The following is a 40705-nucleotide window of genomic DNA, read 5'->3' as shown; positions in this document are numbered from 1 at the left end:
CTCCTGGCCGGTCTCGATCTCGCCGTACTCGCTCATGTCATATCCCTTTTATGTGTGGTCCGGAGTGTTCCTTGCGATGCACAGAACACTACGGAGCCACGGACCTCGCCGAATCCCGGGAACGTGCCACGAGCACGGGGTCCTCGACGGGCGGGATGCCGCCGCCCTGGCCGAGGGTGACGAGCGCGAGGCCGGTGCTGAGCTTGTCGCGCAGCGCCGGGTCGAGCGTCAGCAGGACGTAGAGCAGCGCCCAGCCGAGCCCGGCGACCTTCGCCCAGTTCAGCGCCGTCTCGGAGAACGCCAGCCACGGCTGCGCCAGGTACACCACCGCCAGCGGCAGCCCGGCGAACACGGCGGTGCGCAGCACCTCCGCCGCGACCGTGCGGCGGCTGCGCGGCGCCGGCACCGGCACCGCGACCGGCTCGGCCCGGCGCAACCGGCCCAGCTCACCGGTGGCCAGGGCGGCGGTGTTGTGCCGCAGCACGTCCTCGACCCGCCGCCACGCGTCGGCCGAGGCGGGCGCGGCGACGAGGAACTTCAGCTGCCGCACCGCGCGGGCGGCGCCCCGGCCGCCGTCGGCCAGCTGCCGGTGCGTGTCGGCGTCGACGAGCCCGAACGTGGCCGGCAGGTCATGCTCCATCGCGTGCGCGATGCGCTCCAGCCGCTCCAGCCAGAACCGGCGCCACCGCAGGTCGTTGCGGCGGCCGGTGCCGCGCAGCTCGGCGACGAGGGCGAGGGTCTCGGCGAGCGCGGCGGCTCGCGGCTCGCGGCGGATGAACCGGCGCATCACCCGGGCGGCGAGGGCCCGCCACACCGCGCCGGCGGCGACCCGGGCCGTGGCCATGGCGGCGAGCGCGGCGAGCGTGGCGCCGGCCAGGGCCGGCCAGCCGCCGAGCCGGTACAGGGCCGCGCCGGTGAGGGCGAGGGCGGCGGTCAGCGGCGCCGCCCGGGTGACGGCGAGCCGGGCGGAGCCGGTCCGCGTGTACCGGTATGGCCACCGGTGCAGCACCAGCAGAGCCACGCCCGCGGCGACGGCGCCGGCGAGCAGCGCCCAGCCGCCGTCCAGGCCGGCCCTGGCCTGCGCGACCCGGGCGAGCACCGCGAAGGCGGCCGCGGTCGCCAGCCAACCGGCGGTGAGCCGGGCTGCCACGTTGGCGCGTTCCCACCGCGTCGTGAGCACCTCGTGGTCGAGCCGGTTGCCGTCCACGACGGTCCGCATGGCGGGCGTGACGGACGGCACCAGGCCGTCCAACGTGGACAGCAGCGGCACCGTGCCGGACCGCCACGCCGACAGCGCCTGGGCGTCGTACGCCCGCATCCGCCGCCGGATCATCCACAGTGGACCGCCGGTGCGCCACCACAGCTGCCGATGCGTGCCGCGCAGCCACGGCGGCATGGTGGCGGCCGGTCCGAGCGCGTCCAGGGCCGGGGTCCACAGCCGGTTCCGCTCGTACAGCCACGACTCGCGCACCCGGATGGCCGGCGCGGCCCGTACGGCGGGCGGCAGCGCCTCCAGGGTGGCGAGCGCGTCGCGGGTCCGGTCCAGCCACGTCAGGGCCAGCAGCCGCCCGTCGGTGACGTCCACGTCGGGCGGGTCCGTCGCCGCGACCCGGTCCAGCCAGGTGAGCGCCTCCTCCTCGCGGCCGGCGGACGACAGCTGCAGGGCCAGCTCCTTGACGACCTGCGGATCCGGGTCCGCGCCCGCCGCTGCGGCGAGGACGTCGACGGCGTCCGCCGGGCCGTCGTCCACGTCGGCCTGCCGGGCGCGGTCCAGAACGGCCGCGGCGCGGGCGGCGGCGTCCATCAGGTCCGCGGCGTCGATGCCCGCCAGGGGGCCGAGCAGCTCCTTGACGGTCCGCGGCGTCCACGCGGCGGTCACCTCGTCGTCGCGGCGGCGCGCCCGCCACCGCAGCGACGGCAGCGGCCCGCCGGTGCGCCACCACAGCGGCCGGTGCCAGTCGGCCGCGATCCCGGCCCGGCCGGTGGCGCCGGCGGCTGCGGCGGGCAGGCCGGCCTCGTGGTAGGCGTACGCCACGACCCGGCGCAGGCCGGCGGCGCGGGCCGTCTCGGCCGGGAGGCTCTCGACGAACTGCACCGCCTCGGGCAGCCGGTGCATCCGGATCAGCAGGTCGGCCTGCCGGACGAGGACCTCGATCGGGCTCGGGTCGACCGCGAGCCGGCGGTACAGGGCGAGCGCCGCCGCGTGCCGGTCGAGCGACTCGGCGACCCGCGCCGCCTGCCGCAGCAGCAGCGGATGGGTGGCGTCGCGGCGTAGCGCACCGGCGAGCACCGCCGCCGCCTCACCCCGCCGCCCGCCGGCCAGGTGGCCGGTCGCGGCGCGCACGGCGGCGAGCGCGTCGCGGTCCTGCGCGGTGCCGTTGACGATGCGGTTGAGCAGGGCCGGCAGATCGACGCGAGCCGGTGCGGCGTGCCCGGCCGCGTCGAGGACGGCGGCGAGCTGCTCCCGCTCGCGCCTCAGTTGGCGGGCCCGCAGGAACCGCAGCGGCCCGCCGGTACGCCACCACAGCCCGCGCCGGTCACCGCCCGCGTCGGACTCGACCGCCAGGACCGGCAGGCTCATCGCGGTGTACGTGCCGGCGCGCAGGACCGGCGTCGAGCCGCTGCCGCCGGGCAGGGAGTCGAGCGCGGTGAGGGCCTCGGCGAAGCGGCCGTGCTCGCGCAGGCGGTGGTTGCGAGTGGCGGCCACCGGAGCGTCGTCAGGCGCGACGCGCTGGGCCTCGGCGAGCAGGGCGAGCGCGCAGCCGTCCCAGCCGACCGCGAACTGCGCCTCGGCGAGCGCATGCAGCAGTGCGGGGTCCGAAGGGCCCGTGATCAGGGCCTCCGCCAGGAGGTGGGCGGCGTCGGCGTGATCGCCGACGACAGAGCACAGCTCCGCCGCTTCAAGGACCGCGGCGGGTCCACTGCTCGACATGGCGGTAAGCATCGAGGATCGCATGTCTCTCACGCGAGCGGTTCACCTGAAGTATCGAAATATCCGACCATCCGGTGAATCTTTCACAGCCGTCCAGCGTCGATGCGTCCTCCGGTCGCCGGTTCGTTGCCAGGGACCGGTCACGCATCGTGCAATCCACCAAGTTGCATGTCTTGGGAAAGAGGTTCCATGAATCGACGACGAAGACTCGCGCTCTGGCTCGCGGCGGCGACCGTCGGGGCCGGCACGGTGGTCATCGCGGCGGACCCGGCGGCCGCGCACGGCGCCATGATGGTGCCCGGCAGCCGGACGTATCTGTGCTGGAAGGACGGCCTCAACGGCACCGGCGCGATCCAGCCGAAGAACCCCGCGTGTGCCGCGGCGGTCGCGCAGAGCGGGCCGAACTCGTTGTACAACTGGTTCGCGATGCTGCGCTCCGACGGCGCCGGGCGCACCGCCGGGTTCATCCCCGACGGGAAGCTCTGCAGCGGCGGCGCGACCGTGTACGACTTCTCGGGCTTCGACCTGAACCGCTCCGACTGGCCACTGACCCACCTCACGTCGGGCGCCACGATGGAGTTCGACTACAGTAACTGGGCTGCGCACCCGGGCACGTTCTCGCTGTACGTCACCAAGGACGGCTTCGACCCGACCAGGCAGTTCGGCTGGTCGGACCTGGAGTCCACGCCCTTCCTGCAGGTGACGAACCCGCCGCAGGTCGGCCAGCCCGGCACCAACGACGGGCACTACTACTGGACGGGGCGGCTGCCGTCGGGCAAGTCCGGCCGGCACATCATCTACTCCGTGTGGTCGCGCTCGGACAGCACCGAGACGTTCTACGGCTGCTCCGACGTCATGTTCGACGGCGGCAACGGCGAGGTGACCGGCGTCGGCACCACCGACCCGGGCCCGTCGACCTCCGCGTCCGCGCCGGGCTCGCCCTCGGCGTCCGCGTCGTCCAGCGGGCCACCTCCCGCCGGCAACGCGGGCTGCACCGCCACGTACCAGACCACCAGCTACTGGCAGGGCGGCTTCCAGGGGCAGGTGACGATTGCCAACACCGGCACCGCACCGGTCACCGGCTGGCGCGTCGGGTGGAACTGGCCCGGCGGGCAGCAGCTGAGTCAGGGCTGGAACGCCCAGGTGACCCAGTCGGGCACCGCCGTCACCGCGGTCAACGTGGCGTGGAACGGCACGGTGCCGGCCGGTGGCAGCACCTCGTTCGGCTTCCTGGCCAACGGTGCCACCGCCACACCGCAGCTCACCTGCGCCGCCAACGGGCAGACCCCGACCTCGCCGGGGCCGACATCGGCCTCGCCGTCGCCGTCGGTCTCCTCCTCCGGCCCGCCGCCGTCGCAGAACTGCACCGGCACGGCGTTCTGCGACGGGTTCGAAAGCCAGGCCACCGGGCCCGTGTCCGGTGCGTGGACGGTGAGCAACGCCAACTGCTCGGGCACCGGGCAGGCCACAGTGGACAGTGCGGTCACGCACAGCGGCACGAGGTCGCTGCGGGTCGACGGCCGGGCCGGCTACTGCAACCACGTCTACGTGAAGCCGACCAGGGACCTCAGCGGTCTGGGTTCCGTGTGGTACGGGCGGTTCTACGTCCGTCACTCCACGGCCCTGCCGGAGGCGCACGTGGCGTTCGCCGCGCTGAAGGACACCGTGGACGGCAAGGACCTGCGCCTCGGCGGGCAGAACAGCGCCCTGCAGTGGAACCGTGAGTCCGACGACGCGACCCTGCCGGCGCAGAGCCCGGCCGGTGTCGCGCAGAGCCGGCCGCTGCCCACCGGGCAGTGGAACTGCGTGGAGTTCATGGTGGACGGCCGCGGGCTGCTGTCGACCTGGCTGAACGGTGCCGCCGTGCCGGGCCTGCAGGTCGACGGGGTACCGACGGCCGACATCGACCAGCAGTGGCTGGCGCGGTCCTGGCAGCCGCGGGTGTCCGACCTGCGGCTCGGCTGGGAGAGCTACGGTGTCGGCGACGACACCCTGTGGTTCGACGACGTGGCCCTCGGCGCGTCCAGGATCGGCTGCCTGAGCTCGTAAGCGGGCCGCAGCGCCGACGGGGCACCGGGGCGCCCGAAGAACCAGCCCTGACCGTGGTGCACACCGAGGCCGGCGAGCGCGAGCGAGTCGGCCTCGGTCTCCACCCCTCCGCGACGACCGTGGCGCCGCACGCGCCGGCCAGGTCGACCAGCGACCTGGTGAGCACGCGCAGCACCGGGTCCGCGCCGACCCCGGTGACGATGCTGCGGTCGAGCTTGATGACGTCCGGCTGGGTCAGCACGATGTGCCGCAGCGAGGAGAACCCGGCGCCGACGTCGTCGACCGCCAGCCGCATCCCACCGCCGCGCAGCGGGGCGAGCGCCGCCTTGAGTTCGTCGTAGTCCTCGACCCGCTGGTGCTCCGACAGCTCCAGCACGACCCGGTCCAGCGGCAGGCGGCCCAGCAGGTCCAAGCACTCGCCGGTCAGCAGCGTCGCCGGGGAGATGTTCATGGCGATGTACCAGCCGACGCGCTCCAGGTGCTCCGCCGCCCGCCGCAGCGCCAGGATCTCCAGCCGGTCGCCGACGCCGATCTCGTGCGCCTCGGCGAAGCACACGTCCGGCGGGCGGTCCCAGGCGGCCGGGAAGCGGCTCAGTGCCTCCGCCCCGACCCGGCGGCCGGTGCCCACCTCGACGATCGGCTGCAGCACCACCTGCGGCCCGCCGGCGGCCAGGACCGGGCGGAGCCGGTCACCGATCTCGGCGTGCGACTCCCGGCGGCGGAAGTCGGGCTCGACGATGAGCGCGGCCGCCTGCGACAGCACCTCCATCAGCGCCTTGTCCCGCTTGGACAGGTGCTTGTCGGCGCCGAACCCGGCGGCGCAGAACGTGCCGTACACAGTGCCGTCGCTGAGCACCACCGGCACCGACACGTAGCTGCGCAGGCGCGGCATCCTCGCCGCCGGCAACCGCATCGCCTCGGGGAACTTCGTGACGTCCGGGATCACCGCCGGCAGCTTGCCGTCCATGATGCTCTGGCAGAACGAGTTGGCCCGCGGCCGGGTCGTGCCGTCGCGGAACAGCATCGGCAGCGCCGACTCCACCACCTCCAGGTGCTGGGTCGTCTCGTCCAGCCGGGTCATGAACGCCAGGCTCAGCCCGAGCGCCTCGCGCGCGGTCTTGAGCAGCTCGGCGATCTGCCGGGCGGACTCGGAGCGAGCTCGTGCCATGCCATACAACCTCGGCCGGGCCGCCGCGCTCATGAGCCTTTTGCGCCTTCGTGACAGTCCATCGATCGCCTTCCTGACGCTGCGCGCTGAACCGGATCCCTACTGTCATCCACGACAACGATGCGAATGAGGGAGTCATGGGTCTTTTCAAGCAGCTCAAGGACATGCGCAACGTCGCGGCCGCCGCCCCGGGCATGGTCGCCCAGGCCCAGCAGACCAGCGCCGCCGCGCAGGCCTACGCCGCGCAGCAGCAGGCCGCGTACGGCATGCAGCACTACACCGCCGCGAACGCCTTCGGCGCCCCGGTCGCGACCGGCATCGCCGCCGACGACCCGCGGCTGGCCCCGATCGCGGGCGTCGACCTGACCATGTACGCGCGCATCTCCAAGGCCGCCTCGCAGGAGGGCCTCAACGTCGACGGCCTGATCCTCAAGGCGCAGTCCTTCGGCGTCTCCGCCGAGGCGTGGAACGAGGCCGCCGCCGGCTGGCCGGCCCGCATGCGTGGCGACACCCAGCTCGCGGTGCACTACGGCAACCTGTTCGGTCAGGTCTGACCCCGATGGGCCTCTTCGGTGACCTCCGCAAGCTGAACCAGCAGGCCCGGGCGATCGACGCCACCTTCGACCCGGCCGCGCAGATGCGAGCCGGCATGGCCGCGATGCAGCAGGCCCAGCACAGCATGCAGGCCCAGACCGCCGACCTGCAGCTGGAGCAGACCGGCACACCGGGCGCGGCGACGATCCTCGCGCTCTTCGACACCGGCACGCGGATCAACATGGTGCCGCTGGTACGCCTGAACCTGCTGGTCGAGTACGACGGCCGGCCGCCCTACCCGGTGACCGTCGAGACGATGCTGCCGCTGCACGCCTCGGCGCAGGCCGGGATCGGGCAGCGGGTCTCGGTGAAGGTCGACCCGCACCGGGCCGACCGGGTGCTGGTGCGATGGGGCATGCCCGTCTGAGTTCTTGGACAATGCGAACGACCCGGCGGATCCGCCGGGTCGTTCTCGTCTTTGGTTGTTCTCGTCTGTGGTTGTTCTTGTCTTTGGCTGCTCTTGCGCTGTTGATCGGCGCGTGCGCTGCCGCTTACCTGCCGCCGCGGCGGCCGACCCTCGTCTGGGACGAGAACGCCGCGGCGCCGGACGGCCGGCCGGTCGATGCCGTGCCGCTCGCCTTCGCCGCGCCGCCCGCCTTGGCCGCGCTCCCGCCGGTGGCCCCGGCGCCGGCGGCCGTGGACGGCTGGCGCTGACCTTCCCGCTGGTTGGACGGCCGTCGCCGGCGGGGACGGCCGCCGCCACTGGACTCGGTGGTGCCCTCCGCCGCCGGGCGGCGGACCGGGGCGCCCTGCTCGGCGCCGCGCCGGGCGGTGCTGTCCGCCGGCTGTCCGCGACGTGCCCCGCCGTCGGACGTGCGGCTGTCCGTGCCGCCGCGTTGCCTGGCGCCCGTGGTGCCGGCGCCTGTCCCGGTGCCTGCTTTGGAGCTCGCTCCGGTGCCGGTTCCGGTGCCGCGCCGTGCGCCGTCGGTCGTGCTGGTCGTGCCGCGGCGGGTGCTGTCGGCTGCGGCGGGCGCGCCGGTGGCGCCGCGGCGGGTGTCGGCGGCTGTGGTGGTTCCGCGGCCGCTCATGGCACTTTCGGTGGCTGCCCCGGCACCCCTGCGGCGGCCGGAGCGGCGGCCCGCGGTCCGCGCCGCATCGTCCTCGTCGTCGCCGGTGCGGCTGCGACCCTGCCGCGGCACGGCCACCGGCTCGGCGGGCGGCTCGTGGAACGTGCGCTCGCCCGGAGCGAGTTCGGTCAGCAGCGAGTCACCGGGGCGCAACCTGGTGATCGTCGGCTTGATCCCGGCCTCCCGGGCCAGCTGCCGCACGTCGCCGGTCTGCTTGTCGGTCATCAGCGTGACGACGGTGCCGCTGGCGCCGGCCCGCGCGGTGCGGCCCGAGCGGTGCAGGTACGCCTTGTGCTCCGCCGGCGGATCCGCGTGGATGACGAGAGCGACGTCGTCGACGTGGATGCCCCGGGCGGCGATGTCGGTGGCGACCAGCGTGCGGGCGGTGCCGTCGGAGAACGCGGTGAGGTTGCGGTCGCGGGCGTTCTGCGCGAGGTTGCCGTGCAGCTCCACGGCCGGGACCCCGGCGGCGACGAGCTTGCGGGCCAGGGTCTTGGCGCCGCGCTTCGTGCGCGTGAACACGACCGTGCGCCCGGGCGCCGCGGTCAGCTCGACCAGCACCGGGAACCGGTCCTCGTCGCGCAGGTGCAGCACGTGGTGGGTCATGTCGACCGGCGGCGCGGCGACCGGGTCGACACTGTGCGTCACCGGGTCGGTCAGATACCGGCGCACGAGCACGTCGACCCCGGCGTCCAGGGTCGCGGAGAACAGCAGCCGCTGCGCGTCGGCGGGCGTCGCGTCCAGCAGCCGGCGCACCACCGGCAGGAAGCCCAGGTCGGCCATGTGGTCGGCCTCGTCCAGGACGGTGACCTCGATGTCGTCGAGGCGGGCGTGACCGGACCGGACGTGGTCGTCGAGCCGGCCGGGGCAGGCGACGAGGACGTCGACACCGGCACGCAGCGCGGCGATCTGCGGGTTGGCCCCGACGCCGCCGAACACGACCTGCGTGCGCAGCGACAGCGCCTGTGCCAGCGGCGCCATCGCGGCCTCGACCTGCGTCGCGAGCTCACGCGTCGGCACCAGCACGAGCGCCCTGGGCCGCCCGGGCCGGCGCGGGTTGCGCGCCCGGCTGGCGGCGAGCCGGATCAGCACCGGCAGCACGAACGCATACGTCTTGCCGGAGCCGGTGCGGCCCCGGCCGAGGACGTCCCGCCCGGCGATCGCGTCAGGCATCGTGGCCGTCTGGATCGGGAACGGCGCGGTCACGCCGTTGGCGGCGAGCACCGCGACAAGCGGTGCGGGAACGCCGAGGTCGGCGAAGGTCGCCGAGGTGGATGCAGGGATGAGGCGGCGGACCGCCATGAAGTCTCCGAACGTCTGAGGGGTCGTCCTGCCCGGCGCTGACGGTGGTGGTCGCGGCGCGGGGGCCGACGGTGCAGAGTCATCGTACCCGAGACGATCACCTGGTTTGCCGCTCGGACGGTTCGGGTAGCCGGGCTCGCATGGCACGCATCGATGTTCCCGCCGCGGAGGCGTATTCCCGCAAGGCGCCCGACAACCGTCCGCTGCGCGGGTACGCGACGGTGATGGCCGTCTTCGGTGCCGCCGTGACGACCGCGGCAGGTGTTGCCAAACTCACGGGCAAGCGGCTCCCGGAGCGCCCGCCCGTCGCTGACCTGGCGCTGCTGGCGATCGCGACCCACAAGGTGTCCCGGCTCATCACCAAGGACGCCGTCACCAGCCCGCTGCGCGCCCCGGTCACCCAGTTCGAGAGCGCGGCGGGCTCCGCCGAGCTCAACGAGAGCCCCCGCGGCCACGGCGTCCAGCACGCCCTCGGCGAGCTGCTGACCTGTCCCTTCTGCACCGCCGTCTGGGTAGCCTCCGGCCTCGGCGCCGGCCTCGTGTTCGCCCCGCGACTGACCCGCTTCGGGATGGGCGTGGCGAGCGCGATCGCCGGCGCCGACTTCCTGCACCTGGCCTACGCCGCGGCGAAGAAGGCCGCCGGCTAGCTCCTGGTCGTGTCGCCCTGACCGGTGTGCTGCTGAGCGGCGTCGACGGCCTTGTCGATGTGCTCGGTGTGCTTGCCGCCGGTCTTCTCGTCGACGACGTCGCCGACCTTCTCCAGTGCCGCGTCGACCTTGTCGTCGTGCTGGTCCGCAAGATCCTTCACGCGGTCAAAGAAGCTGCTCACTGTCCGTCCCCCTTTGTGTCCGGTGTACCGGCGCCCCAGCTGCTGCGGGGGCGCGAATCCCCACCTTGCCACGATCATGCCGGGCCGCTCGTGCCAGGTCACCCGGATGTGCGGAGAACGCGTTCACCGGGCGTCTGGTGTGGTGGTTGGCGCTCGGTGTCCTGGCTGGTCGGGGTGTGCTGGCTGGGCGGTCGTGCCTGCGGTGGCTGGGCGGTCGTGCCTGCGCGGGGGCGTGCCGGTGTCGTGGCTGATTTGGGCGTGATGGCTGGGTCCGGGGGTTCTCGCTGCACCTTGGGGCTTTGCTGGGCGAGCCACGCGGTTGCCGCGTTGCCTGCGCTGAGTCCCGCCGTCGCCGAGGCCCGCCGTCACCGCTGAGCCGGCGCTGAGCGCCCTCGCCGTGCCCCGGCCCGGGCGTGAGCGACCGCGGTTGCGCGGGGCTGGCACAGCGTCCTCGCCGCCGCCTCGGCCGGACCACCCGCGCGGTTGCCAGCGGCTTCCGCTCAGCGTCCTCGCTGCGCCATCCAAGGCTCTAACGCCACGCTGGTCGCCTCCTCCACCACCGCCCGCAGCTTCTTCGGATCGTGATGCTCGGGCAAATCCTCCATGACCACCTGCACCGCCCCCGTCACGGCGCCGACGAACGCCCCGACCAGCGCCCCCGCCCTCACCTTGTCCAGCTGCTCGGGAAACGCCTCTGCCAGGTGCGCCGCGATCTGCTGCTGCGCGTCCAGTTGGATCTGCAGGGCCCGCCCGCGCACTGCCGGCACCTCGCGGATCAGCCGCAGCCGTAACGCCGCCAGTCGGTCGGTCAGGTCGTCGTTGTCCACACCGGTCAGGTACAGCGCACGAACCAGCACCTCGACCGGCGAGTCGTCAGGTCCACGCGCGGCGATCGCGTCGACGGCCGCCTGGACCCGGTGATCGCTCTCCGGGAAGAGCAGCTCCTCCTTGCTCGCGAAATAGCTGAAGAACGTGCGCGTGCCGATGTCGGCCGCCGCCGCGATGTCGGCCACGGTCGTGCGCTCATAGCCGTCGCGCTCGAAGAGCTCGGTCGCGGCGTCGACGAGCGCCTGTCGCACCCGAGCACGTTTTCGGTCACGCAGGTTCATGCGGCCATGGTACCGCATCAAGTGCCGACTTGCATGCATTGCATTTCTGCACTGAATGCAGATATCGTCTTGGGCATGACTCCTCCGACGGTCCTGATCTCCGGCGCCGGCGTGGCAGGCCCGACCCTCGCCCATTTCCTGGCCCGCCACGGGTTCCGTCCCACGGTCGTGGAGCGGGCCGGCGGGCTGCGTTCCAGCGGCAACCCGGTCGACGTGCGCGGGCCGGCCCTGCCGGTCGCCGAGGAGCTGGGCATCATGCCCCAGCTGCGCGCGGCGGCCACCCATGCGACCTCGATGCTCGTCATCGACGGCAAGGGCCGCCCGGCCGGGCGTGTGCCCATGCCGACCTCGAAGAGCGCGGCGGGCAACCGCGAGGTCGAGCTGCCCCGCGGCGACCTGGCCGCGATCCTCCAGGAGGCCGCCCGCGACGACGCCGAGCTGCTGTGGGACGACACCGTCACGTCGCTGCGGCAGGACGGCGGCGGTGTCGACGTCACGTTCGAGCGGGCCACGCCGCGCCGCTTCGACCTGGTTGTCGGCGCCGACGGGCTGCACTCCACCGTGCGACGCCTCGTCTTCGGCCCTGAGCCGGACTTCGTGCGGCACATGGGCGTCTGGGTGGCGACCATGCCGCTGGACGGGCCGAGCGACCGCCCGCACGACGTGCTGATGCACAACACGCCGGGCCGGCTCGTGTCGATCCACCCGTCGACCGGCCGGGCGATGGTCGCGTTCATCTTCCGCGGACCGATGGTCGACGGCTTCGACCATCGCGACACCGCCCAGCACAAGCGCATCGTCACGGACGCTTACGCAGGCGCCGGCTGGCAGGTGCCGCAGCTGCTCGAGCGGTTGCGGCAGACCGACGACCTGTATTTCGACTCGGTCAGCCAGGTCCGGCTGCCGTCGTGGTCGCAGGGCCGGGTGACCCTGCTCGGCGACGCGGCGTCCTGCGTCTCGCTGTTCGGCGACGGCTCCAGTCTCGCGATGGCCGGCGCGTACACGCTGGCCGCCGCCCTGGCCGCGAGCACGGCGGACCATGCGTCGGCGTTCGCGGCATACGAGCAGGCCCACCGCGTCCTCACCGACGCCAAGCAGCGTGCGGCCGGCATTGCCACGGCGATGCTGGTCCCGAGGACGAAGCTCGGCATCGCCACCCGCAACGTCGCCGCCCGGGTCCTGCTCGGACACGGCTGAGGACCACGGATCCGCGACTGGTATGCACCGGGACCTGCAGCGACAAAGGGGGAGTGTCAGGTGGGCATCGTGGCGATCGCGTCGGCAGCGGCGAGCATCTGGGCCGCCACGGGCTGGAGGTCGACCTGGGTCAGGACGAGGCCGGTCGCGACCCGTTCGACGACACCCCACTCCCAGATCGCGGTCTCGTCGAGGCCGGTCCGGCCGGCGAGCCAGCGTGACCGGTCGCGCGGGTCGGCCCCCATCAGCTCGACCGGGTCCTCGCGCATCAGGACACCGAGGTCGTATTCGGGCTCGGCGAGCAGCCCGTCGGGGTCCACGAGCCGGAATCCGTCCGCGCCGCGCAGGGTGTTCCACTGGTGGACGTCGCCGTGGACGAGGACGGCCCGTTCGTCGTCGTGGGCGGCGACTCTGCGTTCGGCGCAGGCCAGGGCGTGGGCGACGGTGCGTTCGGCGCACGGCCGGTCGAGCCGGTCCCACAGCTGCGTGATGAAGGTGCCGAGCCATGCGCCCTTCGCCGCGCCTGTCGGCAGTCCCGCGTCCGGGGCCGGTCGCCATACCCGGCTCGCTACGTCGCAGAGGATCTCGAGGCGCCGCCCGATCGGCAGCCCCAGCTCGGACAGGCTCGGGCCGAGCCTCTCCACCAGCAGCGCATGCCTGCCGACGTCGTGCCGCAGCAGCCGTGCACAGCCGTCGCCACCCGCCAGCCGCAGCACCGTGATCTCGTTGACGGCCGCGTCGCCGTGGCGCGGCACGATCAGCTTCAGCACCGCGGGCGACCCGTCGGCCGTGGTCACGTCGGCGACGAGGGCTTCGGTGGCATCGGGGTACACCCGCCCGACCCTGACCGCCCAGTCCTCCTCGATCCCGGCGACGAGCTGCGACAGTCCCCGCAGCCACTCGTGCGCGCCGGCGGCCTCGGCCTTCGCCCGCACCGTCGCCGGCAACGCCTCCACGATCCCCGGCCCGCTCGTGGGTTCCTCGTTCCAGAGGGCCTCGAGGACCGCCATCGGCCGTGACTGCTCCAGGACCCTCGCCAGGGACACCTCATCCGGAGTCGGTAACCGGGACACGTCATCAAAGGTCGCACGCCAGGACACCTCGCCGGCGATCGCAGGCCGCGACACCTCATCAGAGGCCGCAGGCTGGAGAGCCTCGCCCGAGGCTGCGAGCATGGGCGACTGGTCCACGTGCGGAATCCGGGGCGGCCGCTCCGGGCGCGGAAGGTTGTCCACCTGCCGCAGCCTGCCCGCCCTCCATACGCGCGGCAAGCAGATTTGGGCGTTGCCGGCACCGGCCGCCCCGTGCGGTCGGCCCGCCCCGCCCGGGCGGCCGGGGCGCGAGCAACCCGACAGGGTGGACGCCGCGTTCGCGTGGCGCCGGTCAGGTGGTGGCGCGCAGGACGAAGCCGCCGCCGTCGCGGTTGCCGACGGTCAGGGTGCCTCCGGCCGCGTCGACGCGTTCGCGGAGGCCGGCGAGGCCATGGCCCTCATGGCCGGTGGGATGCTCCAAGAGGCCATCGGGTGCGGCCGGGGATCGATCCGGCCGGGCCGTCGGGCCGCGGCCGTCGTCGCTGATCTCGACCACGCCGTGTTCGAGACGGATCCAGCAGTGCTTCGCTTCGCTGTGGCGGATCACGTTGGTGACGCCCTCCCTGACCACCCAGGCGAACAGCTGCTGCCGGTCAGGGTCGGCGGCCTCGGCGGTCAGCGGCACATCGGCCTCGATGCCTGCGGCGTCCAGGGCGCTGCGGGCCGAGGCGAGTTCCGCTGCGAGGGACATCTCCCGATACCCGGAAACGGCGGCCCGCACGTCGACGAGCGCCTCACGGACCAGGCGCTGAATGTCGGCGAGCTCGGCCTCCGCGCGCTCCGGGGCGAGCCTGACCAGCCGGGCGGCGAGCTCGCTCTTCACCGACACGACGGTGAGGGAGTGGCCGAGCAGGTCGTGCAGGTCGCGGGCGAAGCGGTCGCGTTCGGCGGCGACGGCCAGCTGGGTGATCTCCTCGCGGGCCTCGGCGAGCTGGGCGTTGCGCTGCACGACCCTGGTCACACCCCAGACGGCGAGCGCGGCGACGAGCACGGCAAACGTGAGGTCGATGCCGCCGTCCCAGCCAGGCACGAGCCTCGGCAGGGTGGCCGCGCACGCCGCGGCGGCGACCACGACGGTCCACGCGAGGCGCTGCCCGAGGGAGAAGACGGCCATCACGCCGATGTACACCAGCGACGTCAGCCCCGACTCGCCCACGATGAGCGTCAGCACGGTCGCCAGCGCGACCATCACCCCGAGCCGGAGCAGCGCCTGTGGCAGCCGCATGGCCGCACCGGTGCGCCTCATCGCGGTGCGGACCGCCACGAACGACAGCACGTAGAAGACACAGAATCCGGCGGCCGCGGCGAGACCGACCGTCCGCTCCCAGATCTCGGGCCGCTGCCACGCGTCGCCGATCGGGCGGGCCATGTAGAAGAGCCAGACCGCCGCCCACATCCAGAAGAACCTGGGTGCGGGCCGGCGGACGGTCGCCTTGCTCATGTCGTCCCTCCGCCGCGCTGCGGGCCGCCGACTCGCGCGCCTCGCTCCGCGTCACTGCCCGGCCAGCCCTGGTCCGTGTCACCGCACCACGAACCTGGATCCGCGCCGCCGTGCCGCGCGGCGTGCCCGCCGCCCTGCAGTTCCGACCCACCGTTTCCCGAGACCGGCCCGCCTTCCCGCGAGCCCAGGCCGCCGTCTGCCGAAGCTGGTCCGCCTTCCCGCGAGACCGGGTCGCCGTCACTCGAGGCCGGGCCGCTGTCACCCGAGGCCGGCCAGTTCGAGCTGCCGTCCTGCGCCGCCGGGCCGCCGAGACCGGGGACCGGGCCATCAGGTGGCTCGGCCGCGGCGCGGCGGTCGGGGGTGCCCATGTCCGACACGGTACCGACGCTCAGGCCCGGGCGGTGTCGACGCGGAACCGGCGCAGCGCAACCAGTGCCAGCGCGACGGTCCAGCCGCCGAGGACGAGGATGGCCTGGACATCGACGTGGCCGTGGTCGAGGGGGCTGCGGGCGACCTCGCCGGTCCAGTACGACGGCGTCAGCTTCGCGATCTGCTGCATGAAGCCCGGCATGATCTCGACCGGGACCCAGAGCCCGCCGAACGCGGCGAGGGTCAGGTTCAGCAGCGCCGTGACCTGCTGCACGCCGTCGGGCTTGGCGAGGTATCCGATGACAACCCCGAGGGCGGCGAAGGGCAGCGCCGACAGCCAGGCACCGACGAAACACAGCACCCACTCGACGGCGGTGAGCCGCACGTGCAGGCCCACGGCGCCGACGAGGAACGTGAAGACGGCAGGTGGCACCGCGACCAGGAGCGCGACGATGACCTTGTTGATGACGTACCCGCCGGGGGACAGCGGAGTGAGGCGCAAGGTGCGGTTCCAGCCCAGGCCGCGCTCGACGGCGATGGTGCTGCCGCTGGTGAGGGCGGCGGTCATCGCGCCGAACAGGGCCATGCTCACCATGACGTACTTCTTGGCGTCGGAGTCGTTGCCGACGGAGACGCCGCCGATGATGAGCAGCAGCAGGGCCGGCATGAGCATCGAGAAGATGACGACCCGCTTGTTGCGGACCAGACGGACGATCTCCATACGGAGGTACGTGGTGTTCACTTGCTGCTCCCGGCTGTGGTGAGGGCGATGAAGGCGTCTTCGAGATTGCGGGCGGTGACTTCGACGTCGTGCGCGTCGGTGGTGCTGAGCAGGGACCGCAGGGCGGTGTCGGAGTCGTCGCAGTGCAGCATGACGACGTCACCGCGGGTCTCGACCCGGTCGACACCGGGCAGGGCGGCCAGGCCGACGAGGTCGGCGCCGGGCAGGGTGGCCCGGATGGTGCGGCCGGTGACGGCGGCCTTGATCTGGGCGGCGGTGCCGTCAGCGATGACCTGCCCGGCGCGCAGCAGGACGATGCGGTCGGCGTACGCATCGGCCTCGTCGAGATAATGGGTCGCGAACAGCACCGTGCGGCCCTGCGCGGTCTCCTGCCGCATCGTGGTCCAGAAGCCGCGGCGCGTCTCGACGTCCATGCCGGTCGTCGGCTCGTCCAGCACCAGCAGGTCGGGGTCGGCGACGAGGGCCATCGCGAAGCGGATCCGCTGCTGCTGCCCGCCCGACAGGCCACCGACGCGCTGGTTGGCGAACTCGGCCACACCGGCGCGCTCGAGCACCTCCCGTACCGGCCGCGACCGCTGCTGCAAGGCGGCCGTGAGGTGCACCGTCTCGCCCGCCGTCAGGTCCGGCAGCAGGCCGCCGCTCTGCAGCAGCGCGCCGACGGTGCCCTTGGCGATCGCCTTCGCCGGCGGCTGCCCGTCGAGCAGGACCGTGCCCTCGTCGGGCCGCGAGAGCCCGAGGAGCATGTCGATCGTCGTGGACTTGCCCGCGCCGTTCGGGCCGAGGAGCGCGACGACCTCGCCCCGGCGGATCGTGAGGTCCAGCCCGTCCACGGCGGTGAGCACACCGAACCGTTTCGTCAGGCCGGTCAACTGGACAGCTGCGTTCGTCATGGGAAGAGCATTGCCCGGTACCCACTCCGGCGGATCTGTGTGCCGTCACCGGCGCCCCCATGACGGATGTCATGCATCCGCGGCCGAGTGGCGGCTCGTCGAAGACCGCGGCCGAGCGGTCGCTGGTCGACGGTTGCGGCCGAGCGGTGGCTCATCGACGGTTGCGGCATAGCGATGGCTCGTCGACGGTTACGGCCGAGCGGTGGCTCGGAGGAGGCCGTGGCCGCCGAGCGGCGGCTCGCAGGAGACTGCGGCCGAGCGGTGCGACGTCCCACGCCGAAGCCAGCCCTCGACCGACCGGTGACCTGCAGATCGCAGCCGACGCCGCAACCGCCACCGAAGCCGGTGCTGAGCGGTGGCTGAGGAGCGCCCCGGCCACCCTCCCGGCGCGGTCTACGGTGGTTGCTGAGCCCTTGTTTTTGGGCGTTCGTTCGGCAAAAACTTCGTATCGAAATCGTTGCGCCGGTGATGTTTTCATCCCGGTGTGTACTGGTATGTGGTCAAATCTGTAGCCGAGTTCGGCAAGGATACCGGTCGTTCGGATGACCTAACGGGGTGGTGAGCGGTTGTTCCCGTGCCATACGATCGCGGTCCCATACCGTCGATCGAGCAGGTCACGTGCGTAAGCAGCTGTCCGTCCCAGAACGTATCGGCGCCCTCGGCGTCGGCATCGCGGTAGCCGCGGCGTTCTGGCCGATGTTCACGGCATCCACCGGTCTCGGTGCGCCGTGTCTGTTGCGCACGTTCACCGGCGTCCCATGTCCGGCCTGCGGTCTGACCACCGCCGCGGTCGAACTGGTCCACGGGCACGTCGTGGCCTCTGCGGCGGCGAACCCGGCCATCCTGGGCGTCGCGACGGTCACCGCCGTGGCGGTGCCGCTGCTCCTGCTGCGCCAGCTCGGCGTGGTCGGCGCTCCGGTGCCGTGGTCCAGCAGGGCCCGGTCACGCATGGGCTGGCTCATGCTCGTGGCGGCAGCCATGAGCTGGGCCTTCCAGTTGCACCGGCTCGGGGTCGCCTGAGCCGGAAGTGTTGCACCACCCCCACTTTCTCGTCCAAGGAGTTCCATGAACCTCGCAACATGGCCCGTGCGTGTCGGCGCCTTCATCGTCGACTACATCCCCGCGTGGATCCTGTTCGGCATCGGTGGCGTCGCCGGCCGTACCGACGACGGCGGCCTCGGCCCGATCTACTTCGTGTTCGCCCTGCTCGGCTTCGGCTACATCGTGTACAACCGCTGGATCCTCGGCGGCAAGGGCCAGAGCCTCGGCAAGAAGGCCCTGGGCCTGTACCTGGTCAAGGAGCAGACCGGCCAGCCGATCGGCGCGGGCATGGCGTTCGTGCGCGACATCGCGCACATCGTCGACAGCATCATCTGCTACATCGGCTGGCTCTTCCCGCTCTGGGACGCCAAGAAGCAGACGCTGGGCGACAAGATCGTGGGCACCGTCGTCACCAAGGCGTAACTCGCCTCCGCCGCCCGTGGCCGGGCCCGCCGTCGCGCGGGTCCGCCGCGGGCGGCGCCATGTCGGGCTAGCGTTGACCCGATGAGGCTCGTACTCATCGCTGACACCCACGTCCCCAAGCGCGCCAAGGACCTGCCGGCCCCGGTCTGGGACGCCGTCGAGGCCGCCGACGTCGTCATCCATGCGGGCGACTGGGTCGACGAGGCGTTCCTGGATCGCCTGGAGGCTCGCTCGTCGCGGCTCATCGGCGTGTACGGCAACAACGACGGCCCGCCGTTGCGGGCGAGGCTGCCCGAGGTCGCCGATGCCGAGCTCGACGGGCTGCGGATCGCCGTCATCCACGAGACCGGTCCGGCGACCGGCCGCGAGCAGCGGTGCGACGCCCGGTTCGCAGACCGGGACCTGCTCGTCTTCGGCCACTCCCACATCCCGTGGGACACCACGACCCCCGCCGGCCTGCGACTGCTCAACCCGGGCTCGCCGACGGACCGCCGCCGGCAGCCCTTCGCCACCTTCATGACCGCCGAGGTGGTACGCGGTGCGCTCACCGACGTCGTGCTGCACCAGGTGCCGGGGCAGCCTGCTCAGCCTCGCGGGCGGCTCAGAGCGCCTCGAGCGTGAAGTACTGCTTCAGGAACGGGATCAGCGTCCGGTACGCGATGATCGTGTCCGGCTGCTTGTTGTCGTGGGACAGGACGATCGAGCCCTGCCGGACCTGCTTCTTCACCTCGGCGATGACCCGCTTGATGTGGGCCTCGTCGTTGGCGTCCTTCGAGTGGTTCCAGTCGGCCGGGTCGGCGTCCCAGTAGATCGACGCCATCCCCAGGTCCTTCGCCTTCGCGATCAGGCCGGGGGTGAAGTTGCCGCCGGGGGCGCGGAAGTACCGGATCGGGACGCCGGAGCCGGCCGCGGCGCGGATCACCTCGTTGGTGCGCTTGAGGTCCCAGTCGATGTAGCCGGGCTCCTTCTTCGCCAGGTCCGTCAGGTGCTGCCAGGAGTGGTTGCACAGGGTGTGGCCCTCGGCGGCGATGCGCCGCACCAGGTCCGGGTTGTCCCGGGCACGGAAGCCGACCAGGCAGAACGTGGCCTTCACGCCGTTGTCGCGCAGCAGGTCCAGGATCTTCGGGGTGTTGACGGGGTCCGGCCCGTCGTCGAACGTGAGCGCGACCGCGGTGGACCCGGTGCGGCTCTGCGAGCCGGCGGCGCCGTGGCCGGTGCCGGGCGGGCGGATCACGAACGTGCCCTCGGGGCCCTTCACCGTGGAGGCGCTCGGCTTCGGCGTCGGCTTCCCCGAGGGGGCCGTCGACGTGGACGGACCGGTCGACGGTGACGTGCTCACGGCCAGCTGCGTCGGCTCCGCGGACGCCGTCGCGGTGGGGGCGCCGGTGGCGGGCAGGGCGGCCGAATGGTCCTTTTTGGACCCGTCGGACCCGCACGCCGTGAGGGCGAGCATCGAGGAGACCAGCACCGCCACCATGGTCCTGCGTCGGGACACCCTGGGCACTCCTCACGTGGACGACGAGCCGTGAAACGCAACGCCCGGTCAACCTAGCCGAATCCGGGCACGTTTCACATCCCCCGTAACAGGGTGAAGGCATTTGCATGCGTAGGGTGAAGTCGGTCAGTGCGGGGGTTACTGTGCTGCGGTGAGTTCCACGACGGCGGTGCCGGTGCAGCTGCTCGCCCACCTGCGCCGGGCCCGCGACCACCTCGACCGCCACTATCGGGAGCCCCTCGACCTCGACACCGTCGCCGCGGTCGCGCGGGTGTCCAAGTACCACTTCGTGCGCTGTTTCGAGTCGGCGTACGGCGAGACGCCGATGCGGTATCTCACCCGCCGCCGGATCGAGCGGGCTCAGGACCTGCTGCGCTCGGCCAACCTCTCCGTCACCGAGATCTGCATGGCGGTCGGGTTCAGCAGCCTCGGCTCGTTCTCGTCCCGGTTCACCGCGATCGTGGGCATGAGCCCGACGGCCTACCGGGACCGCTGGCCGTACAGCACCGCGCACATCCCCGGTTGCTTCCTGTTCATGAACGGGGTGCTGCACAAGGGCGCAATTTCGAAGAAGCGTTCCACTGCTGACGGTCAGTAACGTTGCTCGCATGATTACCAACATCTCACTGGTCACGGTCTACTGCCTTGACCAGGAAAAAGCCCGCGACTTCTACGTCAACCTGCTCGGCTTCGAGGTCCGCACCGACATGACGATCAGTGACGGCTATCGGTGGCTGACGATCGGCCATCCGAACCAGCCGGAGCTGGAGGTGACGCTGATGGTCCCCGGGCCGCCGCTGGACGAGGAGGCCGCCGCATTCGTGCGCCGGCAGTTGGAGAAGGGGCAGACGGGCGGGCTCGGGCTGCGGGTGGACGACTGTCACAAGGCGTTCACGGAGTTGTCCGGCAAGGGCGTGACGTTCCTGCAGGAGCCGTCGGACCGGCCATACGGGCTGGAGGCCGTCATGCGCGACGACACCGGCAACTGGCTGGTGCTCGTGGAGCCTCGCGCCTTCACGCCGGGGGACTTCACATGACCGGCCCGCCGGTCGGGCGCTCAGCCGACCGACCACCCCGTCGCCGCCGCCCATTCCTCCGCGACGACGATCACCAGGTCGACGACAGGATCCTTGACGTCGCTGTAGATCCCGATGTCGTTGACGGCGCCGGCCAGCGCCGCCTTGAACGCCCCGTATGCCGGCACCGCCGCCGGGTGCGCGCGGAACCAGTCGCGGAAGAGCAGCGCCAGCCGCTCGTTCGGGGAGCCAGCGAGCCGCACGTGCAGGTTGACGTCCGGTCCGCGCCACATCCGCTTCGCCCAGCGCTCGGGGTCGTCGGTCAGTCCGGCGGGCACGTGGTCGCGCACGAATGGTTGCCGCGACAGGCCGAGCGCCTCGAGGGGTGCGTCCAGCGACGCGTCGAGGTCCAGCACGCTGACCTGCAGGTCGATCACGGGCTTGGCGGACATCCCCGGGATCGACGTGCTGCCGATGTGCTCGACCCGCACCGCCGCGGGTCCGAGGTCGTGCCGGAGCCGGGAGGCGAGGGCGAGGCCGCGCGCCGCCCACTCCTCCCGCGGCGAGTCGACGAGGATCGGCATCAGGTGCTCTCCGCTTCGCGCTTGGCCTTGGCGCGCCGTTTCCCTTCGTGCATCGCCTGCACGCGGGGCACCGGGATCGTGTGCCCCTCCGCGATCAGCGCCGCGTCGAGCCGTTGCGGCGCCGGCATCCGCGCGGCCCACGGGTCGGTGTCGCCCAGCAGGCCGGGCACGGTGTGGATGGTGAAGTCGGCCGGCGTGACGTTGTCGAGGTCGTCCCACGACAGCGGAAACGACACGGGCATGCCCGGCCGCAGCCGCGGGCTGTATGCGGCCACGACGGTTGCCCCGCCGACCCTGGTCGGGTCGAGGAAGACCTTGCCCTCGCGGTCCTCACGGATGAACGCGGTGGTGGCGAGGTCCGGGTCGAGCCGCGCGGCCCTGGCGGCCACGGCTCGCGTCGCGGCGGCGATGTCCTCCATCGGCGCGTGCGTGTCGATCGGCACGAAGACGTGCAGCCCCTTGGCGCCGCTCGTCTTCACCGCGCTGTCCATGCCGAGTTCGCGCAGCACGGCCCGGACCAGCCGCGCCGCGCCGACCGCGAGCCCGAAGGCGTCCGGCGCCGGCGGGTCCAGGTCGAGGATCATGTGGGTGGTGTGCGCGAAGTCTGGCACCTTCGCGAGGGTGGGATGAAACTCGATGGCCCGCTGGTTGGCGAACCACAGCAGCGTCCGCCGGTCCTCGCACAGCCCGTAGGTGACGTTGCGCTTCGACGACTCCGCCCACACGGTTACCCGGGGCACCCAGTCCGGCGTGTATTTCGGCAGGTTCTTCTGCATGAACGGCTGCTGCCCGCGCAGCATCCGCACCACCGACAGCGGCCGGTCGCGCAGCACGGGGATGATCCGGTCGCGGACCGCGTCGAGGTAGTCGACCAGGTCGCGCTTGGTGGCCCCGGCGTCGTCGAACAGTGGCTGGTCGAGGTTCGTCAACGCGACCCCGTCGCGCTCCTCATCGGCTGCGCTCACCGTCACACCGTACCAACGTTCCCTATTCTTCCTGATCGTCCTTTCCTCGGCGGAGCGCGTCGGCTGCCGTTTCGGTGAGCACCCTGTCGAGCAGCTGAGCGATCGCCGCCGGCTCGACCGTTTCGCGGTCTCCGGTGGTGTACCGCCGGATCGCCGCCCCGACCGCCGCCATGCTCGGATCGCGGCCTTCGGCGCACCTCGCGGCGTCCGCCTTGCCGCAGCGGACCCGTCGACGGCGAACCGTCAGATCCGGCACGCGGTCAGCACCATGCGGGGGTCCTGCGGGTCGTCGTCGGTCAGTCCCTGCCACATCTGTCAGCGAGATGGTAGACCTAGTATCCTAGGATGCAGGAGAGGATGTGACGACCGCCTTGGCTCGGCTCCCGGTGGCGCCGGCGTGGGAAGCCGGCGCCACCGCGGGCCGAGGTCAGGCGGCGTCCTCCATGACGAGGTCCATGTTGAGCATGCCGGCGGTGCTGACACCGGCGGCGGCCGCGGCGATCACCGTGGCCATCGGGTCGGTGACGTTGCCGGCCACGTAGAGACCGGGGACGGTGGTGGCGCCGCCCGGGCCGGAGGGGAGGTGCGTGCCGAAGCGGTGACCGTTGACCTCGAAGTCGACGGGCTTCAGGCCCAGCGGGGCGAGCGCGTCGGCGCGGGCCTCGACGCGGCTCATCAGCACGAGGGCGTCGACCGGCACGAGCGTGCCGTCGGCGAGCCGCGCACCGTCGGCGCCGAAGCCGGTGACCTCGCCCTCGACGATGCGGATCCCGCGCCGGGCAAACTTGGCCAGTTCATCGTCGGTCGGCGCCGGGGCGGTGTGCAGCAGCAACGTGACGTCCGGGGTCCACTGCCGCCACAGCAGCGCCTGGTGCGCGGACATGGCCGACACCCCGAGGATCGCGACGGGCCGGTCACGGACCTCCCACCCGTGGCAGTAGGGGCAGTGCAACACCCGGCCGCCCCAGTGCTCGGCGACACCGGGGATGTCGGGCAGTTCGTCGACGAGCCCCGTGGTGACCAGGACCCGGCGCGCCCCGACCGTCGTGCCGTCGGCCAGCTCGACCACGAACCGCGGCTGCTGCGACCCGTGCTCGCCCCGGCCGTGCTGTTCAGTGCCGCCGGAGCCGGAGCCGGAGTCGGAGCCGGAGTCGGGGCCGGGGCCGGAGTCGGGGCCGGGGCCGGAGTCGGGGGCGGAGTCGGGGCCGGGACGGACGGCGGTGACGGTGCCGGGGTGGATCTCGCCGCCGTACAGGCCGACCTCCTCGCGGCCGATGGCGAGGAGCTCGCCCGGCGGGGTGTTCTCCCGGCCGAGATAGTTGTGTACATGGCCGGCGGGGGCGTTGCGAGGGTTGCCCGCGTCGACCACCAGGACCCGGCGGCGGGCCCGGGACAGGGTCAGCGCCGCGCTCAGCCCGGCCGCGCCGCCGCCGATGACCACCACGTCGTATTCGCTCTGCATGCCCCGAGCGTCGCTCGTCGTGGCGCTTCCAGCAAGGAGTCTTGCTGAAACTGCAAGAAGCTGTCATCGCGCCCGCCCGGAGACCGCCCACGCCGCCCACGCCGGTCATGCCGGTCATGCGGGATCAGGCCCCGAGCTCCTGGCCCCATCCCGCCGCCTGAGCCCGGCGCTCGAAGCTCGGGGTCCATGCCCGCAACCGCGCCCGCCCCCACGTTCGCTCCGTCGAGGCCGCGGCGTCACGTCGAGGCCACGGCCTGGCAGGCGCCCCAGCCGTCCGCGCGGGCGACGACCCGGCCGTCAACGATCCGCAGGGCGGTCTCCGTGGTGTCGGTGGCCGGCGTCGGGTCGCAGGTGACCTGCAGGTCCGGCCACGCGGCGAGCGGCGCCGCGTGCGCGAGGTGGTGGCGCAGCTCGGCGAGCGACAGGCGGACCAGCGGCAGCAGCTCGTCCGGTGCGCCGGTCACGAGGACCGCCGTCACCGGCAGCCCGCTGCGGACGGCGTGCTCGACCGCGGACAGCCGGTGCAAGCCGAGGACGGCCACGATCCCGTCGCGCGGCGGCGACACCGGTACATCACGCAGGAGGCCCATTGTGGACGGTGCCGGAGCGGGCTCGTCGGCGGCGTGGGCCGTGGTCGCCAGGGGTGGGGGGAGCCAGGCGTCGTCGAGGGCGGGGAGGTCCTCGACGGCCCGCACGACGTGGAACGGCTCGCCGAACCCCGGGGCGGCCGCGGCGAGCTGCCCGGCGCCGTGCAGGACCGTCAGGGCGAGCTCGGCGAGGCGGACCTGCCGGCCGCCGCCGTCGGGCCGCAGGCGCTCCAAGGTGAGGCCGAGGACGATCGCGTCGAGCTGTTTGAGCTGCGCGAACGCCATCCGCACGGCAGGGTCGACGACGACCTCGGTCATCAGGTCGGCGGCGAGGCAGGCGGCGGGGCCGGTGTCGTCGGTCGCGAGGGGCAGCCGGGCGACCCAGGCCCGCGCGAAGGCGCCGAGCGCGGCCTGGGCGGTGGTCGCGGTCGCCTCGAAGGAGGCGGGCGGGACGTCGTCGGCGAGGACGGCGAAGTACAGGGCGCGCTTGCTGGGGAAGTTGGAGTAGACGGCGCCTCGGGTCAGCTCGGCCCGCTCCGCGATGGCGTCGATCTTGGCGTCGCGGAAGCCGCGTTCGGCGAACTCCGCGCGGGCGGCGGCGAGCACGGCGGCGCGGTTGCGCTCCTGCGCCTCGGCGCGGGTCAGACGTGCCACGACAAATAAGATACTGTCGTCATCCAGATGATGCGATCATTTGGAGTGCCGTGACGACCGTGCCCGAGATCGACCTTTCCGACCCGGAACTGCTGCACGACCCCGCCGCCGTCTACGGGCGGGCCCGCGAACGGGCGCCGGTCGCGAGGCTCGTCGCGCCCGGGTTCGGGCCGATGTGGGCCGTGACCCGGCACGCCGAGGCGCGCGCGATGCTCGCGGATCCGCGGTTCGGCAACAGCGCCGCCAGCTATCCGCGCCTGGACGTGCCGGAGCAGTGCCGGCCGTACCTGCGAACGATGCAGGAGATGGACGGGCCTGAGCATCAGCGGCTGCGCCGGTTGAGCGCACCGGCGTTTACGGCCCGCCGCGCCGCCGCGTTCCGCCCCGTGGTCACGCGGATCGTCGAGCGGCTCCTCGACGACGTCGCCGACCTGCTCGCCGACGGACCGGCCGACCTGCTGGAACACTTCGCCGGGCCGCTGCCGGTGCATGTCGTCTGCGCGCTGCTCGGCGTGCCCGACGAGGCGCGGCCCGCGTGGCTGGTGCACGGCCGGGCGGTCGCCGCCGGCAACGGGCCCGCGTTCACCGCCGCCGTCCCGGCGATCATCGACGGTGCGCGGGAGGTCGCGCCGCACGTCGCGGACCTGTTCGGCGACGGGCTCACGGAGCAGGAGCGGGTCACCCAGGTCTGGCACCTGGTCCTGGCCGGGCAGACCCCGACGAACCTGATCGCCAACGCGGTCGCGGCCCTGCTCGAGGAGCCGTCCCGCGCCGCCCTGCTGCGCGCCGAGCCCGACCTGCTGCCGGGCGCCGTGGAGGAGCTCACCAGATGGTGCGGCCCTCAGTTGCTGACGATTCCACGGTATGTCCACCGCCCCGCCGACCTCGCCGGTGTCACGGTCAATCCGGGTGAACCGGTCACGGTCGCGATCGTCGCGGCGAACCGTGACCCGCGGGTCTTCCCGGATCCCGAGCGGCTCGACCTGCGCTCCACGGCCGCCGGGGCCCACCTCGGGTACGCCCACGGCCCGCACTTCTGCCTCGGCGCGCCGCTGGCGCGGGTGCAGGCGGAGGTGGCGCTCGGCGCCCTGCTGGCCAGGTTCCCGGACCTGGCGCTGAGCAGCTCGGGCGCCCTCGCCGGCGTCGCCGCCCGGCGGGTGCCGGACCCGGGCACGTGGCGGCTCGCGGCGCTGCCGGTCACCGCTGGGGATGCCGCCGGTCCCACCTGAGGAGGGTCGCCGCAGCAGCGGGACCGCGGCACCGGTCATCGCGGCGGCGAAACGGTCACGCCGAGCCGGGGCGGATCAGGCCGCTCTCGTACGCGAACGCCGCGGCCTGGACGCGGTCGCGGAGGTCGAGCTTGGTGAGCATCCGGGAGATGTACGTCTTCACCGTCGCCTCGCCGAGGAACAGGGCGGCGGCGAGCTCGGCGTTGGAGCGGCCACGGGCGGCGAGCCGGAGCACGTCGACCTCGCGGCCGGTGAGGGTGGCCAGCGGGCTGCGGGTCGTCGGCCGGGCCCGGATCGCCCCGCCCAGGACCGCTCCGTCCGCCGCCGTCCGGCCGGAAGCCGCCGGCGCCGTCCAACAAACGGCCTGACCAAGGCTGAACGGCCTGACAAAGGCTGAGCAGCGAGATGTTCAACTGATCCGGGTCGTCCGCAGGACGCGGGCGGCCCCGGTCGTAAGGTGTCGCAATGAGGAACACCACTTTCACGGAGCGGCGCGGTGTAGGGCTTCGCTCCGAACGGGGGCCGGTGCTCGCGTCGGTGATGCTGGCCACCGGGCTCGTCGCGCTGGACAGCACGATCATCGCGACCGCGGTGCCGTCGGTGGTGCGTGACCTGGGCGGGTTCTCGCACTTTCCGTGGCTGTTCTCGGTGTACCTGCTGGCCATGGCGGTCACGACGCCGCTGTACGGCAAGCTGTCCGACGTGGTGGGCCGGCGGCCGGTGATGTTCGCCGGGATCGCGGCGTTCCTGGTCGGGTCGGTGCTGTGCGGGTTCGCGTGGAGCATGCTGACGCTGATCATCTTCCGGGCGGTGCAGGGTATCGGCGCCGGCGCGATCTCCCCGATGAGCATGACGATCATCGGCGACCTGTACACGGTCGAGGAGCGGGCCCGGGTGCAGGGGTACGTGGCCGGGGTGTGGGGCGTGTCGTCGGTGGTGGGCCCGACGCTCGGCGGGGTGTTCGCCGACTACCTGTCGTGGCGGTGGATCTTCTTCGTGAACATCCCGCTGGGGCTGGTTGCGGCGTGGATGCTGGCCCGGAACCTGAAGGAGCGCGTCGAGCGGCGCACGCACCGCATCGACTACCTCGGCGCGTCGCTGCTGGTGGCCGGGTGCACGCTGCTGATCCTGGGCACCCTGGAGGGCGGCACGACCTGGGCGTGGCTGTCGGCGCCGAGCGTGACGATCTTCACGGTGGGTGCGGTGCTGATGGTCGCGTTCTGGTTCGTGGAGCGCCGCGCGGAGGAGCCGGTGCTGCCGCTGTGGGTGTTCCGGCACCGTACGCTCGTCGGCGGCAACCTGGTGTCGCTGGTCGTGGGGGCGCTGCTGATCGGGCTGACGTCCTACGTGCCGAACTTCGCGCAAGGCGTGCTGAGCGCCAGCGCCGTGCTCGCCGGGTTCGTGGTGGCGGCGATGACGCTGGGCTGGCCCCTGGCGGCGACCGCGTCCGGGCACTTCTATCTGCGCGTCGGGTTCCGCAACACGGCCCTGGGCGGCGGCGTGATGATCATCGCCGGTACGGTCATGTGCGCGCTGCTCGGCCGGCACACCACGCTGCCGGCGCTCGCGGTCGCGTGTTTCGTCATCGGGGCCGGGCTGGGGATGACGTCCAGCCCGAACCTCGTCGCGGTGCAGTCGGTCGTCGGCTGGGACCGCCGGGGCGTGGTGACCGGCACCAACATGTTCTTCCGGTCGATCGGCAGTGCGGTCGGCGCGGCCGTGTTCGGCGCGATCGCGAACACGACCCTGGACCGGCGGTTCGCCGCGGCGCCGCCGGGGGTGCGGGAGCGGCTCGGCGGCGGCGCCGACGCGACCGACGTGGTGCTCAAGGCGAAGGACACCCCGCCGGCCGTGCTGGCCTATGCGCGGGACAGCCTGTACGCGGCGACGCACCATGTGTTCATCGCGCTGGCCTGCGTCGGGGTCCTCGGCGTCGGCGCGCTGCTGCTGATGCCGCGGCGGACCACGCCACTGCCGTGATCGGCCGTGATCCCAGGCACGGTTGATCCATTTCCTACCGGCGAGGTGGGTACGATCGCCGCCATGCGCTCCAGGACCCTCCTCTTCGCCGCCGGGTTGACGGCGGCCCTCGCCGCCGCTGCCGGCTGCGCACCGGCTGACGACGACACCGCCACCCCGGCCGCCTCCGGCGGCTCCACCGCCGCCGCGGCGAACTGCGCCCCGGCGAACCTGAAGACCGTCGCCGCGGGCAAGCTCACCATCGCCACCGACGAGCCCGTCTACGAGCCGTGGTTCAAGGACAACAAGCCCGAGAGCGGCGAAGGCTTCGAGGCCGCCGTCGCCTACGCGGTCGCCACGAAGCTCGGCTACAGCAAGGACCAGGTCGTGTGGACCCGGGTCACGTTCAACAACGCGATCGCCCCGGGGAAGAAGACGTTCGACTTCGACGTCAACGAGTTCTCCATCACCGACGAGCGCAAGCAGGCCGTCGACTTCTCCGCCCCGTACTACGACGTGACCCAGACGGTGATCGCGTTGAAGTCCTCGAAGATCGCCGGGGCGAAGAGCGTCGCGGACCTCAAGGGCGCGAAGCTCGGCGCGCAGGTCGGCACGACCAGTTACCGGTCGATCACCGAGGTGGTCAAGCCGACGGCGCAGCCGCAGGTGTACAACAACAACGACGACGCGAAGAAGGCGCTGCAGAACGGGCAGATCGACGGCCTGGTCGTGGACCTGCCGACGGCGTTCTACATCACCGGCGCGGAGATCACCGACGCGCAGATCGTCGGGCAGCTGCCGCAGCCGTCCGGCACCCCCGAGCAGTTCGGCCTGGTGCTGGACAAGGGCTCGGCGCTGACCGGGTGCGTCAGCCAGGCCGTCGACGCGCTGCGCGGTGACGGCACCCTGAAGAAGCTGACCGAGCAGTGGTTGTCGTCCGTGCAGGGCGCACCGACGCTCAGCTGATGACGTTCAAGCCCAGCCCGTTACAGCTGGAACGGGACGCGTACCGCCGCCGGCAGACGATCCTGTCGGTGGCGGTCGCGGCCGTGTCCACGCTCGTCGTCGGGGTCCTGCTGTACGCGGCGGTCACCGGCGCGCCCGGCTGGGACCGCTTCCGGGCCAGCTTCCTGGACCCGGACGTGGCCCGCGAGTCGCTGCCCGCCGTGCTGCGCGGGCTGTGGCTCAACGTGCGGCTGCTGGTGGTGTGCGCGGTCGCGGCGCTGCTGCTCGGCCTCGGCATCGCCACGCTGCGCACCATCCGGCCCGCGGTGTTCTTCCCGCTGCGGGCCCTGGCGGCCGGGTACACGTACACGTTCCGCGGGCTGCCGCTGATCGTGACCCTGTACCTGTTCGCGTTCGGGGTGCCGGGGCTGCGGCTCAGCGGTACGCCGACGGTGCTGGTCCTCGGCGGGATCGCGATCGTGCTCACGTACGCCGGATACATCGCCGAGGTGTTCCGTGCCGGGATCGAGTCGGTGCACCCGTCGCAGCGGGCCGCGGCCCGGTCGCTGGGGCTGACGTACCGGCAGACGATGCGGCACGTGGTGCTGCCGCAGGCGGTGCGCCGGGTGACGCCGCCGCTGCTCAACGACCTGGTCGCGATGCAGAAGGACGTCGGGCTGATCTCGCTCGCCGGGCCGATCGACGCGATCCGGGCCGCGCAGATCGAGACCGCCGGGTCCTACAACTACACCCCGTACGTGGTGGCCGGGGTCCTGTTCGTGCTGCTGGCGATCCCCGTCGTCGCGGTCACCGACTGGGTCACGCTGCGTGCCGCCCGCCGCCAGTCAGGAGACAACCGGCTGTGACCCTGCTGCGCATCGACGGCGTGCACAAGCTGTTCAACGGTAACCCGGTGCTGCGCGGGGTGTCCCTCGACGTCGCCGAGCACGAGGTCGTCGCCCTCATCGGCGCGTCCGGCTCCGGCAAGTCGACGCTGCTGCGCTGCGTGAACCTGCTGGAGCAGGTCGACGACGGCACCATCCACCTCGACGGGCAGGACATCACCGACCCGCGCGCCGACCCCGACAAGGTCCGGCGCCGCATCGGCATCGTCTTCCAGGCGTTCAACCTGTTCCCGCACCTCAGCGTGCTGGACAACGTGACGCTCGCGCCGCTGCGCGTACACCGGCTGCCGCGGGAGAAGGCGCAGGCCAAGGCGCTCGCGCTGCTGGAGCGGGTCGGCCTGGCGGACAAGGCCGGCGCCTACCCCGACCGGTTGTCCGGCGGCCAGCAGCAGCGGGTCGCGATCGTGCGGGCCCTGGTCAACGAGCCCCGGCTGCTGCTGCTCGACGAGGTCACCTCGGCGCTGGACCCGGAGCTGGTCGGGGAGGTCCTCGCGCTGATCCGTGACCTGAAGGGCGACGGGGTCACCATGGTCCTCGCCACGCACGAGATGAGCTTCGCCCGGCAGGTCGCCGACCGGGTCTGCTTCCTCGACGGCGGGCTCATCGTCGAGCAGGGCCCGCCGGAGCAGGTGTTCGGCGCGCCGCGCGAGGCCCGCACCCGGCAGTTCCTGCAACGCATCACCGACGCCGGCCGGCTGTGACGCATCCTGCTGCCGGGGGAGCGGCGGGGTGGATTGACCGTGGCGGCGCCGCCGGGAAGGATCGGCGCAGCGTTTCGGCGGACGGGGGGCTGCGGCAATGCGCAACCGGCGGGTGAGCCTGCTCGACATCGGGCTGGACCAGTCGTTCGACGCGTCGATGGCGTTCGTGCAGTCGACGCTGCAGAGCATCAACGCCGGGCTGCCCGAGCCGATCGCCGACATCGACTTCGTGCGGTCCCGGGACCTCGACACGGTCCTGGCCGCGTTCACCGCCGAGTGTGACGTGCTGCACGTGATGGCGCACGGCGACCACGGCGAGACCCCCATGTTCAGCAGCACCGACGGCAAGACCGCGATCACCCTCGAGGCGATCAGCGACTACGCCAGCGACCGCGGGCACGGGCTCAACGCCAGCACCGTGCTCGCCGACGGGTGCAAGACCGGCATCGGCGCCTGGCAGCGGGCGCTGCGCAACTGCCTGCACGGCGAGATCGTGTACATCGGCGCGTCCGCGCTGGTCGGCTGGCACGAGAGCACCGTGTTCTGCTCGGCGTTCTACGGTGCGCTGTTCCGCAACAAGGGCAAGGGTGTCCCGCCGGTCGACCAGGCGTGGGACGCTGCGCACCGGGCGATGGAGGCGTACGCGGCGATCACCGACCGGGTGTGCCCGTACAAGGTCGTGGTGCTGGAGCCGAGCCGGCAGGCCCGGCTGGCGTTCCGCTGACTGCAACCAACTTCGTGGCATAAGGGCCGATTTGTCGGGTAGATCGCCCGGCGTGCTGACGAACCTTGCGCATCTGGACTCCATGCGGGTCCGTGTCACCCCGCCGCCGCAGCCGGGGCACACCACGTACCGGCTGGCGGAGGAGCCGTCGGTCGAGGTGGTGTGGACCTACGCCGAGCGGCTCCCGGACGGCAGCTACCTGCCGGTCGGTGGCGGGCCCGTCGACCCCGACACCGGCCACTACACGCAGGGCGCGTTCAACGCCGACGACATCGCCCGCGCCGCCGTGGTCTACCTGCGGCACTGGCAGGCCACCGGCGCCGGCACCAGCCGGGCCGCGGCGCGGCAGCTGCTGCGCGGCCTGTGCTACCTGCAGAGCGTCTGGGACGACACGCCGGACGACGGCCCCGCGAACTCCTCGCACGGCAACGTCGTGCTGTGGCAGCAGGCCGACGGCACCCTCAACCGCAGCGGTGTCCCCGCCGAGACCCCCGACCCGTCCGACAGCGGCGAGTCGGCGTGGCTGGCCCGCACCGTTTGGGCGCTCGGCGAGGGCTACGCCGCGTTCAGCGCCGACCCGCAGGACGAGGCCGGCTTCCCGGCGTTCCTGCGCCGGCGGCTCCGGCTCGCGATCGCCGCCATCCGCCGTCAGGTGCTGCCACGGTACGGCCAGTGGCGCGTCGTGGAGGAGTCGGCAACCCCGGCGTGGCTGATCGGTGACGGTGCCGACCTCACCGGCGAGGCGCTGCTCGGGCTGAGCGCGTACACCGGCTGCAGCGGCGACGACGACGCGCGCAAGGTGCTGGAGCAACTGGCCGAGGGCGTCACCGCGATGCGGACCGGCACCCCGTGGACGTGGCCGTTCGGCGCGGTCCTGCCGTGCGCGCTGTCCCGCAGCGCCTGGCACGCCTGGGCGGGGCTGGCACCGGCCGGGCTGGCCCGCGTCTACGAGGTCGCCGGTGACCTGGCGGCCCGGGACGCGGCCCTGGCCGACGCGGCGTCGTTCACCCCGCACCTGCTCGTGCAGGGCGGCCCGGACAACCTGCGGGTCGCCGTCCCGGGCGCCCGGGAGGCGCTCACCCTCGACGGGGTGCAGCTGGCGTACGGCGCCCAGTCCCGCGTCGAGTCGCTGCTGACCACGGCCAGGGTCACCGGCCGGCCGGCGCTGTCGACGCTGGCCGGGATCGCCGGGTCGTGGTTCTTCGGCAACAACCCGGCCGGGGCACCCATGTACGACCCGGCGACCGGGCGCACCTACGACGGCGTCGACATCCCCGACGCGGAACCCCGCCGGCTCGGCCGGCGCGGCGTCGTGCACCGCGACGCCGGCGCCGAGTCCACCATCCACGGGCTGCTCGCGATGCTCGCCCTGGACGCCGACCCGCACGCCGCCGCGGTCGCCCGGATCGCCGAGGCGGACCTCGACGACGGCGCCGGCGAGTGCCGCAAGGACAGCGAGCTGCGCTGCCTGTCGCTGCGCGATCCGCGCACCGGCGCGCGGGTGACGCTGCTGCGCAGCGTCGCGACCAGCACCCGCGCCTGCGACGTCGACCTCGGCAGCGGCACCGGCACCGCCGACGGCACCGCCACCGTGACCGTCAACGACCCCACCGGCGAGGAACTGGAGCACTACACGACGTCAGCGGGGCGCATCCGCGCGATCGTCCCCGGCGGCGGGTTCACCATCGTCACGAGGCTGCCCGAGACCGGCTGAGCGCCCCTGAGCCTTCCCCGGCCGGCGCTGGGCGGACCGTTATCCTTGCCCGGTGCCGGAGCCTCGGGGAGTCCTCGCCGCCGTCGCCGTGGGCGGCGCCGCCGGCAGCGCCGCGCGGCTCGGGATGGCGCAGCTGCTGCCGCACGACGCCGGCACCGGCGTGCCGTGGTCGACACTGGCCGTCAACGCGGTCGGCTGCCTGCTCATCGGGGTCCTCGTCGTGCTCGTCGACGGGCGGCACCCGCTGCTGCGGCCGCTGCTCGGCGCCGGGGTGCTCGGCGGGTTCACGACGTTCTCCACCTTCACCGCCGACGCGGTCGTCCTCGCCGAGCGCGGCGCGGTGTGGACCGCGGGCGCGTACGTCGCCGGGACCCTGATCACCGCGCTGGCCGCGGTGCGGCTCGGGGTGTCCGTGACCCGCCGGCTGACCGGGCGGACCACGTGATGCTGCTGCTGGTGCTGCTCGGCGGGGCCGTCGGGGCGCCCGCCCGGTACCTCACCGATCGGGCGCTCAAGGACCGTGCGCCGCTCGGGACGCTCATCGTCAACGTCGCCGGCAGTGCCCTGCTCGGCATCCTCATCGGTGCCGGCGGCGCGCTGCCGGCGACGGTGACGACGCTGGTCGGGACCGGGTTCTGCGGGGCGCTGACGACGTACAGCACGTTCAGCCTGGAGACGCTGATGCTGGTCGAGGCGGGGCGGGCCCGGCGGGCCGCGCTGTACGTGACGGCCAGCCTGGCGCTCGGCCTGACCGCCGCCGCGGCCGGGTTCGCCGCCGCCCGCGCGCTGAGCTGAGCCCCCACCTCGCGGGCGCTCACCACCACGCAGGCGTGCCGATCACCGCGCGGGAGCCCACCGCGGTCCCTCACCGGGGCCTCGCGGTGAGCAGGCGGAACAGGGTGAGCCACTGCTCCGGCCAGACCAGCCCGACCGGGGTGTCCGGGGCCAGCCGCAGCGCCCGGAACGCGGCCGAGACGCGGCGCGGATCGTACCGGCGGCACAACGACGCGTGCAGCGACCCACCCGCCCCGCCGAACCCGAGCTCGACGAACGCCGCGTAGCCGCGCCCCGGCGCCAGCGGCACCGGCCGCCGGGTCAGCCGCAGGATGCCGCCGTCGACGCGGGGCACCGGCCGGAACGCCTCCCGCGGCACCCGCCCGGCCAGCCGCCACTGCCACCACGGCCACGTCGCGATCGTGAGCCGGCTCCAGCGGCCGTAGTCGCCGGTACGTTTGCGCGCGTACTCCAGCTGCGTCAGCAGCGTCGCCGCGGTCAGGCCCGGCGCGTGCAGGCACCAGTCGACGACGGCCGAGGTCAGCGCGTACGGGATGTTGCCGACGACCGTGAACGGCTGCGGCGGCGGTGCCGCGGCGAGGAAGTCCGCGACCCGGACCGTGACGTTCGGCCGGGCCGGCAGCGCCGCGGCGAGGTCCGGGTCGACCTCGTAGGCGACGACCCGCCGGCACCGTTGGGCGAGCGCCACGGTGAGGTGGCCGCGACCGGCGCCGACCTCGACGACGACCCCGTCCGGGTCCAGGTCCGCGGCGTCGACCAGCCGGCGGACGGCGCCGGGCGCGGTGAGCAGGTTCTGGCCGTACACGCGACGGCTTCTGACATGAGCATGCTTGCGGGCGGATGGCGCCATGACCGGGGTCCCGTCTGCCGCCGCGGATGGGCGGCGAAACACGGACAGGCGGCATCGCGGCCCGTCCGTTTCCGAAAGAGGACTCGGAGGGCCCTGGCGCGGCGCGGGTGATGACGCCCCGGGTTACGGCCCGGCCCGCGTGGCGGGACCGGGCAGGGGCGTCAGACCTGGCGGACCAGGGCGCGACGCCGGATGCGCAGGCGCGCGGCCGGCATCGCCGCCCGCGCGAGGAGGGCATGCGTCATGGTCATCGCCGCACCGTAGCGGACCGCGCCGCCCGCGGCACCCGATTTTTGCTCAGTCGGGCAGGAGCGGCTTCTCCCACACCGAGACGTGCTGGGCGCTGTCGCTGGTGAACGGCTCGCGCTGCCAGCCCGCCCAGCGGTGCTGCAGGTGCAGGCCGGCCAGCTGCGCCATCAGGTCCAGCTCGGCGGGCCACACGTAGCGGAACGGGATCGAGCGGAAACCGCCGCGGCCGCCCACCACCTCGACGTAGTTGGAGCTCATCGACTGGGTGGCGACGTCGTACAGGTCGTAGGCCCAGCGGGTCTCGCTCACGTGGAACGGCACGACGTCCTGGCCGGGCGGCAGCCGGCGCAGGTCCGGCATCATCACCTCGACCACGAACCGCCCGCCGGGCTGCAGGTGCGCCGCCACGTTGCGGAAGCACGCGACCTGCGCCGCCTGCGTCGTCAGGTTCATGATCGTGTTGAAGACGATGTACGCGAGGGAGAACGACGCCTCGACGCGGGTGGTGGCGAAGTCGCCGATCGTCACGCCGATCGCGTCGCCGCCGGGCTTCTCGCGCAGCCGGGCCACCATCGCCCGGGACAGGTCGATACCGTGCACGGGCACGCCCTGGGCCGCCAGCGGCAGCGCGATGCGGCCGGTGCCGATGCCGAGCTCGAGGGCCCGGCCGCCGTCGGCGAGCTGCGCGAGGGTGTCGACGGCGGGCTGCACGACCGCGGGGTCGGCCATCTCCCGCGACGACTCGTCGTAGCGGGCCGCGACCCGTTCGCCGAAATAGCCGTCCTGATCGATCATCGCCGGACCCTATCGCGGCCGCCCGATTTCGGTGCCCGCGGGGCGCGGATCCCGTTTGGCGGTCCGATTTGCCGGATCTGAGGCGGGAGACTTGGCTCCCGCCTCAGATCACGGTGCGGTGCGGGTCAGCGGCGGTCGAGCAGGACCTCGGCGGCGCCGCCGTCCACGCGCAGGCTGTACCGGTCGGCGGCCTGCTGCCAGCCGGGCAGGGCCAGGACCGTGCCACCGGCCAGGTTCTGCTTGGCCGAGGCGTCCAGGGTGGCCTTGCCGACGGTGCTGGACGCGCCGAGGGTCAGCTGCGCGGGCGGCCCGGCCGGGGCGTGCACGAGCAGCTTGCCGACGCCGCCGACGCGGATCGGCAGCTCACCCTCGGGTTTCGGCACGGTGACCTCGAGCTCCTGCACGCCGGCGACCACGTCGACGCCGGCGAGGCGGCCCGAGGCGAAGTCGACGACCTGGCGCAGACCGCCGCCGGCGAGCTTCAAGTGCCAGCGCACGGTCGAGTTGAGGTACACGTGCACGGTGGCCTGGCCGGCGATCTCCGTGCCGTTCAGGCTGAGCCGGACCACGTCGCCCTCGACGGCGGCGGCGGGTTCGACGCGGCTGCCGGGCAGGGTGGAGGCGCGGTACAGGTACCCCTCCATCGGCTCGCTGTGGATGATCACCGACTCGGCGCCGGTGATCACCTCGAGCGTGGCCGCCTGCCGGCCGTCGAGGGCGCCGGTGACGGTGTGCACCGGCTCCTTCTCGGCGGGTGTGTCCGGCTTGCCCGTCCGGGTGGTGGCGATGACGAGGCCCACCAGTACCAACGCCACCGCCGCCACACCGGTCAGCAACCGCAACAACGGGGACTTGATCATGGGCTGGTGCAGCTCAGCGTCGGGGCGGTCGCCGGGGCGGTGCCGGTGGCGTTGAAGCCGAACGACGTGGTCGCGCCGGCGGCCAGGACCCTGTTCCAGTCGACGTTGCTCACCGCGGGGTTCGGTGGCTGCGCGACCAGGGTGCCGTTCCAAGGTGACCCTTCGAAGCCCTGCCCGTTCTGGTACGACCACCGTACCGTCCACCCGTTCAGGCTGGTCGATCCGTTGTTGCGGACGGTGACCTCGGCCTGGAAGTGCCCGGCCCACGAGCTCGGCACGGTCCGCCAGGTCGCGGTGCACGCGCCGGGTCCGCCGGTCCCACCGGACTGGCTCGGGGAGGACGACGGCGACCGCGAGGCGGACGCCGACGCCGACGGGGACGCCGAGCGCGACGGTGACGTCGACACCGACGGTGACGGCGAGGACGGGGTGCCGCCGATGCCGGTCACCTCGCCGTTGCCGCCGTCGAAGACGATGTCGGAGCAGCTGAAGAAGTTCTCCTGGCTGTCGGAGCGCACCCACTGGATGAACAGCATGTGCCGGCCGCTCTTGCCCGAGGGCAGGGTGGCGTTGAACGAGTAGTAGTTGAGCGCGCCGGGCGGGCCGGACTGCGGCGGGTCGGTCGCGCTCCAGAACGGCTCCAGGTCACCCCACGCCAGCGGCGTGGTGGGGCTCCAGCCGTTGCGGGTGACGTACAGGTGGAACGTGCCGGGGTGGGCGGCCCAGTTGCTGTAGCGCATCTGGATCGTCGAGCCGGCGGTCAGGTGGGTGAGAGGCCAGTCGGTGCGAGCGGCGTTGTACGCGGCGTACTTCGTCGTGCCCGCCCCGCAGATCTGGCCGTCGGGGATGTAGCCGGTGGTGCGGCCGCCGGCATCGGAGCGCAGCACGCCGAACCAGTCGTACAGCGGCTGCTGCCCGCCCTGCGCGACGGCGTCGGCGCAGGCGGGGTTGCTCGGGATGATCTGGCCGGTGGGGCGCAGGCCGTCCACGTAGCACAGGTAGGTGCGGCTGCCGGGGACCATCGCGACGCCGTGGGCCGACGCCGGGGCGGCGGGGACCACGAGGACGGCGACGACGCCGACGGCGAAAGCCGTTAAGACGCTCCACACTGGGCGCAATGTGCTCCTCCTCACACGAGGTTGGCGCAGTGTTTGCACGCGGTGCGGCCATTGGCAAGCATCGACGTCGTACGGGCGGCGGGATCAGGCCGGGCCCGTGAAAGTTCCACGTGGTGCGCCTATGCCGTGCGGTAGCGGGCCGCGGGAAGTGTCGGTGGGTGCGCTTAGGGTGTGGTGTCGCTACTCCTTCCGATATATCGCTTGTACGAGTGAGTGCTCGCTCAGTAAGGTGACCGTCGTGAACCAGCAGCCCGTGCAGACCCGCCGCCGGCGCGTGCCCGCGCTGTCGCCGGACGAGCGACGGGCGACGATCATCGCCGCGACCATCCCGCTGCTGCGCACCTACGGCGCGGCGGTCACCACCAAGCAGATCGCCGAGGCCGCGGGCGTCGCCGAGGGCACCATCTTCGGCGTCTTCCCCGACAAGGCGTCGCTGATCCTCGCCGCGCTCGGCACCGCCTTCGACCAGGAGACGGTGCTGCGCCAGCTCAGCGCGATCGACCCGCAGGCGCCCCTGCGGGAGCGCATGCGCGACGCCGCGACGATCCTGCTGCGCCGCTTCGAGGCCAACATCCAGCTGATGATGGTCGCCCGCACGCTGCCGACGGAGACCGGTCGGCAGCAGGTGGAGCAGCTGATGGAGGGCCGGCGGCGGCTGGTCGGGGCGGTGGCGGAGCTCATCGAGCCGGACCGGGCGCTGCTGCGGCGCAGCCCCGCCAGCACCGCCAACATGCTCGTGCTGCTGGTGATCGCGTCGGTCCGGCCGGAGCTGGCCGAGCCCGACACGCTCGATGCCGACGGCGTGGTCGCCGTCCTGCTCGACGGGCTGCTGGTGCGCCCGACCGACACCACCGGGGGAGACGCCTGACGATGCTCATCCGACTACTGAAGACCTACCTACGGCCCTACAGACGGCCGATCGCGCTGGTCGTGCTGCTGCAACTGGTGCAGACCCTCGCGACGCTCTACCTGCCGACGCTCAACGCCGACATCATCGACGGCGGCGTCGTCACCGGCGACACCGGTTACATCATGCGCATCGGCGGCTGGATGCTCGCAGTCACCGTCGTGCAGATCGTGTGCTCCGCCGCCGCGGTCTACTTCGGCGCCCGCACCGCGATGGCGCTCGGCCGCGACGTGCGGGCCGGCATCTTCGACCAGGTGCAGCGGCTCTCCGCGCGGGAGGTCGGGCAGTTCGGCGCGCCGTCGCTGATCACCCGCACCACCAACGACATCCAGCAGGTCCAGATGCTGGTGCTGATGACGTTCACGCTGATGGTGTCCGCGCCGATCATGTGTGTCGGCGGCATCATCCTCGCCCTCGCCCAGGACGTGCCGCTCTCAGCGCTGCTGCTGGTCGTCGTGCCGATCCTCATCGGGGTCATCGCCGTCATCGTCGTGCGGATGCGGCCGCTGTTCCGCCTCATGCAGGAGCGCATCGACCTGGTCAACCGGGTCATCCGCGAGCAGATCAGCGGCATCCGGGTCATCCGCGCCTTCGTCCGCGACGAGCACGAGCGGGTCCGCTTCGCCAAGACCAACGGCGACCTGCGCGACGTGTCGCTGGCCGTCGGCCGCCTGATGTCGCTGATGTTCCCGACCGTCATGCTGGTCGTCAACGCCTCCAGCATCCTCGTGCTGTGGTTCGGCGCGCACCGCATCGACAGCGGCGGCATGCAGATCGGGGCGCTCACGGCGTTCCTGAGCTACCTCATGCAGATCCTGATGTCCGTCATGATGGCCACGTTCATGTTCGTCATGATCCCCCGGGCCGAGGTGTGCGCCGAGCGCATCCAGGAGGTCCTGACCACCGAGTCCAGCGTGGTGCCGCCGGCGAAGGCGGTCACCGAGCTGCCCCGCCACGGCGAGCTGGAGCTGCGCGGCGTCGAGTTCCGCTACCCGGGCGCGGAGGCGCCCGTCATCAGCGGCATCGACCTCGCCGCCCGGCCCGGCGAGACGACCGCCATCATCGGCAGCACCGGCGCCGGCAAGACCACCCTGCTCAACCTGGTGCCCCGGCTGATGGACGCCACCGCCGGCACCGTCCTGGTCGACGGCGTCGACGTGCGCGACATCGACCCCGCGCTGCTGTCGGCGACGGTGAGCATGGTGCCGCAGAAGCCGTACCTGTTCTCCGGCACCGTCGCCTCCAACCTGCGCTACGGCCGGCCCGACGCGACCGACACCGAGCTGTGGCGGGCCCTGGAGGTCGCACAGGCCGCCGACTTCGTGCGGGCCATGCCCGAGGCCCTCGACGCGCCGATCGCGCAGGGCGGCACCAACGTCTCCGGCGGGCAGCGGCAGCGCCTGGCGATCGCCCGGACGCTCGTCGCCCGGCCCGAGGTGTATCTCTTCGACGACTCGTTCTCCGCCCTGGACTACGCGACCGACGCCGCGCTGCGCGACGCGCTGCGCACCGAGATCGCCGACGCGACCGTGGTCATCGTCGCGCAGCGGGTCAGCACGATCCGCGACGCGCAGACCATCGTCGTGCTCGACGAGGGCCGCGTGGTCGGCACAGGCACCCACACCGAGCTGATGGACACCAACGCGACCTACCGCGAGATCGTGCTGTCCCAGCTCACCGAGCAGGAGGCAGCGGCATGACCGATCCGGAGCGCAGCGGAGGGCTGGGCATCGTGGGTGCGGTTCGACGGTCAGGGCGGCGGCGGAGCGCAGCGGGGGTGGCGTCATGACCGGCCCGCAGCGGAGCGAGGAGCTGGGCATCGTGGGTGCGGTTTCGACGGTCAGGGCGGCGCCGGAGCGCAGCGGGGGTGGCGTCATGACCGGCCCGCAGCGGAGCGAGGAGCTGGGCATCGTGGGTGCGGTTTCGACGGTCAGGGCGGCGCCGGAG

The 40705-nt window shown here is 72.8% G+C and carries 40 protein-coding genes and 3 pseudogenes; 23 read left to right on the top strand and 20 right to left on the bottom strand.

What is annotated here, in order from left to right:
* Window positions 1-88: 88 nt before the first annotated feature.
* Complete coding sequence (locus AB0H83_RS38780) at window positions 89-2932, bottom strand: hypothetical protein (protein WP_360104240.1); 2844 nt, start codon at window positions 2930-2932, stop codon at window positions 89-91.
* A gap of 189 nt (window positions 2933-3121) precedes the next feature.
* On the opposite strand from AB0H83_RS38780, the pseudogene AB0H83_RS38775 reads away from it, so the two are divergent.
* A pseudogene (locus AB0H83_RS38775) lies at window positions 3122-4210 on the top strand (lytic polysaccharide monooxygenase); the annotation flags it as partial.
* A 135-nt stretch (window positions 4211-4345) separates the two neighbouring features.
* Window positions 4346-4981: a hypothetical protein gene (locus AB0H83_RS38770; RefSeq protein WP_360104249.1), complete on the top strand. Its 636-nt coding sequence runs from the start codon at window positions 4346-4348 to the stop codon at window positions 4979-4981.
* 163 nt (window positions 4982-5144) lie between these two features.
* Here AB0H83_RS38770 and AB0H83_RS38765 read toward each other — a convergent pair.
* Window positions 5145-6062, bottom strand: a pseudogene (locus AB0H83_RS38765) (EAL domain-containing protein); the annotation flags it as partial.
* Between the two features lie 224 nt (window positions 6063-6286).
* On the opposite strand from AB0H83_RS38765, the gene AB0H83_RS38760 reads away from it, so the two are divergent.
* Together AB0H83_RS38760 and AB0H83_RS38755 are read left to right on the top strand one after the other, a co-directional pair.
* Window positions 6287-6703, top strand: a complete 417-nt coding sequence (locus tag AB0H83_RS38760) for a hypothetical protein (protein ID WP_360104237.1) — start codon at window positions 6287-6289, stop codon at window positions 6701-6703.
* 5 nt (window positions 6704-6708) lie between these two features.
* Complete coding sequence (locus AB0H83_RS38755) at window positions 6709-7110, top strand: hypothetical protein (RefSeq protein WP_360104234.1); 402 nt, start codon at window positions 6709-6711, stop codon at window positions 7108-7110.
* Between the two features lie 124 nt (window positions 7111-7234).
* On the opposite strand, the gene AB0H83_RS38750 is transcribed toward AB0H83_RS38755, so the two are convergent.
* Window positions 7235-9112: a DEAD/DEAH box helicase gene (locus AB0H83_RS38750; protein WP_360104231.1), complete on the bottom strand. Its 1878-nt coding sequence runs from the start codon at window positions 9110-9112 to the stop codon at window positions 7235-7237.
* Between the two features lie 140 nt (window positions 9113-9252).
* Here AB0H83_RS38750 and AB0H83_RS38745 point away from each other — a divergent pair, with 140 nt between their 5' ends.
* Complete coding sequence (locus tag AB0H83_RS38745) at window positions 9253-9759, top strand: DUF1360 domain-containing protein (protein WP_360104228.1); 507 nt, start codon at window positions 9253-9255, stop codon at window positions 9757-9759.
* Here the strand turns inward: AB0H83_RS38745 and AB0H83_RS38740 are convergent.
* Complete coding sequence (locus AB0H83_RS38740) at window positions 9756-9920, bottom strand: antitoxin (RefSeq protein WP_360104226.1); 165 nt, start codon at window positions 9918-9920, stop codon at window positions 9756-9758. The two genes, AB0H83_RS38745 and AB0H83_RS38740, sit on opposite strands and share 4 nt — an antisense overlap.
* Window positions 9921-10441: 521 nt before the next feature.
* Entirely contained in the window at window positions 10442-11050 is a 609-nt protein-coding gene (locus tag AB0H83_RS38735) for a TetR/AcrR family transcriptional regulator (protein ID WP_360104223.1), read from the bottom strand.
* Window positions 11051-11125: 75 nt separating this feature from the next.
* On the opposite strand from AB0H83_RS38735, the gene AB0H83_RS38730 reads away from it, so the two are divergent.
* Entirely contained in the window at window positions 11126-12247 is a 1122-nt protein-coding gene (locus AB0H83_RS38730; protein WP_360104220.1) for an FAD-dependent monooxygenase, read from the top strand.
* 56 nt (window positions 12248-12303) lie between these two features.
* Here the strand turns inward: AB0H83_RS38730 and AB0H83_RS38725 are convergent, their stop codons facing one another.
* From AB0H83_RS38725 to AB0H83_RS38710, 4 genes are all read right to left on the bottom strand, one after another.
* Window positions 12304-13320 (bottom strand): aminoglycoside phosphotransferase family protein, encoded by a 1017-nt coding sequence (locus AB0H83_RS38725; RefSeq protein WP_360104217.1) that lies wholly within the window; start codon window positions 13318-13320, stop codon window positions 12304-12306.
* Between the two features lie 310 nt (window positions 13321-13630).
* Complete coding sequence (locus AB0H83_RS38720) at window positions 13631-14779, bottom strand: sensor histidine kinase (RefSeq protein WP_360104214.1); 1149 nt, start codon at window positions 14777-14779, stop codon at window positions 13631-13633.
* A 388-nt stretch (window positions 14780-15167) separates the two neighbouring features.
* Window positions 15168-15890, bottom strand: coding sequence for an ABC transporter permease (locus AB0H83_RS38715; protein ID WP_360104211.1), 723 nt, complete (start codon window positions 15888-15890; stop codon window positions 15168-15170).
* On the bottom strand, window positions 15887-16780 hold the full coding sequence (locus tag AB0H83_RS38710; protein WP_360104208.1) for an ABC transporter ATP-binding protein: 894 nt from the start codon (window positions 16778-16780) through the stop codon (window positions 15887-15889). Before AB0H83_RS38710 ends, AB0H83_RS38715 begins: the two co-directional genes overlap by 4 nt.
* A 618-nt stretch (window positions 16781-17398) precedes the next feature.
* Here AB0H83_RS38710 and AB0H83_RS38705 point away from each other — a divergent pair.
* The 3 genes from AB0H83_RS38705 (at window position 17399) to AB0H83_RS38695 (ending at window position 18865) form a co-directional block, all read left to right on the top strand.
* Window positions 17399-17800 carry a DUF2752 domain-containing protein gene (locus AB0H83_RS38705; protein WP_360104205.1) on the top strand — a complete coding sequence of 134 codons (402 nt, stop codon included), beginning with the start codon at window positions 17399-17401 and terminating at the stop codon, window positions 17798-17800.
* Between the two features lie 45 nt (window positions 17801-17845).
* Complete coding sequence (locus AB0H83_RS38700; RefSeq protein ID WP_360104202.1) at window positions 17846-18244, top strand: RDD family protein; 399 nt, start codon at window positions 17846-17848, stop codon at window positions 18242-18244.
* Between the two features lie 81 nt (window positions 18245-18325).
* On the top strand, window positions 18326-18865 hold the full coding sequence (locus tag AB0H83_RS38695; protein WP_360104199.1) for a metallophosphoesterase: 540 nt from the start codon (window positions 18326-18328) through the stop codon (window positions 18863-18865).
* Here AB0H83_RS38695 and AB0H83_RS38690 read toward each other — a convergent pair.
* Entirely contained in the window at window positions 18846-19502 is a 657-nt protein-coding gene (locus AB0H83_RS38690) for a polysaccharide deacetylase family protein (protein WP_360104196.1), read from the bottom strand. The genes AB0H83_RS38695 and AB0H83_RS38690 overlap by 20 nt on opposite strands.
* Here AB0H83_RS38690 and AB0H83_RS38685 point away from each other — a divergent pair.
* The 3 genes from AB0H83_RS38685 (at window position 19483) to AB0H83_RS38675 (ending at window position 20776) form a co-directional block, all read left to right on the top strand.
* Window positions 19483-19773, top strand: coding sequence for a hypothetical protein (locus AB0H83_RS38685; RefSeq protein ID WP_360104193.1), 291 nt, complete (start codon window positions 19483-19485; stop codon window positions 19771-19773). The genes AB0H83_RS38690 and AB0H83_RS38685 overlap by 20 nt on opposite strands.
* A gap of 117 nt (window positions 19774-19890) precedes the next feature.
* A complete protein-coding gene (locus tag AB0H83_RS38680) occupies window positions 19891-20337 on the top strand; it encodes an AraC family transcriptional regulator (protein WP_360104190.1) in 447 nt (148 codons plus the stop codon).
* A 10-nt stretch (window positions 20338-20347) separates the two neighbouring features.
* Window positions 20348-20776, top strand: a complete 429-nt coding sequence (locus tag AB0H83_RS38675) for a VOC family protein (RefSeq protein WP_360104187.1) — start codon at window positions 20348-20350, stop codon at window positions 20774-20776.
* Window positions 20777-20796: 20 nt separating this feature from the next.
* On the opposite strand, the gene AB0H83_RS38670 is transcribed toward AB0H83_RS38675, so the two are convergent.
* The 5 genes from AB0H83_RS38670 to AB0H83_RS38650 all read right to left on the bottom strand — a co-directional run bounded on the left by AB0H83_RS38670 (window position 20797) and on the right by AB0H83_RS38650 (window position 25007).
* The gene (locus AB0H83_RS38670) at window positions 20797-21339 is read right to left on the bottom strand and encodes a GrpB family protein (protein WP_360104184.1); all 543 of its coding nucleotides are present in this window, start codon (window positions 21337-21339) and stop codon (window positions 20797-20799) included.
* Window positions 21339-22304 carry a non-homologous end-joining DNA ligase gene (ligD, locus tag AB0H83_RS38665; protein WP_360104181.1) on the bottom strand — a complete coding sequence of 322 codons (966 nt, stop codon included), beginning with the start codon at window positions 22302-22304 and terminating at the stop codon, window positions 21339-21341. The genes AB0H83_RS38670 and ligD overlap by 1 nt, the downstream gene beginning before the upstream one ends.
* Before the next feature lie 22 nt (window positions 22305-22326).
* Window positions 22327-22560 (bottom strand): hypothetical protein, encoded by a 234-nt coding sequence (locus AB0H83_RS38660; protein ID WP_360104179.1) that lies wholly within the window; start codon window positions 22558-22560, stop codon window positions 22327-22329.
* A gap of 171 nt (window positions 22561-22731) precedes the next feature.
* On the bottom strand, window positions 22732-23766 hold the full coding sequence (locus AB0H83_RS38655) for an NAD(P)/FAD-dependent oxidoreductase (protein WP_360104176.1): 1035 nt from the start codon (window positions 23764-23766) through the stop codon (window positions 22732-22734).
* Window positions 23767-24002: 236 nt separating this feature from the next.
* Window positions 24003-25007 (bottom strand): TetR/AcrR family transcriptional regulator, encoded by a 1005-nt coding sequence (locus tag AB0H83_RS38650; protein WP_360104173.1) that lies wholly within the window; start codon window positions 25005-25007, stop codon window positions 24003-24005.
* Window positions 25008-25057: 50 nt separating this feature from the next.
* Between AB0H83_RS38650 and AB0H83_RS38645 the strand changes: the two genes are divergently transcribed.
* A complete protein-coding gene (locus AB0H83_RS38645) occupies window positions 25058-26236 on the top strand; it encodes a cytochrome P450 (RefSeq protein WP_360104170.1) in 1179 nt (392 codons plus the stop codon).
* A 55-nt stretch (window positions 26237-26291) separates the two neighbouring features.
* Here AB0H83_RS38645 and AB0H83_RS38640 read toward each other — a convergent pair.
* Window positions 26292-26498, bottom strand: a pseudogene (locus AB0H83_RS38640) (LuxR C-terminal-related transcriptional regulator); the annotation flags it as partial.
* 203 nt (window positions 26499-26701) lie between these two features.
* On the opposite strand from AB0H83_RS38640, the gene AB0H83_RS38635 reads away from it, so the two are divergent.
* The 8 genes from AB0H83_RS38635 (at window position 26702) to crcB (ending at window position 33979) form a co-directional block, all read left to right on the top strand.
* Complete coding sequence (locus AB0H83_RS38635) at window positions 26702-28216, top strand: MDR family MFS transporter (RefSeq protein ID WP_360104167.1); 1515 nt, start codon at window positions 26702-26704, stop codon at window positions 28214-28216.
* Window positions 28217-28279: 63 nt separating this feature from the next.
* Window positions 28280-29161: an ABC transporter substrate-binding protein gene (locus AB0H83_RS38630; RefSeq protein ID WP_360104164.1), complete on the top strand. Its 882-nt coding sequence runs from the start codon at window positions 28280-28282 to the stop codon at window positions 29159-29161.
* Entirely contained in the window at window positions 29161-30006 is an 846-nt protein-coding gene (locus AB0H83_RS38625; RefSeq protein ID WP_360104161.1) for an amino acid ABC transporter permease, read from the top strand. Before AB0H83_RS38630 ends, AB0H83_RS38625 begins: the two co-directional genes overlap by 1 nt.
* Window positions 30007-30008: 2 nt before the next feature.
* Window positions 30009-30746 (top strand): amino acid ABC transporter ATP-binding protein, encoded by a 738-nt coding sequence (locus AB0H83_RS38620; RefSeq protein ID WP_360104246.1) that lies wholly within the window; start codon window positions 30009-30011, stop codon window positions 30744-30746.
* 97 nt (window positions 30747-30843) lie between these two features.
* Window positions 30844-31470, top strand: a complete 627-nt coding sequence (locus tag AB0H83_RS38615; protein ID WP_360104158.1) for a hypothetical protein — start codon at window positions 30844-30846, stop codon at window positions 31468-31470.
* A gap of 52 nt (window positions 31471-31522) precedes the next feature.
* The gene (locus AB0H83_RS38610) at window positions 31523-33184 is read left to right on the top strand and encodes a hypothetical protein (RefSeq protein ID WP_360104156.1); all 1662 of its coding nucleotides are present in this window, start codon (window positions 31523-31525) and stop codon (window positions 33182-33184) included.
* A 52-nt stretch (window positions 33185-33236) separates the two neighbouring features.
* On the top strand, window positions 33237-33629 hold the full coding sequence (locus AB0H83_RS38605) for a CrcB family protein (protein WP_360104153.1): 393 nt from the start codon (window positions 33237-33239) through the stop codon (window positions 33627-33629).
* Window positions 33626-33979 carry a fluoride efflux transporter CrcB gene (gene crcB, locus AB0H83_RS38600; RefSeq protein WP_360104150.1) on the top strand — a complete coding sequence of 118 codons (354 nt, stop codon included), beginning with the start codon at window positions 33626-33628 and terminating at the stop codon, window positions 33977-33979. The genes AB0H83_RS38605 and crcB overlap by 4 nt, the downstream gene beginning before the upstream one ends.
* A 70-nt stretch (window positions 33980-34049) precedes the next feature.
* Here the strand turns inward: crcB and erm are convergent, their stop codons facing one another.
* From erm to AB0H83_RS38580, 4 genes are all read right to left on the bottom strand, one after another.
* Complete coding sequence (erm, locus tag AB0H83_RS38595) at window positions 34050-34829, bottom strand: ErmE/ErmH/ErmO/ErmR family 23S rRNA (adenine(2058)-N(6))-methyltransferase (RefSeq protein ID WP_360104147.1); 780 nt, start codon at window positions 34827-34829, stop codon at window positions 34050-34052.
* A 297-nt stretch (window positions 34830-35126) separates the two neighbouring features.
* Window positions 35127-35873 carry a class I SAM-dependent methyltransferase gene (locus AB0H83_RS38590; protein WP_360104144.1) on the bottom strand — a complete coding sequence of 249 codons (747 nt, stop codon included), beginning with the start codon at window positions 35871-35873 and terminating at the stop codon, window positions 35127-35129.
* A 125-nt stretch (window positions 35874-35998) separates the two neighbouring features.
* Window positions 35999-36733, bottom strand: a complete 735-nt coding sequence (locus tag AB0H83_RS38585) for a hypothetical protein (protein ID WP_360104141.1) — start codon at window positions 36731-36733, stop codon at window positions 35999-36001.
* Window positions 36730-37842: a lytic polysaccharide monooxygenase gene (locus tag AB0H83_RS38580; RefSeq protein WP_360104138.1), complete on the bottom strand. Its 1113-nt coding sequence runs from the start codon at window positions 37840-37842 to the stop codon at window positions 36730-36732. Before AB0H83_RS38580 ends, AB0H83_RS38585 begins: the two co-directional genes overlap by 4 nt.
* A 247-nt stretch (window positions 37843-38089) precedes the next feature.
* Between AB0H83_RS38580 and AB0H83_RS38575 the strand changes: the two genes are divergently transcribed.
* Together AB0H83_RS38575 and AB0H83_RS38570 are read left to right on the top strand one after the other, a co-directional pair.
* Window positions 38090-38719, top strand: a complete 630-nt coding sequence (locus AB0H83_RS38575) for a helix-turn-helix domain-containing protein (protein ID WP_360104135.1) — start codon at window positions 38090-38092, stop codon at window positions 38717-38719.
* A 2-nt stretch (window positions 38720-38721) separates the two neighbouring features.
* Entirely contained in the window at window positions 38722-40458 is a 1737-nt protein-coding gene (locus tag AB0H83_RS38570) for an ABC transporter ATP-binding protein (protein WP_360104132.1), read from the top strand.
* The last annotated feature ends 247 nt before the right edge of the window (window positions 40459-40705 follow it).

This window comes from Dactylosporangium sp. NPDC050688, assembly GCF_040654515.1.
GTDB lineage: Bacteria > Actinomycetota > Actinomycetes > Mycobacteriales > Micromonosporaceae > Dactylosporangium.
The sequence above is the reverse complement of the archived record's forward strand: the minus strand, read 5'-3'. Positions and strand labels throughout refer to the sequence as shown.

What these genes read in the sequence shown, in the direction of transcription:
- AB0H83_RS38780 (WP_360104240.1), bottom strand. Translation starts at nt 2,932, where the DNA reads ATGTCGAGCAGTGGACCCGCCGCGGTCCTTGAAGCGGCGGAGCTGTGC.
- AB0H83_RS38760 (WP_360104237.1), top strand. Translation starts at nt 6,287, where the DNA reads ATGGGTCTTTTCAAGCAGCTCAAGGACATGCGCAACGTCGCGGCCGCC.
- AB0H83_RS38755 (WP_360104234.1), top strand. Translation starts at nt 6,709, where the DNA reads ATGGGCCTCTTCGGTGACCTCCGCAAGCTGAACCAGCAGGCCCGGGCG.
- AB0H83_RS38750 (WP_360104231.1), bottom strand. Translation starts at nt 9,112, where the DNA reads ATGGCGGTCCGCCGCCTCATCCCTGCATCCACCTCGGCGACCTTCGCC.
- AB0H83_RS38745 (WP_360104228.1), top strand. Translation starts at nt 9,253, where the DNA reads ATGGCACGCATCGATGTTCCCGCCGCGGAGGCGTATTCCCGCAAGGCG.
- AB0H83_RS38735 (WP_360104223.1), bottom strand. Translation starts at nt 11,050, where the DNA reads ATGAACCTGCGTGACCGAAAACGTGCTCGGGTGCGACAGGCGCTCGTC.
- AB0H83_RS38730 (WP_360104220.1), top strand. Translation starts at nt 11,126, where the DNA reads ATGACTCCTCCGACGGTCCTGATCTCCGGCGCCGGCGTGGCAGGCCCG.
- AB0H83_RS38720 (WP_360104214.1), bottom strand. Translation starts at nt 14,779, where the DNA reads ATGAGCAAGGCGACCGTCCGCCGGCCCGCACCCAGGTTCTTCTGGATG.
- AB0H83_RS38710 (WP_360104208.1), bottom strand. Translation starts at nt 16,780, where the DNA reads ATGACGAACGCAGCTGTCCAGTTGACCGGCCTGACGAAACGGTTCGGT.
- AB0H83_RS38700 (WP_360104202.1), top strand. Translation starts at nt 17,846, where the DNA reads ATGAACCTCGCAACATGGCCCGTGCGTGTCGGCGCCTTCATCGTCGAC.
- AB0H83_RS38695 (WP_360104199.1), top strand. Translation starts at nt 18,326, where the DNA reads ATGAGGCTCGTACTCATCGCTGACACCCACGTCCCCAAGCGCGCCAAG.
- AB0H83_RS38675 (WP_360104187.1), top strand. Translation starts at nt 20,348, where the DNA reads ATGATTACCAACATCTCACTGGTCACGGTCTACTGCCTTGACCAGGAA.
- AB0H83_RS38670 (WP_360104184.1), bottom strand. Translation starts at nt 21,339, where the DNA reads ATGCCGATCCTCGTCGACTCGCCGCGGGAGGAGTGGGCGGCGCGCGGC.
- AB0H83_RS38655 (WP_360104176.1), bottom strand. Translation starts at nt 23,766, where the DNA reads ATGCAGAGCGAATACGACGTGGTGGTCATCGGCGGCGGCGCGGCCGGG.
- AB0H83_RS38635 (WP_360104167.1), top strand. Translation starts at nt 26,702, where the DNA reads ATGAGGAACACCACTTTCACGGAGCGGCGCGGTGTAGGGCTTCGCTCC.
- AB0H83_RS38630 (WP_360104164.1), top strand. Translation starts at nt 28,280, where the DNA reads ATGCGCTCCAGGACCCTCCTCTTCGCCGCCGGGTTGACGGCGGCCCTC.
- AB0H83_RS38625 (WP_360104161.1), top strand. Translation starts at nt 29,161, where the DNA reads ATGACGTTCAAGCCCAGCCCGTTACAGCTGGAACGGGACGCGTACCGC.
- AB0H83_RS38615 (WP_360104158.1), top strand. Translation starts at nt 30,844, where the DNA reads ATGCGCAACCGGCGGGTGAGCCTGCTCGACATCGGGCTGGACCAGTCG.
- erm (WP_360104147.1), bottom strand. Translation starts at nt 34,829, where the DNA reads ATGGCGCCATCCGCCCGCAAGCATGCTCATGTCAGAAGCCGTCGCGTG.
- AB0H83_RS38590 (WP_360104144.1), bottom strand. Translation starts at nt 35,873, where the DNA reads ATGATCGATCAGGACGGCTATTTCGGCGAACGGGTCGCGGCCCGCTAC.
- AB0H83_RS38585 (WP_360104141.1), bottom strand. Translation starts at nt 36,733, where the DNA reads ATGATCAAGTCCCCGTTGTTGCGGTTGCTGACCGGTGTGGCGGCGGTG.
- AB0H83_RS38570 (WP_360104132.1), top strand. Translation starts at nt 38,722, where the DNA reads ATGCTCATCCGACTACTGAAGACCTACCTACGGCCCTACAGACGGCCG.